This window comes from Bacillus glycinifermentans, from assembly GCF_001042475.2.
Lineage (GTDB): Bacteria > Bacillota > Bacilli > Bacillales > Bacillaceae > Bacillus > Bacillus glycinifermentans.
On record NZ_LECW02000020.1, the window covers coordinates 115343 to 173013 of the forward strand.

Consider the following 57671-nt stretch of genomic DNA (forward strand, 5'->3'; position numbering starts at 1 on the left):
GCCCTATCAAGCACTTTCGCATCGGGCTTGTCACAGACGACAAGGACGATTTCGGCATCCCAGTTCTCTTCTCTCATTCTTCTCTCGATCGCTTCAAAATTCGTTCCGCTTCCTGATGCAAATACCGCGAATTTTCTCATGAAAGACCGGCACCGCCAAACACAACGCCGCTTCCGGCTTTCACTCTACCGATAAGATAGGCTTTTTCACCTTTGTTTTCGAGCGTTTGAATCACGTCTGTCATATCCTCTTCTTTTACCGCAAGGACAAAGCCGATTCCCATATTGAAAACATTGAACATTTCCTCGGATTTGAGGCCGCCTTTCTCCTGAATGAACGGAAAGATAGGAGGGACGGGCCATGAGCCGATGTCGATTTCAACTCCAAGGCCATCAGGCATCATGCGCGGCAGGTTTTCGATAAAGCCGCCGCCGGTCACGTGCGCCATGCCGGCGATTTTGCCTGATTTCACCGCTTCAAGGACAGGTTTGACATAAATTTTCGTCGGCTCTAAAAGCTCTTCGCCAAGAGGCCGTTCAAAAGGTGTATACGTCACATCAAGGTTCAGACCGGCATCTTCAAGAAGAACTTTCCGAACGAGAGAGAAGCCGTTGCTGTGAAGTCCGCTTGAAGAAAGTCCGATTAAGAGATGTCCTTCGCTGATGTTTTCGCCCGTGACGATGCCATCTTTTTCAGCAGCTCCGACCGAGAACCCGGCAATATCGTATTCATTCTCTGTATAAAGACCAGGCATTTCCGCCGTTTCTCCGCCGACAAGCGCTGATCCCGACTGTACGCAGCCTTCTGCGACGCCTTTTACAATCTCTTCAATTTTGACGGGATCAGCTTTTCCGACCGCAAGGTAATCGAGGAAGAAAAGCGGCTCCGCTCCTTGAGCGAGCACATCATTGACACACATAGCGACGGCATCGATGCCGATCGTGTCATGCTTGTCCATCGCAAAAGCGAGCTTTAGCTTTGTGCCGACGCCGTCCGTTCCCGAAATCAGAACCGGCTGTTTGTACGGCAGTTCCGACAGGTCAAACATGCCGCCAAATCCGCCAAGACCGCCCATTGCGCCGATTCGCTTCGTTCTTTCCACATGTTTTTTCATCCGTTTTACGGCTTCATATCCGGCTTCAATATCAACCCCGGCGTTTTTATAGCTTTCAGACAACACAATCACTCCTTATTCCGCGCTTGTCCATTTTTTCAATTTCAAAAGAGCAGCATATCATGAGGCTGCCCTTTATTCGTTTTACAAGATACTTTATTTTGTCAATACGGCTTCTTTCACATGCGGGAGAACGGTATCCTGATAAATTTCAGTCGGGTATTTTCCTGTAAAGCAAGCCATGCACTGGCCGCGGTTTTCGCCTTCATACTGTCTTCCGATCCCGGAAAGGAGCCCTTCAATGCTCAAGAATGACAATGTATCGGCGCCGATTTCCTGACGGATTTCTTCCACTGAATGAGAGGAAGCGATCAGTTCTTCGTGCGTCGATGTGTCAATTCCGTAAAAGCACGGATGGGCAATAGGCGGGGAACTGATTCTGACGTGCACTTCCGTCGCTCCGGCTTCGCGCAGCATCGTCACAATCCTGCGGCTCGTCGTGCCTCTTACAATGGAATCGTCCACCATGACGACGCGCTTGCCTTCGACGACTCCGCGGACGGCTGACAGCTTCATCCTGACGCCTTGCTCCCTGAGAGACTGCGACGGCTGGATAAAGGTTCTGCCGACATAGCGGTTTTTGATCAGTCCGAGTTCATACGGAATACCTGTCGCTTCGGCGTAGCCGATCGCCGCGGAAATGCTCGAATCAGGAACGCCCGTGACAACGTCCGCTTCAACGCCGGATTCTTCGGCGAGCTTTTTGCCGAGGTTCTTTCTCGCGCTGTGTACGTTGATGCCGTTGATGTTGCTGTCAGGTCTTGAGAAATAAATATATTCCATGCTGCAGATGGAGCGGTTAATATTGATCGAGAAACGCTCTGATTTCATGCCTTCATCACTGATGATCAGCATCTCGCCCGGTTCTACATCGCGCAAATACGTCGCGCCCACCACATCAAAAGCGCACGTTTCGGAAGCGACGACGTATGCATCGCCAAGCATGGCGACCGACAGCGGTCTCAGCCCGTTCGGGTCAAGCGCCACGATCATTTCCTTTTCCGTCATGATCAGGAAAGCATAAGCGCCTTTCAGCATGGAAAGAGCATTTTTGATCTGATCTTTCAACTCGAAATGGCCGCTTCGTTTAATTAAATGTGCAAGCACTTCCGTATCTGACGATGTTTGAAAAATGCTGCCCTGGTTTTCGAGCTGCTGTTTCAGCTGGGTCGCGTTCACCAGATTTCCGTTGTGCGCAAGCGCCAGGCTGCCGTTGTTTTGCGAATGGAAAAGGAACGGCTGAACGTTTTCGAAACCGCCGCCGCCCGCCGTAGCATAGCGGACGTGGCCGATCGCCCCTTTTCCTTTCACCTTTTCGAGCTCGCCGTTTTGGAAAACTTCGGTAATCAGCCCCTGGCCTTTGTGGGCAGACATGTTTTTGCCGTCTGTCGCCACGATGCCGGCGCCTTCCTGCCCCCTGTGCTGGAGGCTGTGGAGGCCGTAATACGTAATTTGCGGTGCTTCTTCATGCCCCCAAATCCCAAATACGCCGCATTCTTCGTTTAAGCCTTTGATTTCAGCAAGCATGGGATAGCTCCTTTCCATGCGCTTTTAAGCTCTTTTGTCTGCGCATGAATCCATTGTTTTCCTTCCTCGCTTTGAACCGTAAGCATGTTGTCTGATGTTACTTCACCGATAAGGTTGGCATCTTTGACGAGCTTTTCGAAAGCTTCTCGATTGCTTTTTTTGACAGAAACGATAAACCGTGATTGTGTTTCGCTGAATAATAATGCCGGTTCGCCCGGAAGCGTCACATTGGCGCCAAGTCCTTCAGCAGACATTGCGCTTTCAGCAAGCGCAACGCCGAGGCCGCCTTCTGACACATCGTGCGCCGATTGGACCAAACCGGAGCGGATCGCTTGAAGAAGGGCTTTTTGCCGCGCCTCTTCGACTTCAAGATCGATCGCCGGCGCTTTTCCATAGATTTTTCCTTCTGTAAGCTTTTGCAGCTCGCTGCCCGCAAATTCAGGAAGCGTCTCTCCGATCACATAGATCAAATCCCCCGCTGCTTTAAACTGCTGCGTCGTGATGTGGTTCGTGTCTTCGATCAGTCCGACCATACCGATGACAGGCGTCGGATAGATCGCGTTTCCGTTCGATTCGTTGTAAAGGGATACGTTGCCGCCGATAACCGGGGTGCCCAGTACGCTGCATGCCTCGCTGATGCCGTCGGCCGCCTTTTCAATCTGCCAGAAAATCTCCGGCTTTTCCGGATTTCCGAAGTTCAGGTTGTCCGTGACCGCAAGCGGCTCTGCACCGGAGCAAACGATGTTGCGCGCAGCCTCGGCAACGGCGATTTTTCCGCCGATTTCCGGATCGAGGTACAAATAGCGGGCATTGCAGTCGGTCGTCATCGCGAGCGCTTTTTTCGTGCCGCGTATTCTGAGAACCCCCGCATCAGAGCCCGGCGCAACTACCGTATTCGTCCGCACCATGTAGTCGTATTGGTCATAGACCCATTCCTTGCTGGCGATCGTCGGCTGCTGCAATAGACTGAGAAGCGTTTCTTTCGCATCATCCACCTTTGGTGCAGGGACGTCTGTTTCAAGGAATTCTTTGTAATATGCCGGAACCTTGGACGGCTTGTGGTAAACAGGCGCATCTTCCGCCAGTGCATCGACCGGAAGCTCGGCGACGATTTCGCCTTTGTGGAACAGGCGCAGCATTTTGTCATCTGTTACGCGTCCGACGGCAACCGCTTCAAGATCGTATTTGTCAAAAATATCGATGATTTCCTGTTCGCGGCCGCGCTCGATCACTAAAAGCATCCGCTCCTGAGACTCTGAAAGCATCATTTCGTACGGCGTCATTCCCGTTTCCCGCTGAGGGATCAAGTCAAGGTTCATTTCAATTCCGGAGCCGGCTTTTGAAGCCATCTCCGCGCTTGAACTTGTCAAACCGGCCGCGCCCATATCCTGAATGCCGACAAGGGCATCGGATTTGATCACTTCGAGACACGCTTCAAGCAGAAGCTTCTCCATGAAAGGATCGCCGACTTGAACCGCTGAGCGCTTTTCTTCTGAAGCATCAGACATTTCCTCTGATGCGAACGTTGCGCCGTGGATGCCGTCGCGCCCCGTTTTCGCGCCGACGTACATGACGGTGTTGCCGACGCCTTTCGCCTGCCCTTTTTTAATATCTTCATGGTTGATCAGCCCGACGCACATTGCATTGACGAGAGGGTTGCCTTCATAGCAGCTGTCAAACTGCACTTCGCCGCCGACGGTCGGGATTCCGATGCAGTTGCCGTATCCGGCAATGCCTGCGACTACTTCTTCAAACAAGTACTTCACGCGCGGTGAAGTGAGTTCGCCGAACCGAAGAGAGTTTAAGACAGCAATCGGCCGCGCACCCATTGAGAAGACATCGCGGATGATGCCGCCTACACCTGTTGCAGCTCCTTGATACGGTTCAATCGCCGACGGGTGGTTGTGCGATTCGATTTTGAACACGACCGCCTGATTGTCGCCGATGTCGACGATCCCCGCGCCTTCTCCGGGACCTTGAAGGACGCGTTCGCCTTTCGTCGGGAACTTGCGCAGGATCGGCTTCGAATTTTTGTAGCTGCAATGCTCTGACCACATCACCGAAAAAACCCCGATTTCCGTATAGTTTGGAAGCCTTCCGAGAATCGATTCGATCATGGCGAACTCGTCATCGCTGACGCCCATTTGCTGATAGAGTTTCTCTTCTTTAATTTGTTCTTTACTTGGTTCAAGCAGTAGCGACATGAGTTTCCCTCCAATTTTTCACGATGGACTGAAATAGTTTGAGACCGTCGGCGCTTCCGAGCAGAGTGTCGACTGCGCGCTCAGGATGAGGCATCATGCCCAGTACATTGCCTTTTTCATTTACGACGCCTGCAATGTCGGCGACGCTTCCGTTGATGTTGGTTCCATATGTGAACGCAATCTGGTTGTTTTCTTTCAGCCTGAGAAGCGTTTCTTCGTCACAATAGAAGTTTCCTTCACCGTGGGCAACCGGAATCGTAATCGATTCGCCTGCAGCATAAGAAGACGTGAACATGGTTTCATTGTTTTTGACGATCAGTTCGACAGGACGGCAAATAAATTTCAAGTCTTTGTTGCGTCTCATCGCGCCCGGCAATAATCCGAGCTCCTGCAAAATTTGAAATCCGTTGCAGACGCCGAGTACAGGCTTTCCTTCTTCGGCTGCTTTTTTGACGGCCGGCATGATGTTTGCAAAGCGGGCGATCGCGCCGCATCTTAAGTAATCGCCGTACGAAAAGCCCCCTGGAATCAAAACGCCGTCATACTCATCAAGACTTGTTTCCGTGTGCCAGACGTATTCCGCTTCTTCGCCGAGTGAATCTTTGATGGCGTGGAACATGTCGATATCGCAGTTAGAGCCCGGTAACACAATCACCGCAAATTTCACTGTGCGACAACCTCCTCGACTTCGTATCTGTAGTCTTCAATCACCGTATTTGCCAGAAGCTTTTCACACATTTCTTTGACCAAAACGTCAAGGTCGCGGTCTGATTTTTCGATTGTAAGCTCCATGTATTTGCCGATGCGGACTTCCTGGACTTCTTTGTAAGACATGCTGTGCAAAGCATGCTGGACAGCGCTCCCCTGTGGATCTAGGACACTTTCTTTCAAGCTGACATAAACTTTCACTTTGTACATATTACATGCCTCCAAGTCTTTTGAATATTTCTTCGTACGCATCTGTCAATCCGCCTAAATTCCGTCTGAACACGTCTTTATCAAGCTTTTCATTCGTTTCTTTATCCCACAGACGGCACGTATCCGGCGAAATTTCGTCGGCTAGCAGCACGCGGCCGTTTGCATCAAGCCCGAACTCAAGCTTGAAATCTATCAATCTGACACCGATCGCCGCGAAAATCTGCTGCAGCTCTTCGTTGACCTGTCTTGTGATCGATTTGATGGTTTCCACCTGATCGGGTTCAGCCGCCTGCAAAATCCAAATATGGTCTTCTGTGATCAGCGGGTCGCCGAGCGAGTCGTCTTTATAGTAAAACTCGATGAGCGGTTGCCTGAGCTCTGTGCCTTCAGGAATGCCGAGCCGTTTGGACATGCTCCCCGCAACGACATTGCGGACGACGACTTCAAGCGGGATGATTTTTACTTTTTTGATAAGCTGTTCGGTTTCAGATACCCGCTTCACGAAGTGGTTTCCGATTCCCTTCTCATGAAGCCTCGTGAAAATCATGCTGGAAATTTCATTATTCAAGCGGCCTTTTCCGTCGATTTCGGCCTTTTTTTCTCCGTTAAAGGCCGTTGCAGAATCCTTGTACTCGACAAACAAAATATCGTCATCATTCGTAAGAAAAATCTTTTTCGCTTTTCCTTCGTATAAAAGTTCATTTTTCGCAATATTCACAGAAGGCCTCCTAACCCGAATGTTGGAAATATTTCATCTCTTATTCTCCCGCCTGAATAGGGCGGGAGGTTCATGTTATGCCAAACCTAAGCGCTCAAAAATGAAGTCGACGTTTTTCAAATGATAATTGTAGTCGAAACAGTCGGCGATTTGTTCAGAGGTGAGACGCGACGTAATGTTTTCCTCGGCTTCGACAAGCTGGCGGAACGGCACCTGCTTCTCCCATGCCTCCATCGCTTTCGGCTGTACTGTGTCATACGCTTCCTCGCGTGTCATGCCGCTGTCGATCAGAGCAAGCAGGACGCGCTGTGAATAGATCAGTCCGAGCGTGCGGTCCATGTTGCGCTTCATGTTTTCAGGGAACACGGTCAGGTTCTTCACGATGTTGCCGAAGCGGTTCAGCATGTAGTTCAGCGCAATCGTCGCATCAGGCAGAATGATGCGTTCAGCTGAAGAATGGGAAATATCGCGTTCGTGCCAAAGCGGTACATTTTCGTAAGCCGTCAGCATGTAGCCGCGGATGACGCGCGCCATTCCCGTCATGTTTTCAGAGCCGATCGGATTCCGCTTATGAGGCATCGCTGATGAGCCTTTCTGGCCTTTTGCGAAATATTCTTCAACCTCGCGCGTTTCGCTTTTTTGCAGCCCGCGGATTTCAACGGCAAATTTTTCGATGCTCGTTGCGATCAGGGCAATTGCCGCCATATAATCGGCGTGTCTGTCGCGCTGCAGCGTCTGTGTGGAAATCGGCGCCGGTTTTAAGCCGAGCTTTTCGCATACGTACTTCTCGACGAAAGGATCGATGTTTGCGTATGTTCCTACAGCACCGGAAATTTTTCCGACTTCGATGCCTTCCTTTGCCTGTTTGAAGCGCTCCAGGTTGCGCTTCATTTCTTCGTACCAAAGGGCAAGCTTTAAGCCGAATGTCGTCGGCTCTGCATGCACTCCGTGTGTTCGTCCCATCATGACCGTATATTTATGTTCTTTTGCTTTTTCTTTTAGGATGTCAATAAATCTCTCAAGGTCCTTGAGCAGGATGTCGTTGGCCTGCTTTAATAGATAGGAAAGAGCGGTATCGACAACGTCCGTTGACGTCAGACCGTAGTGAACCCATTTTCTTTCTTCGCCGAGCGTTTCAGACACGGCGCGGGTAAAGGCGACAACATCGTGGCGCGTGTCTTTCTCGATTTCTAAAATGCGGTCGATATCAAATGACGCGTTTTGGCGCAAAACCTTGACGTCTTCTTTAGGAATGACGCCAAGCTCCGCCCATGCTTCACATGCCAAAATTTCGACTTCAAGCCATGCCTGAAACCTGTTTTCATCCGTCCAAATCGCGGCCATTTCCGGTCTTGAATAACGTTCGATCATTGTTCTCTTCCTCCATCTCTTTCAGTCCACTTTTCAGTCATCTGCTGAATCCAATGCTGATCAGGTTTTCTCATAAATGTAATATGCCCCATTTTGCGGCCGGGTTTTACTTCATGTTTTCCGTAAATATATAGCTTCGCTTCTTTCAGCAGCTCAGGCTCTTCCTGAACCATGTACACTTCATCGCCGAGAAGATTCACCATCATTCCTTCTTTGAGAAGGTCTGTTTTGCCGAGCGGCAATCCGCAGACGGCGCGGATATGCTGTTCAAACTGGCTTGTTTCGCAAAGATCAAGCGTGTAATGGCCCGAGTTATGAGGGCGCGGCGCAAGTTCATTGACGAGCAGCCCGCCGTCTTCCGTAAGGAAAAGCTCAACGGCCAGCGTTCCGACGAGCCGAAGCTTTTCGGCGAGCCGGACGGCGAGGTCAGCCGCTTTTTCCTGAATCGCCTCATCGGCTCTCGCCGGGACGATGCTTTGAAACAAAATGTTGTGTTTATGAATATTTTCAGCAGCCGGAAATACGGCGGTTTCACCGTTCACCGATCTCGTCACGATGACGGACAGCTCCATTTTAAAATGCACCCAGCTTTCCAAAATGCACGTTCCATGCTCTAGGAGCGCTGCTGCTTCTCCGATCTGGGCTTTTTCCTTGATCACATACTGCCCTTTTCCGTCGTATCCGCCGCGGCACGTCTTCAGCACCGCCGGAAGCCCGAGCTCTGACAAAGACGCTTCAAGCTCTGTGCGGTCATGAATGATTCTGTACGGCGCCACCCTGCAGCCGGCTGATTCGATCGCTTTTTTCTCCGTCTCCCTGTTTTGGGTCAACAGCAAAAGCTCGCTTCCCTGCGGCAGGTAAGCATTCTCTTTTAGCCAGTTCAAGGCGTCATAGTCGATGTTTTCAAATTCATAGGTGATGACATCGCTCGCTTCCGCCAGCTTTTCGATCGCTTCTTGATCATTGTAGGCCGCTGTGATTTCAAGGTCCGCCACCTGTCCGCACGGCGAGGAAGGAACGGGATCAACGACCGCTACGCGATAGCCCATTTGCTTTGCGGCGACAGCCATCATTTTGCCGAGCTGGCCGCCTCCGATGATACCGATTGTCGCACCAGGAAAAATCGTTTGTTTATCCAAGCTGATCACTGCTTTCCAACACGGTTTGTCTGATCGTTTCCCTTCGTTCGCTCAAAATGCGGGCTATTTTTTCATCAAACGCGGAAAGGATTTGCGCCGCCAGCAGCCCCGCATTGACGGCTCCTGCTTTTCCGATCGCAACGGTAGCCACCGGAACGCCGCCAGGCATTTGGACGATCGATAAAAGCGAGTCAAGTCCGTTCAGCGCTTTTGACTGCACCGGAACGCCGATGACAGGCAGCGTCGTTTTGGACGCGACCATTCCGGGCAGATGGGCGGCGCCCCCCGCTCCGGCAATGATCACTTTCAAGCCCCTTTCCCGCGCCGTTTCGGCATAATCAAACATAAGATCAGGCGTCCGATGAGCGGAAACAACCTTTTTCTCAAATGGAATCTTTAATTCTTCTAGTATGTCGCAAGCATGCTTCATCGTTTCCCAGTCTGATGTGCTTCCCATAATAACACCTGCAAGAGGCTGCATTTGATTGTCCCACCTTTAGCTGTAATTCATCGCAAACAAAAAGCCCGGCTTTGTATTGCATTTTAGGAAGCAACACAAACCGGGCATGGCGCGTTAATCGTCAGTCGTCCGCTTCTCGCGATTTCCATGTCAGTTTATTGTCCACTTTCCTGCATAGTCCGATGATTTACGGTCATCGGGTAGAGACTTATGGGCCATATTCCCAAGATTATATGAGGTCGTGTTTTCATGTCATGTTTATCTTAACAACGGACTTCCATAATGTCAACGACATTATCGAACAATACTATTTTTTATTGTTTTAATGTTCGGTTTTAGGTCAATTTCCCTTCAAATATAATTTTCCTTCCGCACGGAACAACCTGAATCGTTCCATTTTCCTCCGTTTCTTTAAACACCGGCTCCTCCATCCGGCGCACCGGCGTATATCCTTCTTTCTGCATGCGGCTCAACACGGCGTCGATCGTTTCGCCTTCAGCCACTTCAAAGCGTTTTTTCTTCGGCTTTGTCATTATTCTTTAATTCTCCTTTTCTTAACGGCCTTCACCCAGAAGCCGCCGTGGATCGTTTTCGGTTCGTAGGAAACGATAAAGGCTTTTGAGTCGATCGATTTGATCGTCTCGTACAATTGCAGTTCATACTTTCTCGGCGTCAAAATCTGCATCGCCGTTCTGTCGCCTTCAAGTCCGCCGACGACCCAGTGAGTGACGCCGTACCCTTTTTCGCGGAGCTGTTTCGGAAGATCCAAATCGAGCTCCTTCGTAATCGCGTTTACCATAATATATCCGAGCGCAAGTTTTTCTTCGATTTTCGTGCCTACGATAATTCCGATTCCAAATCCCATCGCATAGGCGATCACGTTTTGGACTTGATTTAAATTATCTAAAACCAGCCCAAGTCCGACGACGTAGACCAGCATTTCGATCGTACCGATAAAAGCGGCCAAATACCGCTGACCTTTCAATGTCAGTATCATTCGAAGGGTTAAAAATGTTACATATATAATATTGATAACCAGAATAATGCCAACCATACTCACAGCGTGGATAAATGCCGTGTGAAGCAACTCCAATCCCTCCTTTAGATGCAGAAGCAATCATATTCTACTAGAGAAATTCCGCATATACAATCCTGTAATGTCCTTGCTTCACCGCAAAATTTTTCGACAATCCGACATCGCGTTCCAATTATGATCAGTTTACCCTTTTTAGAGAAGTTTCAAAGCTTGTGAAACAACAAAAAAAGGCGTTTTGCAAAACGCCCTGGCCTGTGCCGTTATCATGCTTACGGCCGCTTTTTTGTATGATGTTCCGTTACTGAACGGTGCACCTTTTCAAGATCAGTCAGCGTATATGCCGATAAATCGTTTGGATTGTCTATCCGTCCTGACTTCACGATCTGTCTGATGAGCCATTTCTTTTTTTCATGAATGGCTTTGCGGAGAAAATTGGCCATTGATCACTCCCCCCGATCCGAACTGACATGTGTTTTTATATTATACTTATTATTCTTATGAGTCAACTCGGATTTTATGATCAAAAAAGCCGGTTCAACATGTGAACCGGTTTAAGGCTCATTACACCGGAACGAGCGAAGACAGCAAATAGCCGACCATGAACTTCCATGTCACTCCGGCATATACCAATTCGGCCAACAGGACGGCAAAGACGCAATACATTAAATCCGTCCGCGTCCTTTCGCTTTTTCCATAAATGGACTGAATCATGAAAAACGTCCCGAATACCGTTCCCAAAAACATCAGGATCGACAGGATCACCGTCATCGTCGTGATGTTCAAAATCGCACAAACCATCCACAGAGCGGCAGGGATGATAAACGGAACCAGCAGCGAGCCGTACTTGGTCGCAGTTTCGGCAAAGGACAGTTTATTCTTCAGCCAAAACCTCGACGCCGCCCAAATCGCCGCGATGTTCCAGAACATAAAGATCATGCAGTAAAGGAAAACGACGAGAAACACTTCCATGAATGAGACCGACACGCCAAATCCAAGAACCCTGCCGCGGCCGGACAATAGCTGATAAAAGTTTCCGAGCGAAAAGAAAACGGCTAACAGCGTCATCGAAATAACGGAATACTTAAAATAAGACCGGTCGTTTTCTTCGGCCGCCTGTACAGGGGACTTTAACACATCGAGCATAAAGCTGAAATAACGGACTAAAGCGGCATTTACGCTTCGCAAAACCGTTTTGACTTTCGTCTGCGGTGTTCCGTCTGTCTCCTTCGCCGCCCTCGCGTTACGCGAGCTTCTGGACATCCTTGATGCCGGCTGATCTATCTCAGGTTCATGATCTTCATCATGACTTTTTTCTTTATATTGTTCATCAATCATATAAGCAACTCCTATTCTTTGGCCCAAAGCTAATGCTACTGATTTCTTTTATAAATTACCTAAGCCTTGCAAAACAGTCAAGCAAAACCACTATTTTAAAACAGATTTGGCGGTCATTATATATAACGCTGAACGGACGCGAAAGGTTTTGCACGGTTCGCCTAATTTCGAGATATACACAAAAAAGCCGATAACCCGCAAGAGTTATCGGCTGCGAAAAGCTTAATGATTCAAGAAAATAAAGTAAAGAATAAAGATCACGAACAGGCAGTACATAATCGGATGGACTTCTTTCGCTTTTCCTTTAAAAATCATAGTGATCGGATAAAAGATAAAGCCGATCGCAATCCCGGTCGCGATGCTGTATGTCAGCGGCATGCAGATCATCGTTAAAAACGCGGGAACGGCGATTTCAAACCTGGTCCAGTCGATTTTAACGAGAGGAGCCACCATTAAAACGCCAACAACGATCAATGCAGGAGCCGTCACATTTGATGTCACGACGGTAAGCAGCGGAGAGAAAAACATCGCAAATAAAAACAGAATCCCTGTTACAACAGCCGCAAAACCGGACCTTGCACCTGCGGCAACACCCGCGCTTGATTCAACATAAGAAGTCGTCGTTGATGTTCCGAGGACGGCGCCGACAACGATGGAAGACGAATCGGCAAACAGCGCTCTGCCGGCCCTCGGCAGTTTGTTTTCCTTCATTAATCCCGCCTGTGTCGCCACCGCTACCAGCGTGCCGGCGGTGTCAAAAAATCCGACAAACAAAAACGTTAAAATGACGATCAGCATATTCATAGAAAAAATATCTTGCAAATGAATGATGGCTTGTCCAAACGTCGGTTCAAGGCTTGGAATTTTGTCGACAATCTTTGTCGGCGCATCGATCAAGCCGGTCAATATACCGGCCACAGCCGTGATCAGCATTCCGAAGAAGACGGCCCCGTTCACCCGGAGCACCATCAAAATGACGGTGACGATTATTCCGAAGATCGTCAGCAGCACAGGACCGCTGTGGATGTTTCCGAGAGAAACGAGCGTGCTCGGATTCGCCACGATAATTTTCGAACCTTGCAGACCGACAAACGTAATGAAAAGGCCGATGCCGGCGCCGACCGCTAGTTTAAGCTCAGGCGGAATGGCATTGATGATTTTTTCCCGCAAGCCTGTTAATGATAGACCGACAAAAATAAGTCCTGAAATGAATACGCCTGATAAAGCCGTCTGCCAGGAAATACCCATGTTCAAGACGACGGTGAAAGCGAAAAACGCATTCAGTCCCATTCCGGGAGCGATGGCAATCGGATATTTCGCGATGAGACCCATCAAAATACAGCCGACGGCAGAAGCGATCGCTGTCGCTGTAAAGACCGAACCTTGATCTATTCTTAAATCATTCGGAAAATCAGTGACTGAAGCGAGAGAAAGGGTCAGCGGGTTGACAAACAAAATGTAAGCCATTGACAAAAAAGTTGTCAGTCCGCCGATAATTTCTCTCCGATAATTTGTACTCAATTCGTCAAACTGAAAGAAACGCTTCAAAATGGTAACTCCTCTCGATTTTCTGTCGTTTTTATTGTTTCATAAACCTTTGCTTTTAAACAAAAAACGCCCCAATTAGACGGGACGCTTGACTACGGCATATTTCATACTGAAAGTTTTAGAAATCAAATCAATATATACCAGCGTAGTCAAGCTATTTACGGTAGCTTGGTAGAAACTTATGGGCCATATTCCCATGATTATACGACAAGTTCTTTTTCAATTACTATGCTATTGTAACAATATCTTACCGTAAACACAATAAAAAAACGAACGTTATGTAAAATAACGTCCGCTACGTTCGTTTACTGTATGTTCCAATTCGGTCTCTGCGTTATTCGGAAAGCTATGCAAATAAAACATTATCCCAACAATAAAAAGCCCCAAATCCGTAAAGATCCGGGGCATCGTTATTATTCCCATTCAATTGTCGCAGGCGGCTTAGAGGTAATATCGTACACCACTCTGTTGATATGCTTCACTTCGTTGACGATCCGCGTCGAAATCTTTTCGAGGATATCCCACGGGATTCTTGCCCAGTCTGATGTCATGCCGTCGATAGAAGTGACGGCGCGAATGCCGATTGTGTAATCATACGTTCTCGCGTCTCCCATGACGCCGACGCTGCGGATATCAGGAAGGACGGTGAAGTATTGCCAAATGTCGCGGTCAAGGCCGGCTTTGGCGATTTCTTCGCGCAGGATCGCGTCTGATTCACGGACGATTTCCAGCTTTTCTTCCGTTACTTCTCCTAACACGCGAATTCCAAGGCCCGGACCAGGGAACGGCTGGCGCCAAACGATCTCATCAGGAATGCCGAGCTCTGTGCCAAGCGCGCGGACTTCGTCTTTAAACAGCGTATTCAGCGGTTCGATCAGCTCAAACTGCATGTCTTCCGGCAGTCCGCCGACATTGTGGTGAGACTTGATCGTCTGCGCAGTCGCCGTTCCGCTCTCGATAATGTCGGTATAAAGGGTTCCTTGCGCCAGGAAGTCGATTCCTTTCAGCTTGTCCGCTTCATCGTCAAACACATAGATAAACTCATTGCCGATGATTTTCCGCTTTTGTTCAGGATCTGAAACACCTTTCAGCTTGTTGAGGAAGCGGTCTTTTGCATCGACTTTGATGACGTTCATGTTAAAGCCTTCGCTGAACGTCTTCATGACGCCTTCCGCTTCACCTTTGCGAAGCAGGCCGTGATCGACGAAAATACACGTCAGCTGATCGCCGATCGCTTTATGGATCAGCACTGCGACGACAGAGGAATCGACCCCGCCGCTTAGCGCGCATAACACTTGTTTGTCGCCGACTGTTTCACGGATTTTTTGCATTTCGATTTCGATGAAGTTCTCCATTGACCATTCTCCGGCACACTCGCAAACCTCGAAAACGAAGTTTTTCAGCAGATCGTTTCCGTATTCAGAGTGGCGTACTTCCGGATGGAACTGAACGCCGTACCATTTTTTGTCTTTTTTGCTCATCGCGGAATTCGGGCAATGATGGCTCGTCGCATCAACGGTGAAGCCTTCCGGAACTTCAACAACTAAATCACCATGACTCATCCAGACGACTTGTTCTTTCGGAAGATCTTTAAACAGATCAGGCTCGCCTTTAATCTGAATGTCCGCTTTTCCGTACTCACGCTGACTTGCCGCTTCCACTCTGCCGCCGAGGTAATGGGTCATCAGCTGCATGCCGTAGCAAATTCCAAGAACCGGGATGTCCAGGTCAAAGATCTTTTCGTCACAGCGGAAAGATGCTTCGTCATATACGCTGTTCGGACCCCCGGACAAAATAATTCCCTTCGGATTCATTTTCTTGATTTCTTCCGCAGTCAAAGTGTGCGGATGCAGCTCGCTGTATACACCAAACTCACGTATGCGCCGAGTGATCAGCTGGTTGTACTGACTTCCAAAATCCAATACAAGAATCATTTCATTTACTAACTTCGTCATGGTGTCACCTCTTTATCAAATTGTCTATTGCACAGAAAAAATGGCGGCAGACATACAGCAGTCCTGCCCCCATTCGCGGGACTAAGGCCCGGCTTTGTTTAAACGGCAGACGCCGGGCCTGCCAGCAATAATATATAAGGTTTTTTAATATTCACTTATTCTAACAATAGGAAAGAAAGCGGTCAAGACTATCTCCTTTTAATTAAATTTTCCCATAACTCAACTGATTCATTCCAAAGCTCCCGCGCGTTTTCTTTCCGATAAAGAGCCCGTTCATACCGCAGCGTCAACCGGGTCATGTCATCAGTTTTGTAACGTTCATCAACCTTTTCCGCAAATTCGCGGAGCGTCTCGCCCGCTTCTTTTTTCATGCCTTTTCGCTTCAACTGGCGGAGCAGTCCGTCATAAGCCTTGAAAAAAACGGCATCATCCCGCCGCTTTTTCAGCCTGGCAGCAATAAGCATCGGCAACCATCCAGCCCGGGTAAAGTAGAGCGATGCTCCCGCGACAAGCAGGATAAGCAGCACCAGCCCGCCGTACGAGAGCGCACTGCCGGCGTCCCAGCGTTCAGCAGCCGCGTCCGTTTGGCGGCCTTGTTTTTGATCAAGCGCTTGTTTCTGATCGTTTTTGTGTTCTTCTTTTGCGGCCTGTTCCGGTCGATCTCCGGAATGATCCTGTTCTTTTTCAGCCGCTCCTGAAGAAGCATCATTGTGCTGTCCGCTTGACTGCTCGACTAGCTGCTCCGGATTGATAAAACCTTTTGTCGGTTCAAACGTCACCCATCCCTGCCCTTTAAAGTAGACTTCAACCCAGGAATGGGCATTGTTGTTTGTCACTTCATAAACGTTATGGTCCCGGTCCTGCGACGTTCCGGCATACTGTCCCGATGTATAGCCCTTCACCCAGCGGGCCGGTACCCCGGCAGACCGCAAAAGCACGATCATGGCCGTTGAAAAGTTGTCGCAATACCCGATTTTCGTCTCAAATAAAAATTGATCGACGTAATCCTGATCATTTTTCGGAACGGCAACATCTTTCGTCTCATACGAAAACTCGGAAGACCCGAGATAATCTTCAATCGCTTTCGCCTTGTCATACACGTTGTCACGATCTTTCGTCAGATCATGGGCGAGCCGTTTGACACGCTCAGGAAGGGAGTCGGGGAGCTGCAAGTATTTTTGATGGTTTTTGCTCCATTCTCCTTCAGTATCCGTGCTGATGCGTTGAAGCTTGTTCACGTCAAAAACGGGAGATTGATAGGTCACTGTATAGCTTCCAAGGTTTTTCACATCGACTCCCATCTTGCCGACCGGAATGATCCGCTCCGTTCGGCTGTTCATCGCGAGCGGCACAAAATTGTCCAATAAGATGTCCGTCGTCCCGATCGGGTAAAGGACATGGTGATAGCGGTAAGACGGATTGATGTCGACCTTGACTTTCCGCGTTTCCGTTTTTACGCCGGCTTCATACCATGCATAATTAAGCCTCGTGTCATCAAGGTTGATCGATGCCCCCGCTTTCTCATCTTCAGTCCAGCCTTTGCCAGTGTAATAGCTTTTCGTTTCGACTCTGAAATAGCTTCTTTCATTGCCCTGCCACGAAAACACCCGTGTATCGTCCTGCGTAAACGGTCCGCCCAATGATTCATCATTCGTGCCATACCCGACTTTTGCTTTTCCCCCTGAAGAAAAATCGCCGGTTGCCGCCGTCTTGAGGAACGGAACCGGATCAGGCCAGATCGGATCAGCCTTCGGCGCAGCTATTCCAATGGCCGCGGCGGCAGCCGTCAACAGCATGAGCGGGGCAAACCATTTGGCAAATAACGATGGGGAAGCTTTGAACCTCTCGCTTTCCTTTATCCGCTCCAAAAACAGCATTCCGAGCAGGAGAAAGCCGAACACAACGATCCGGATGATCGCATGCGACGCGTCAAACGGCGTAAACGTATCGATCACCGTAATATAAACGACGGTCATGATGAAAAAGAAGAAAATTCTCCGCTGATAAATCACCCAATAGTGCAGAAGGTAGACGAGCAGCCAAAGCAGGACGAAAAAGAGCAGCGTCCGAAATAAAGGCGACATATCCCGCCACATTCCCGAAAAGATGTACGACAGGTTTCGATTCACTTCGCCTGCGAGCATTCCGAGCCAGGAAGGTTGAAGCAATGATCCTTCGTAAAATATCCAATGAAGGGCAAACAGAATGAAACCGAGGCTGACCGGAAACCTGATAAACCAAGGAACTTTAAAAAACGTCATCAGAAAAACGATAGCGATAAATACGATAAAAAAGACGGTATGCCCCGTATCGGTAAAATACTGCAAGGGGCGGAGCCACTCCCATAGCAGCAAAAAGGTTAAAACATAAAAAATCAGCAGACTGACCCGGCCGTTTTGTTCTTTGGACATCATCATCTCACCTCGCTTTCAAAAAAACATGCGAAAAGCGCTCTCCGCTAATGACGCTGACTTCGATTCCGCGCGCTTTTACATGCTCGATCGCCGCATTCTCTTCCGGTGAGACAGCGCCGCCTTTTTCTTTGATGAGAAATACGGACGGCGCCTTGTCTTTTGATGCGTTTCCCAACACGTGCGATAACCCGGCTGTCATGCGGCCTGTCACGATATATTTCGCCGTCTTCCTCATATCGGGCAGCTGAAGCTCGCTCTCCAGCAGCTTGTGAAACGGATGGGGGGAATCGCAATCTGCCAGCGCCAAATGATGAAAGAGCTTCCTTAAATGATCTTCTCCGCCGCGGATCGGAAACAAGGATCGATCTTTTCCAATCGAAACAAGCCCGGCACAGGCCCCGTTTTGAAGGGCCGCGCGCAGCACCGAAGCGGTAAAGACAACGATGTCTTCAAAAGCCGGAGAAGGGGTACGATCCATGAAAACGCACAAATTCCGGCCCTTCACCTGTTCAAACTCCTTTGTCATCAGCCGGTTCCGCCTCGCCGACGTCTTCCAGTCCACCCACGAAAAGCGGTCCCCCGGCTGATATTCCCTCACGCTTGAAGCCAAATAGCTGTTTTGCCTCTGAAAGTCGGCGGCATGTCCGGCTTTATCGTCAAAGCTTCCAGTATTGGCATCGTACCTGATCTTTTGATACGAAGGCAGAACGAGAAATGAGGTTTCAAGCCGTACATATACTTCCTTTTCCAGAAGCCCCAAGGGATCGCCTGTACGGATTCTGACCGTGTTGAGACGATGATCGCCCCTCGGAACGGACGGGATCGTATAAGCCATTTTGATTTCTTTTTGAAACCAGGGAAAAAGAAACCGCAGCGCTCTCTGCGCATGGCCGTTTTTTAAAAGAGACCCGGGAAGGCAGTCTTCAACGATCATAAACATAAGCGGAAACGGAAATTTTCTCTTTATGGTAATGACGGCTTCAAGCTGATCGCCGGCTTTAAACTGTCCGCGGCTGAGCGTTCGTTCGGCCTCGATTTTCTTCAGCGGGTACATAGCAAATAAGACGGCGTACAAGACGAAGGGAAGAAAAACGTAAAACAAAAACCAGCTGACAAATCCCCCTTGAAACATCGCATAGCAGAACGTCGATATTAAAAGAAGAAATAAAATAAACAGCTTCCACCAAAACCTGATATGACCGATGCGCTCTCTCATTATCTGCTCATCGACCTTCCAACGGGAACCTTCGCTTTCGCCATGATCTCCTGAAGAACCGTCTCCGGACGCTTTCCTTCAAATTTCGCCTCCGACCGCAAAATCATTCTGTGCGGAAGCGTAAAAGGCGCAAGGTACTGGATATCATCCGGTATTACATAATCGCGGTTATACAGGAAAGCAAACGCCTGCGCAGCTTTCATCAGGGCGATCGAACCGCGGGGGCTGACGCCGAGATAGACGTCTGAATGATGTCTTGTTTGTTGCGTGATGTCAACAATATATTCCTTAATGGAAGCATCCACATAAACCGTTTCGGCCTCTTTTTGGAAGCCGGCCAGCTCATCCTTCGTGATCACCGGCTCAATCTCCTCAATCGGACGGCTTTTTTCCTGAAGGTCCAGCACACGAATCTCTTCAGCGACCGTTGGATAGCCCATTCGAAGCTTGAATAGAAAGCGGTCAAGCTGTGCTTCAGGCAGCGGATACGTTCCTTCATATTCCACCGGGTTTTGGGTAGCCATGACAAAAAAAGGCTTAGAAAGCGGCATCGTCACACCGTCGACGGTCACGCTCCCTTCCTCCATCGCTTCAAGCAGAGCCGACTGGGTTTTTGGCGATGTACGGTTGATTTCATCCGCCAACACGATATCCCCCATAATCGGGCCTGAACGGTATTCAAATTCAAGGGTTTTCGGATTATATATGGAAACGCCTGTTACGTCTGATGGCAGTAAATCCGGCGTAAACTGAATTCTCTTAAATTCGGCGCCCGTCGATTTCGCCAGCGTGCGAACCATCATCGTCTTCCCCACTCCGGGCACATCCTCCAAAAGCACATGGCCGTTGGCAAGAATGGCGGTCAGGCTCAATACGGCAATATCTTTCTTTCCTACCATTACTTTATCAATATTATCGGCTACTTTTCCCAAAACAGGATGCAGCGTTTCTTCGTAAGCCATCCTTTTCCTCCTCATGCGTACGGATTCGAAATTGATTTAACTTTACGATAAACGATGTTTCGGCAGAAAACAACTAAATGGTTAAACTCTCTTTCTATGTAAATAAAAATAACCTTTTCCAAAATGAAAAAGGTTATTTTTCGCCGTCTTTGAACGGTTCTATATGAACATGTGAGTGGATGATCGAGTGCTCCTCCTGCATTTTTCTTTCGATCTCATCGGCGATATCGTGGCTTTCCAAAATGTTCAGATCAGGCCTCACCTCTACGATGACTTCAACATGCACGGCGCTTCCCAAATATCTCGCCTTCACATCCTTGATCCTGCCGACGCCGGGAACTTTTTGAATCGTTTCTTTATATGTCGAAATATCCTTTATATCAAATCCGTCCGTCAAGGAATGAGCGGCTTCTTTAAAAATGTCCCACGCGGTTTTGCAAATGATCAGCCCGATGATAAACGCCGCTAACGTATCGACCCAGGCGAGGTTAAATTGCGACGCAAAAATACCGGTAAACGTTCCGATGCTGACGATGGCATCAGATCTATTATCTGCAGCTGCCGCATGCAGTGCCTGGCTGTTCACCTTTTCGGCGAGCCGCCTATTATAGGCGTACACCAAAAACATCACGGCCGCACTCCCGACCGCCGTCCAAGCCGCTATCATATCAGGGGTGGTTTCCCGCGGATGCAAAAATGACTCCCCCGAACTATACAGAACCTCAAGCCCGACAACCATCATGATAAAAGAAGCGACGAGCGAGGCGATCGTCTCAGCTCTAAAGTGTCCGTACGGATGGTCTTCATCAGGCGGCTTTTGCGAAATCCTGAGACCGATCAGCACCGCTAAAGAGGCAATGATGTCCGTCGTATTGTTAAGCCCGTCTGCCTTGAGGGCCTCGGAATGAAAGACGTATCCGATGAACAGCTTAACGGCCGACAGAACGAGGTAAGCGCAAATGCTGACCCACGCCCCGGTTTCTCCTTTTTTTAATTCGTCGTACCTTTCCATAAAAAGCTTCCTTTCCCATCCGTGTATTCGCTTTTTAATCATACAAAGCAAAACTTGAGTGAGTCTATAGAAACATGATTCACTTCTTGCAGAATTATAGACGCAATAGAACATTTTTTAACGGAGGAAACATATTTCAATTCGGCCAATCCCCGATAAACCCCGGTGCATCAAGGTTTCCCAAAAACTGTTTTCACCCCTCGGAATAAAAGCAAAACGGCTTCAATGTCTTTTCTGAATATTATTTCTTTTTTTCATAAAGGAGATAACGGCAAAAGCCTTGCAGCAAAATCTCCTGCAAAGCTTGTTCATTCAGCATCTTCTTCTCCTTCCGAGCAAGACCGGGTACCTGTTCAAAATGAAAATGCACGGAACCATAATCATCAAGGTTGCAGCCGTATATACGCCGCTCCACACGACAGAGCCGTAGGTCTCATCAAGAGAAACATTCATGAGATAATAAACGACGGCTTTTAACGCCCGGATCACCGGGTAGTGTAGGACAAGGATAACCAATGAATTTTTGCCGAGGAATTGAAGAGGCGCGGCATACTGAAGTTTAAAGCTTGCGAAAATCACGCCGGCCGTCCCTAAAAATGACGTGATATAAAAGATCGCCATGTTTCCGTACTCATTCGCTCTCATATCCACCCTGACATTCCGGCTTTGAAGAAAGCCGACAGCAATAAACAGAATCACCGCGATCAGCAGTGCTTTGCGATGCTTGACGTTCCGCAAATCTTGTTTCAGAAAATAACCGGCCGTGTAGAAGGAAAGAGCGGTCAATGCCACTTCGATATTCCACGGAAGCTTGATTTCGAAATATTGATAATTGAAATAGCTTAACAGAGCGCATAACATGACGATAAATACGACATATCGGGCCTTCAGCCCATTTCTCATTACGAAAAACAGCATTTCTACAACGAACAGACACGTTAAAAACCAGAGAGCCGGATTATGCGTCAGCATTAGTCATCAGGCATGGAATAGAAAATTCCTTTAAACGGAACAAGCGGATCGACGTCCGCGCTGCCGCTGAACGTAAAATGCCTTTCGACGAAAAACCAGAACAAATAGGCAAGGGCGGAAAATATGAAGTAAGGCAGAAGGAGCGTCTTCACCTTTTTGTACAGGAACGAAAGAAAGGTCATATTCGCATCATGATAGACAAGCCCTGACAAAAAGAAAAACAGCGGCATATGAAAAGAAAAAATGAAGGTCTTCAGCCAATCGGTCGTCGGCGTATGACCTAAAACGACCAAAATAATTCCCAGCCCTTTTGACACATCGATCCAATCTATCCTTTTCGGCACCCGCCAACATCTCCTTTCAAGCCGCTTTCAGCTTACCCATAATGTAACACCGCCAAACGGGAAAGCTCCACTTCCGCCCTCTTTAAAACCGCTTTCAATACGATATTTAATGGTTTTGAAACATCTTGTTCATTTCTTCGTAATACTTAGGCTCTTTTCGCCTGCGTCTATTTCTTTCCCCGGCAGGAACCTAAACAGAGGTCCCGTCTTATAATATACTGACCTATTTATCAGAACATAGAGGACAGGTGAAACATGAAGCTTGAAAAATTTGTCGACCCGCTGCCCATTCCAAAAGTGATCAAACCTCATACAAAAAGCAAGACAAAAACCTATTATGAGGTAACGATGAAAGAGTTTTATCAAAAGCTTCACCGGGATCTTGAACCTACCAGGCTTTTCGGCTATAACGAAAGCTATCCTGGGCCTACGTTTGAAGTCAAAAAAAACGAAAAGGTCGCCGTCAAATGGCTGAATAAACTGCCGCGTTATCACTTTCTCCCGATTGACCACACGATTCACCATGACGGCCATGAAGAGCATGAAGTGAAAACGGTCGTCCATCTCCACGGGGGAAATACGCCGGCAGACAGCGACGGCTATCCGGAAGCCTGGTATACGAAGAATTTTAAAGAAACGGGGCCGTTTTTCGAAAGGGAGGTGTATGAATACCCCAATCATCAGGACGCTTGCGCTCTCTGGTACCACGACCACGCCATGGCGATTACGAGGCTGAATGTATATGCGGGCCTTGTCGGCTTATATTTTATCCGCGATAAGGAAGAACAGTCACTAAACATACCAAAAGGAGAATATGAGATCCCCCTTTTGATCCAGGATAAGTCGCTGAATGAAGACGGTTCATTGTTTTATCCGCGGCAGCCCGAAAACGCATCCCGGGATCTGCCGAATCCGTCGATCGTTCCCGGGTTTTGCGGGGATACCATTTTAGTGAATGGCAAGGTGTGGCCTTATGCTGAAATCGAACCGCGAAAATACCGTTTCCGCGTTCTGAACGCTTCAAATTCAAGAATATTTGAGCTGTATTTCGATTCAGACCATGCGATGTATCAAATCGGAACAGACGGAGGCCTTCTCCAGCGTCCGGCAAGAGTCCAATCGATCACGATCGCCCCGGCTGAAAGGTTCGACATCATCGTCGATTTTTCGGATGCCGAAGGCCAAACGATCACATTGAAAAACCGGATCGGCTGCGGCGGAGAAGAAGCAGACCCGGAAACCGATGCCGATATCATGCAGTTCCGTGTGACAAAACCATTAAAACAAAAGGATACGAGCAAAATTCCAAGCATATTAAGAAAGCGGCCGTTTATCAAAAAACAAAAAATCGATGCCATCAGAAAATTGACATTGGGTGCGTCGCAGGATCAATACGGCAGGCCCGTCCTGCTCCTGAACAATACGCGATGGAGCGACCCTGTAACAGAGACGCCTAGGCGGAACAGCACCGAAATCTGGTCGATCGTCAATGCGGGAGGAGCGATTCATCCGATTCATTTGCACCTTATTCAATTTTTCATTCTCGACCACCGCCCGTTTGATACAGAGCGCTTTCAGCAAAATGGGGAGCTGATTTTTACAGGCCCTGCCGTCGCTCCAGCTGCAAACGAAAGAGGCATGAAAGATACCGTAAAAGTACCGCCTGGATCGGTCACGCGGATTCTCGCCACTTTCAGCCCGTACAGCGGCAGATATGTATGGCATTGCCACATACTGGAGCATGAAGATTATGATATGATGCGGCCTCTTGAAGTCACTGATTTTCACACTCAATAACAAAAGCCTCCGCAAAAGGAGGCTTTTTATTTTCTAAAAAGCACAAATGATCAAAAAATAGAGCTTTCAATCGTGTACAATAAGGGCAAGAAAACCTTGAAAGGCTGCGATAAAGTGGACGATTACGAAAGAATTCAACATGCGGTTCGTTTTATGGAAGAAAACCTTCAAAACGAATTAAAGGTCACCGACATTGCGTCGAAGGCTTGTTTTTCGCCATTTCATTTCCAACGGCTTTTTCAAGCCATTTCCGGTTTTTCTGTACAAGAGTATATTCGCCGCAGAAGGCTGTCTGAAGCCGCCGGACTGCTGAAGGAAACCGACAGGACCATTCTGGACATAGCAATTGATTTTCAATATGGCTCCCAGGAAGCTTTCAGCCGCGCATTTGCGAATTGTTTCGGGATCACCCCGGGCAAATACCGCAAGACAAACATCGACCTGAATGATCAGCATGAAATCAATTTCCTCGATTTTAAGACAAGCATCAATGAAGACGAATCGATTCCCAGACCGAACATTATTCAGCTCGACAGCATACAGATTGTCGGTTATGAGTATCATACCGATCTAAACGGCGAAAGGTATTTTGCAGACATTCCGGGATTCTATCATGATTTCGGAGCCAATGAATATTATATGCAGATCCCCGGCAAAGCAGCGCCTGATATGTCATACGGCATATCGTGCAATTTTCAGGATGAGGGCGGATTTTCATTCGTCGTCGGGGAAGCGGTTCAGAAACCGACCGAAACAATACCGGAATCGTTTGTTCATCTTGACATTCCCGGGGGAACATATGCCATGTTTGAGGTAAACGGCCGGACTGAGTTGGTTCAAAACACAAGAAGATACATCTATCGCACATGGCTTCCAAATGCGAATTATGAAAGAAGGGAAGGACCGGATTTTGAGGTGACAGACGTTCGCCGTTCCTGTTTTCCGGATGACATGAAAATGAAAATCTATATTCCTATTTTCTAAATGCCGGGAACCCGTTCATGGATTTCCGGCATGGCCTGATCAGATCGCTTTTATCGCTTCAGCGATGGCCGTTTCTCCTGAAAGCAGGTCAAACGAACGGCGGAATGTGCGCTCTTCGCTAAGCGCGGCGGCGACCGTTGCGGCTACGTCTTCGCGCGGGATCGTTCCGCGCTCCAAGTTTTCTGCGGCTTTTATTTTTCCTGTGCCCGGTTCGTTTAAAAGCCCTCCGGGACGGATGATCGTATACGTTAAGCTGCTTCTCTCCAGTATTTTATCCGCATAATGCTTTGCAACGAAATAAGGCTTGATGGCTTCATTCCAATTTTCCCGGTGATGGGCCTGCAAAACGCTGATCATGATAAACCGTTGAATCCCCGCTTTTTCGGCGGCTTCAATCGTTTTTGCCGCACCGTCCAGATCGACGAGCAGCGTTTTATCAGCGCCCGTTTTACCGCCTGATCCGGCGGTAAAGACGATCGCATCACAGCCTTTTGCCGCCTCCGCAATTTCGTGGACAGTACCTTCTAAATTGGCAAGCGCTGTCTCGATCCCCGAACGCTTCAGCGTCTCCGCCTGCTCTTCGCTTCTGACCATCGCTCTCACCTGATGTTCGCTGCTTTCCTTTAACATGCTGGTCAAGTGTTTGCCTATCTGCCCATTTGCACCGACGATGAACACCTTCATTTGACTCCAGCTCCTTTCGATTCGGCTTCTTCTATTATTTCACTTTAGCAGATGCCTCTTCAAACAGCCTGCTCACAAAAAAAGACCTCCCATATATCATGAGAAGTCTTTTCTTTCCTTATTCGATTCCGCCGATTTCATTGAATGGAAAATAGCGAAATTCAACTTTTCCGACGACAGACGATTTTGAGATAAATCCGAAATAGCGGCTGTCTCTGCTGTTTTGGCGGTTATCTCCCATAACGAATAAACTGTCTTTCGGCACTTTTGATTCGCCCGTTAATTCTTTCAGCGTAAAATTGTCCGTTAACAGTTTACCGCCTGTCAGCGTCTTTTTGTTTGGCTTTAAGTACGGCTCATCATAGGCTTTTCCATTAACATAAAGAACGTCATTTTTCATCTCGATCGAATCCCCAGGCAGGCCGATGACTCTTTTGACATAGTCTTCGTCAGCATCCGGGGCATGAAAGATGATTTTATCGAACCGGTTAATCTCGCTGATCTTACTGACCATGACCATATTTCCGTTTTGCAATGTCGGATACATGGAGTCTCCTAAAACGGTAGACGGGGTAAACAGAAAATAGCGGCAGACGAAAACGATGGCCCCCGCGATAAGAAGCGTCCTGATCCATGAGATAACCTCTTTTTTTCTATTATTCTTCATTTTTACTCTCCTTTGTATCTGCGATATCAGTTTTTTTACAGCGCGTTATGGCGGGAACTTCCCCCCTTATATCATACCAGTCTCGCATCTTTCATGCTTTATATTTAAATTAGCGTTTCCGGTACGAAAATCCTGTTATTCCCTTTCATTCTTTTTGTAATTTTTTAAGATGTTCACGAAGCATACAAAACCATTATAAATGCACAGGCAAACACATTGCTATTGTAATAAATTATCATAACCAATAAAAGGCGGGTGATTGTGAGCATGTACGACTATGATGAATACGACAATTATGACCCTTACAAACGCAGGCGGAACAGCGGGTGGAGAGCGCTTGATCCCCCGGAGAACCGCCCTTCTGATGATGACAATAACAATGACAATAACAATGACAGTAACAGCGACGGCGAAGACCGCGACCGTTTCAAATGCAGAAAAAGAAAGTGTTTTTCCGATGATGACGATGACCGCTTCAAATGCCGGAGAAAGAAGTGCTGAGAATGTTTGAAAGAAGCCGATTTACACTGCATAATCGGCTTTTCTTTTTGTCGCCCTTTGGAACAATCATCCAATCGATGAATATCATGATGGAAAAGGAGATGAAAAACAGCCATGAGCGTCCCAAAAGGTGTTCAGACCTCAATGCCTCATGATCATGATAGATCTTTGCACAACCTTTGCCGCAAGTATATGCATTACCATGTCGTGCTGAAATTGAAGGACGGGCGTTCGGTTCACGGCATCCTCGAAAACGCCGGCCAGCGGGAGGCAACCGTTTACGTGCCTGAAAGAGTCACAGAAGAAAAGCAATTTTACGGCGGGAACGGATTGCCGATAAGGTCGTACCGCCGGTTTAAAAGGATGGTTTTTCCGTTTTCACAGATGACCTCTTTATACCCTTTTCCATACTATTAAGCTCCGGACTGTCCATATTCCGGGCAGCCCGCCGCCTCTATCTGAAATTGCATGCTCCCCGTTCGCTTGCCCGTCTATAAAGGAATGAGGGACAAGCAGCCGGCACGCGCTGGAAACGGACAAACTTATACCTCCGCAAAAAAATCAGCCGGCAAAGCTGTCTGGAACAGACGCTGCCGGCTGATGTCCGCCTTTAATTCAGAACGGTAAAACCATTGATGATTCCGTTTGATTGTTCCCATTCTTTGCTCACTTTTTTTGTATCCCTATCATAGGCGAAAATCGTTCGTACGTTTGCTTCGTTTCCCGCGTCATCTTTCAGAATCTTTGCTCCCTTTGCTTCAGCAAGGAAATAGATCGTTTTCCCGTCTTTTGAAAACTGCGGCTCGGCCGAGTCGATCAATGTGAAATCGCGCCCGTCTGCAATGATCGATTGGTATTTTTTCGTCTCGAGATCCAGCTCGTAGATCGCCGTTTTTTCGCCTTCCGCATCTGTCGAGGTAAAGACGATCGTCTTTCCGTCAGGCGAAATCGCAATGTCATTGATAAATTTCGCGATCGTTTTGATTTCTTTCTCGTGTTTCTCATCGGCTAAAGAAATGCGCATATTCGTCGGTTCCGGATCGATCCCCTTGCTGTTCGCCTCATCGGTTTTCTTATAGTCTTCCGACTCGGAATAATGCAGAAGGACAGATTTGCCGCTGTTTTGATCGTATTGATAGAAGCTCACGGTCTCATCCTTGTCGCTCAGCTTTGGATAAATGACGGTAAAGGACTTCGTTTTCAGATCAAAGGACGCAAGGTGAAAATTTCGTTCTTCCGGCTGATTATAGCGCATGAACAGCTTTGAGCCGTCTTTGGACAAGCTTAGCTCGTCGACGTACTCCTTACCGGAATACAGCGTCGTTTTTTTGCCTGTTTTCAACTCAAGCTTGATGAGGCGCTTGACGCCGCTCTCGTCCGTGTTCGTATAATACAGGATATTGTGTTTCCGGTCCAATGCGGACGCAGGATAGTCCGTCATTTTTTCTTTGTGCAGCACTTTGTTATTTTTATAATAAGAGGTCATTAGCTTTTGGTCTGTCATCGATACGAGCAGGTCCGGACGATCAGACTGTGTTTGCTCCTTTTCCGGAGCCGAAAAATGGATGATTGCAAAAATACCGGCAGCCAGTACGATTGCCGCCGCTACAATGATCGTAATAATTTTTTTCATATTTTACTCTCCGCCAATATAAAGAAGCAAGAAAACCTGTTTTCTTGCTTCCGTTCGTTTATTTTTTGTATGTATAGTGTCCGGCAACTTTGCCTTTGCTTGTTGAATATCCTAAAGCTCTAAAGGCTTTTGGGCTTACATCCAAAACAGCGCCCGGAAGTCTGCCGACATCGTATTTATATACCGTGATGGCTTTCTTTGGTTTCGCTTTTGAATATGCTCTTATTTTCGTTCCTTTTCTCGGAACATCGAAGCCCATTTTTGTAGCACAATCCCAATGTCCCAGCCTTTTGCCGTCAGCGCCGACTTTTCCGACTCCATTATACCATGTAATATAACCGCTGACTTTTTTTGTCTTAGCGCTCGCTTCACCGCCAAAATTGAATGCAACTAGTAAACTGGCCGCTAAAACAAAAAATGAAAAGAGTATTTTCTTCATAATAAAGATATCCTCCGTGAATGGGGTTTTTTTTCTGACATTCAGATTATACCGTTTTTCAGAGACAAGCTCTTTTACAGTTTGATTACGTTTGAACGGCAAATATTACATATACTTTGCACTGAAAAGTCCGATATAAAAATTGACACTATTATGAGTTTTGATCGTATAAAAGGAGAAAAATAGATAGACAGGATGGTAAAAATGACAAAATCGAGACTTATTTTATTCAGTTTGGTCATCTCAGTCGCAGCCCTTTTCATATCGGGATGCGACGACAGCAGCGAGGAGCGTTCAAGGGAAGTGAATCAGGACAAGTCCATAAAAAAATACGACCTCGTCTGGTTTGACTATGTTAACGACAGCGAATCAGACAGCGCCCCGGAAATGAAAGTCTCCTATATGGAAAACGGCAAACAAAAAACGAAAACGTTTAAAAAATATGTTGAAAATGTTGAAGATATCGAGCAGCCATATATGAAAATCCGCGATGATAAAGCATTCATCTACAGGCCGCCGTATATGAAGTACGACCAGGAGCCCCTTGAAGGCGTAGTGAAGGATAAAGTAGAACAAAAAAGTAGTGATGGTAAATGATGAAGTATTTCCGGCTGCTGATCGCGGGTCTCATGTTGGCCATGTTTTCATGGACCGATCAGGCGGAGGCCGCAAGCGGCAACAGCTCGTCAAAGTCTTCAAGCACAGCGGTACACAGCTCCTCTTCAAAAAGCCGAACGGGCTCTGTTCATAAAAGCGCCCGCACCTATATGAAACAAGCCGCAAGCAAGGGCTATCTGCTGAAAAGATCGACTAAAAACGGGGGGACAGCTCTCAGAAACAGTCTGCAAAAAACGCTGCCGGCAACTGCGCTGTACAAAGGAAGCATGAAGCAAACGATCGATCAAAATCCCGCGGGGGCGGCTTTCTTTAATTATTACTTTCCGTATTGGATGGTCTCCCATTCAAAAGGATTTTCCGCTGAACAAAAAAGCATGCTGCAAACTGTCGGGATAAGAGAGAAAGACATCATGCAGCCAAGAGAAAAAAGGTACTGGCTCATCATAGAAGATAAACACGGCAGCGAAAAAGCCGTTCTCGTTTCGAAACGGCAATATGACAGCGTGCACAAAGGGGATCGCATCAAAGTGGTTCATAAACGGCTGATCAGAAAATAGCAAAAAGCTGATGAACATCAGCTTTTTTCATATTCATCAAACACATACGCAATCGCATCGTCAAGAGGACGGTAGCCGATTGCGGTGTGAATTTTATTGGACGTCGGGTTGTCTGCATCCGTATACAAACAGCAAAACGCGAATCCTTCGTCTAACAGTTTCCGGCTGAAAGCAGCCACGCATGATGACGCATAGCCTTTGTTTCGTTCATGTTTCGGCGTAAATACAAAGTTGACGGCAATCCCGTTTTCCGTCGGCCTCGCTTTTCGAGCCATTGATGGCTTGCCGCGGTCTTCCCATAGGTAGACAGAAGCCGCTGCGATGTTCTCCGCCTGCTTGCGGCTCACAGCCTCAAGAAATGCATCTTCTGAAAACGAATAAGTCCAGTCAGTAACCAATTCGAGGTCATGCTTGCTGATCCGCTTTCCTTAAATGTCCTGAACGAAAAGAAATGTCATTGACATGATCAATCCGGTACATTTTTTGCCTCATCTTGACCGCCGCACGTCTTTTCGATGCCTCGACAAAAGCTTTGGCAAGTGCGGGCCGTCCGGTTACGCCGGGCGGCCGGATTCCCGCTTTTTCGAGATACGCTGCCAGTATCCCGGCCGCCTCAAGCCCGGATTCTTCCCCAGCCAATATCAAATCGCCGGAAGCCATCACCGCTGCGAGCTGAATCCCCTCATCGTTTTCCGCCGTCAGCAAAACGGCGTCAACATCCGGCCGCCTTTTCAAACCGTAAAGGATGCCGAGCGGCAAATTGTTGACCGCTTCATTCTCTAACAGCTTATGTTCGACCGTTTTTAAAAACTCTTCCGGAGAGCTGAATCTTTTCACATTCACGCTCGATTAGCTCCTTTCTGTTTGCTGGCGCTCTCTGCAGCGTTTCCACCCGCTATACAGCAAATGAAACGATAATTGCGACGTCCGGCTGACGATCAGATCAGCGGCGTGCATGGATCGTTCATCACCGACTCCGACCGCGAACATTCCGGCTGATTTGATCGCGGAGATCCCGGCTTCAGCATCTTCTATTGCCGCACACTCTGCCGGGGATACGCCGAGAAGCGCTGCGGCTGTTAAAAAGATGTCGGGAGCGGGCTTTCCCTTTTCGATCGTTTCCGGGTCCACGACGGCTTGAAAATCGCCAGAGATCCCCAAGCGTTTTAAAATGGCAGGGGCATTACGGCTGGAAGAAGCTAAAGCGATTTGGATATGTTCATCTTTCAGCTCGGAAAGAAGCTTCCCGATTCCCGGCAACAGGTCCCCCGGCGCAAGGTTTTCGATCAGCTTTTGGTAATATTGATTTTTTTGGCGCATGAGGGCCTGCTTTTCCGCTGTCGTAAACGTAGACGCTGCCCCGCCGCGTGTGAGAATGTTGTCAAGCGATTGCTGTCTGCCGATCCCTTTCAGACTTTCATTAAAACTGCGGTCAAATGGAATATGCAGTTGTTCCGCAATACGCTTCCAAGCGAGAAAATGGTATTCCGCCGTATCTGTGATCACACCGTCCAAATCGAATATGACAGCTTTCATGACCGCGTTTCCTTCAATGTGATGTACATCAAAGCCTCATAGGGCTGCAGGCAAATGCCGCTCATGTCGGTCAGATCCCGCGAATAGTTGGATATGAGCACTCTCCACCGCTCATCAAGGAGTTCCTTCGGCGCTTCAAACATTGCCTTTTCTTCCGACAAATTGACGACGACCAACAGCTTTTCCCCTTCATATTCGCGAATATAGGAAAATATTTGCGGATCATCCTCAAGGATCAGCCGATAATCCCCGTATACGATGACCTTGTGTTGTTTCCGCAGCCGAATGAGCTTTTGATAATAATAGAAAATCGAATCCTGGTCAGCCAATGACTCTTTCACATTGATCTCTTTATAGCGGGGATTGACGGTCAGCCACGGCTCGCCGTCCGTGAATCCTGCATGCCTCTTGTCATCCCATTGCATCGGCGTTCTTGCATGATCCCTTCCTTTTTTCGCCGCGGCTTTTAAAAACCCTTCTTCTGACATCGTTTGATTTTCGACGACCAGTTCCTGATACGCGTTTTTTATTTCGAGATCATCATACATATCAAGCGAAAAATCGCCGTTGACCATACCGATTTCTTCTCCCTGGTAGACAAACGGCGTACCTTTCATGCCGTGAAGGACCGTGGCAAATGCTTTGGCGCACTGTTTTCGAAAGATGCCATCATTGCCCCAGCGGGAAATCACCCTGGGCTGATCATGATTTTCAAAATACAGCGTGTTCCAGCCGGCATCCATTAACGCGGTCTGCCAGCGGGTCAGCGTCTTTTTTAATGCAATGGGATCAAACGGCTTGATCTGCCATTTTCCATTCGGTGAATGACTCTCTGTATCAATATCCATATGCTCAAAGGTAAAGATCATATTCAGCTCCCGCCTGCCCGGATCCGTATACTTCTTCGCCTCTTCAATGTCAGAGCCGTTTGCTTCGCCGACCGTCATACAGTCGTAACGGGACAGCACTTCACGGTTCATCTCCTGAATAAACTCGTGAAGGCGGGGGCCGTTTGAATGATAGCGGCCGACGATGTACCTGCTGTTGTCATTCGTTTCATAGTCCGGAAAATCGGTGTATTTGGAAATCGAGCCGATCACATCCATCCGCCAACCGTCGACGCCTTTATCCATCCAAAACCTCATGAGATCATATACTTCCCGGCGGACGGCTTCGTTTTCCCAATTTAGATCAGGCTGTTTTTTCGAAAAGTAGTGCAAATAATACTGGCCCGTCTGCTCATCGAACGTCCACGCCGATCCTGAGAAGATCGATCCCCAATTGTTTGGCTCTGAGCCGTCCGGTTTGGGATCTTTCCAAAAATAATAATCGCGGTACGGATTGTCCTTGGACTTGCGGCTTTCGGCAAACCAGGCATGTTCATCAGACGTGTGATTGACGACGAGGTCCATGATGATTTTCATGCCGCGCTCATGCACTTCATCGATAAGCTGAAACATATCTTCGTTGGTCCCGAACTTTTCGTCTATGCGCCGGTAGTCGCGAATGTCATAGCCATTGTCATCCTGCGGAGAATCAAACACCGGGCTCAGCCAGATCACATCCGCCCCAAGGGTTTTAATATAATCCAGCTTTTGGATGATTCCTTGCAAATCTCCGAATCCGTCTCCGTTTGAGTCATAGAAACTGCGCGGGTAAATTTGGTAAATGACAGCTTCCTTCCACCATTCACTCATCAGGCGTCCTCCCTTCATATCGTCCGTTCAAAAGAATCGGCTTCTGATAGACCGTCATCTGCAGAGGGTCTCCTTTTAACAGGTCAAAAACGACGCTGTTTTCTGCTACCGCAACTTGGATCAGCCGGTTGCGGTAATTGATTTTAAACGAGTACCCGTTCCATTCTTTCGGCAAAAACGGGGCAAATGATAGCGTCTCATTCGCGACGCGCATGCCGGCAAACCCTTGGACGATGGCGAGCCAGCTTCCCGTCATCGATGTAATGTGAAGCCCTTCTTCTGTGTCGCGATTGTAATTGTCAAGGTCAAGGCGGGCTGTCCGTTTATAGAGTTCAAGCGCTTTTTTCTCCATTTGCAGTTCGGCTGCGAGCACCGCGTGAACAGAAGGGGAAAGGCTTGACTCATGGACGGTCATCGGTTCGTAAAACTCAAAATTGCGCCGTTTTTCTTCCAATGTAAAGCGGTGATTCAAAAGGTACATTCCCTGAAGAACGTCGGCCTGCTTAATAAAACTGGAGCGGAGAATTTTGTCCCATGACCAATGCTGATAAAGCGGCCGTTCATCCGGATTCAAATCATCCGCGGCCTGCAGCTCTTTATCCAAAAACGTATCATGCTGGACGAAAATGTTTAATTCTTCGCTGTACGGATAGTACATCCGCTCGATAATATCCTTCCATGTCTCGATTTCATCTTCCCGCACCTTTAGCCGTCTATGTTTTTCCGCCGGGATATCGGCCAGATTTTCAAGCGTATACTCAAGCGTCCAGGCTGCAATCAAATTGGTATACCAGTTGTTGTTGACATTGTTTTCGTATTCGTTCGGCCCTGTGACGCCGTGAATCATATATTTATTTTTCCGTTTAGAAAAATGGACGCGGTCGGCCCAAAATCTGCTGATTTCCACGAGAACGTCTATCCCGTAATCTTTCATATAGTCCTTGTCGCCCGTATAATTGATATAATTGTAGATTGCGTAGCAAATCGCGCCGTTGCGGTGAATTTCTTCAAAGGTGATCTCCCATTCGTTGTGGCATTCGTCGCCGATGAACGTCACCATCGGGTAAAGAGCCCCTTTCATCCCCAATTTGGCGGCGTTTCGCTTGGCAGCCTCCAAATGGTGATAGCGGTACAGCAGCAGGTTTTTTGTCACCTCCGGATCGGCTGTGGCCAAATACATCGGGACGGCGTATGCCTCGGTATCCCAATACGCGGCTCCTCCGTATTTTTCGCCGGTAAAACCTTTTGGCCCGATATTCAGCCGCGGATCGTCCCCATAGTATGTCGAGAATAATTGAAAGATGTTGTAGCGGATTCCTTGCTGGAGCACATCATCTCCTTTAATTTCGATATCCGCTTTTTCCCACCTTTCCTTCCATTGATCGATATGCCTCCGCCTTGCTTCTTCATAGCCCCTGTCAACAATATCCGCCAAGAGCTCCCTGCCTTTCGATAAAAGCTCTGCTTCCTGAAAATCGCGGGAAGTCGTCACGGCGACGAATTTTGTTAAAGAAGCTTTCGTTCCCGGCTTCGTTTCATAACTGTAGCGATTCTCCGCATACATGCCGGCCGTTTTATAGCTCTCGCTGACAAAGCCCTTTGTCACGTTTGCCATCGCGGCGGAAACGGTAAAACGCGGCGTGCCAAACGGATTTTCGATCGTTTTTGTTACCAAATGGCCGCGGTTGGAATCTGCCCCTTTCGCTGCTTCCTGCCAAAACCGGTCCTGGTAGTTGGCATCTTCATTTGCGACGTTTCCGTCAAGGTAAGGCACAAGCGTGATAACAGCTTCATCGGTCAGGCACTCTGCTTCATAATGAATCGCACAAAGCTCTTTAACGGCAAGGCTCAAGAACCGCTCAGACCTGATTCTGACGGTTTTATCCCGGATGCTGACGACCGCGCTTCTCCGCAGTATCCCTTCCTTCATGTCGAGTTCCAATGCAAACGATTCGATCGGGTGTTGATAGAGATCGATTTTTTCACCGTCTATATATACGTCTATGCCGATAAAGTTCATCGCATTGATCACTTTCCCGAAATATTCCGGATAGCCGTTTTTCCACCATCCGACGCGCGTTTTGTCAGGAAACCACACCCCTGCAATATATGTGCCTTGATGGCTGTCTCCTGAATAACTTTCTTCAAAGTTCCCCCTGATTCCCATATAGCCGTTGGCGATAGATGTCAAGCTTTCCTGGAGCCGTTTATGTTCCTTTTGAAATATGTTTGTTTTGATTTTCCATTCGTCAATCTCAAATAGCCGCTGAATTGCCATGGTTTCCTCCTGAGTGTAGATTTCGGGTTTTCCACAAGCGTCCGCATGCAAGCGAGATCATCAAGATGACGCCGCACGTATCGATCAACAGCACGATGATAAAGTCAAAGTGAATCAGCCCGGCTAATGCTGCAGCAAATACCGGAATGGCTGAACAGCTTACAGCTAGAGCGGCTGCTTCTTTGAATGACGCAATACCGGTCATTTTTGATCGTTTTGTGATCCATAAACCCCCGGCAAGAATCCCCGATAAAAACAACCGGCTTATCAAAATCACCGAAAATGCCAGCAGCATGATCATCGGCTTATACTGGGCAAGCCACAATTCGCCGATCATATTTTCCAAATCGTACAGATTCAAATCTTTCACGTCCCTTTTGCCATAACGGACGGAAAAACCGGTGCCGTTTTGATCGCTGATGATCAGGCGATCAGGCTGGAAGATGATCGCGTTATCATAGCCGTTAACGTGAAGATGCCCGTTTTCACCGCTTGTCTTAAACCGATGCTTCAGATCGACCGCCAGCAATGTCCGTCCCTCCACCTGATTAAAGCCGGTTTCCTCTCCTGTCAGCTTTCCGTTTTTCAATTGATAGCCCTTTAGCCGCTCGGCAAAGCGGTCATTGACATCTTGGATCGCTGACGGCAAAAAAGATCTGACATTGAAGCGCTCGAGCTTCGCAAACGAAATGGCGAACGGCGCCATCAGGCAAGCCGTCAAAAAACTAAACAGAAACAAGATATGCAGCCAGCTGAATGTCCTCCTGCAGCGGCAGGCGCCGGATGGAGACGCCGCAGCTTTAAGGAAGCGGATGATAAAGCGGTCATGTTTCCCCATGGATCTATCCCTTCGTTCCGCCGGTTGTCAAACCGGACACAAAGTTTTTTTGCAGAATAAAGAACAAGACGCAGATCGGCAGTGCTGCAAGGATCGCTCCGGCTGCAAACAGGGCGACTTTTTGCTGCTGCGGGTTCGATATGAACGACTGCAAGCCGACGGCGATGGTCATTCTTTCCGGCGAACGAAGCAGAAACTTCGCCAGCAAATAGTCCCCGAACGGGCCCATAAACGCCCAGAGCGCCTGCACCGCAAGCATCGGTTTGACCAGCGGCAGGACAACCGAGGCGAAAATCCTGAGATGCCCTGCTCCGTCGATCCGCGCCGCTTCATCGATTTCTCTCGGTACGGTATCAAAATAGCCTTTCATCAGCCACGTGTTCATCGGAATCCCTCCGCCGATATAGATCGCTGTTAAAAACCAGAATTGATCAAGGGCTCCTATCAGCATGGCGAGGACATAAAAAGCGGTCAGCGCCGCCATCGTCGGCACCATTTGAATGATTAAAAAGAAGACAAGGCTTTGTTTTCTGCCGGCAAACCGATAGCGGCTGTAAGCATAGCCGGCAATCGTCACGACGGCCACCTGCAGCACCATGACCGACAGGGCGATGACAAGTGTGTTGCCGTACCAATGAAGATAAAGCGTTTCTTCAAACAGCCGCCTAAAATGATCTAAAGTCCAGGAGCCCGAAAAATCGAGCCGAAAAGCCGCGACATTTCCGACGCGAAATGCAGATGAGGCCGTGATCAGCAACGGATAGATAATCACAACGCTTAAAAGGATCAAAAACAAATAGGTGAAGATTTTATTGAGAATCATTGCACGCCGTGCGTTTTCAAACATCCCTTTCATCTACATCACCTCCTCATTGCCAAAAGCATTCGATTTCTTGAAAGCGATCAGGGAAACGCCAATGACAATGAAAGAAATCAACAGCGTGACGGCAGCGGCGACCGAGTACTGCGGCGATGTGCCTGTCGTGAGCTTATAGATCCAGGAAATTAAAATATCGGTTGACCCCGCGCCGGCTCCCGCACTGCCCGGTCCCCCCTCATTGAATAAGTAGATGATCGAGAAATTATTGAAATTAAAGGTATACTGGGTAATCATCACGGGGGCTGTCGCAAATAAAATCATCGGCAATGTAATATGCCGAAAGCGCTGAATAAAAGTCGCCCCGTCAATCTTTGCCGCTTCGTACAGCTCGCCCGGAATCGCCTGAAGCACTCCCGTTACCATGACATAAATGTACGGAAACCCGAGCCATGTCTGAATCATAATGAGGGCCGTCTTCGTCCAAAACGGATCGGTCTTCCACGGGATTGCGGACAGCTCCACAAACGGCAGATGATTCAACAACGGAATCACCTGCGTGTTCATGGCTCCTGCGCTGTCGTTGAAGATGTTGGCAAAGCTCATAATCGTAATAAAAGCCGGAACCGCCCACGGCAGCAAGAAAATCATTCGGAAGGCCCGTTTGCCTTTAATAAAGTCCTGATTGACGATAAGCGCCGTCACGATGCCCAGAACGATTTGCAGCGTTGTCGCACAGATCGTCCAGACGACCGTCCAGGTGAATACATCAGCAAATGTGTCCCGGTAGGAACCGAGAAAGAATATATTCAAGAAGTTTTTAAATCCGACCCAGTCAATGAGGCTGCCGGGCGGAATATGATAAAAATCGTAGTTTGTAAAAGCGATAAACAGCGTCACCAAAACCGGGAATATAATGACAAATATCATCATGATGTAGGCCGGCAGCGTAAATAAATACGGAAACCCCTGATCCCACGCATTTTTGATCATATCCCCGGCCGTCCTGTTAATCTTCAGGCCCGCCGCTTTCATCACGGCGGTCTTCTGTGCATCGTAAATCGCAAAGGCCCAAAACATCAAAAACATCAGCGTCACAATCAGTTGCAGCGTGCCTTCTATCAGCAGAAACAGCGAGTGGTCCTCTCCGGGAGCGCTTCCCAAAGTGATCAAACCGGCAAGCGCGCGAATGCCGAACACGCCTAATTCACAAGCAAACAATCCTGTGATGACGAAAAAAAGAACCCCTTTTGAAAATTGACGGTTCGCGATCTGCCCGGCCCCTGGAATGATCGATAAAAGCACCGCTTTTCGGCGCTGTTTTGCAAGTGTTTGGTCTTTATTCATGTTTTCCCGCCCTCTTTTTCTTCCGGACGCTTACCCGCCGTTTTATTTCGTATACTTTTCCTTAATATTTTCTTTGATGACACCTGCAGCATCATCCGCTGATTGCTGTGCTGATTTTTTTCCTGACGCTGCATCAAAAATCAAACTTTCCGCGCCTGTCCATACTTCGGCCATTTCCGGAATATTCGGAGTCGGAGTTGCGGTCTCATATTGTTTAATGACGGCAGACGTCAGCTCATCCTTTTGCTTGTCCGCCTTTTTCCTTGCAGCCAAGTTGGCCGGAACTTCGTTTGTCTCCTCATAAAAATGGTAAGCATTTTGATCGTTTAGCATATTCAAGCCATTTTTTCGCGAGTTCGGGTTCTTTTGTATATTTAGATGCCACCCAGCCTTTACCGCCGGCGAACGGAGCGTACTCTTTTCCATTCGGCAATGCCGGTATTTTGGCTGCCCCGTAGTTCACCCCGGCTTCCTTATAGTTTGAAGCTGACCAAGGCCCTCCTATCACAGCCCCTGCTTTGCCGTCCATAAACGTTTGCTGAATAAAATCGTCGGCGCTTGAGTTGTCCTGCATGCCTTTCGGCCAATATTCCTTAAACCATTTCCCCGCATATTCCACCGCTTCTACAGCTCCTTTGCTGTTGAGCCCGATGTCTTTGGAATCTGTGCCGTCTTTGCCGAATACATAGCCGCCGTAGCCGGCCAGCAAACCGTACGACATGTAAAAATCGGTCCATTTTGCCAAAAAGGCTGTTGATTTTCCTTTTTCAGAGGAAAAGGAAAACCGCGGATCTTTCGTTAAATCCTCAAGGTCTTGAAACGTTTTCGGCGGAGCTTTCAGCAGATCTTTGTTGTAATACAAGACGAGTGTTTCGATGACTAAAGGCATCCCGTACACTTTGCCGGCAATGGTCACCTGCCGCATTTCTTTATCGCCGAAGCTTTTTGTATCAGACGGTTCGATGTCAAGCAGATGCCCCTGTTGGCCCAAGCCGCCGATGCGGTCGTATGCGGCAAGCATGACATCAGGCCCATTTCCTGCCGGGCCGTCAAGAGGAAGCGCTTCCAACTGATCGAACATCGGTTTTTCGACAATTTTTATTGTTGTATTGTTTTCTTTTTCAAAATCCGCTTTGATGCTTTCGACGTAATCTTTATACGTTTCTTCAACAGACACGGTCAGCACTTTTTTTCCGTCAGCCCCCGCCGCATCCTTCGAACCTGAACAAGCCGCAAGAGTAAAGACAAGAACTGACGCAAACAATAATGCCAAACCTTTTTTTACATGTGCCATCTTTTTTCCCCCTTCTATCAAGAATCTGTCATCATTGTAATCCTCGATAGAAAACGGTTACAACAGCTTTCGGATTGTTACCGGTAACAGAATTACACTGCGCCCAAAATAAAAAACTCCCCCGGATGAATGTCAATCACATCTGTATGGTGAAGCGGCTTTTCTGTCCACGCATCGTATATTTTTTGATGCGCTTCGACATCATCCTGCAAACTGATGCGGCGGACTTCGCTCCCCTGATGAAAGAAAAAAATAAGTTTTTTGTCCCCGTCAACCCGCGAAAAACTGATAAAGTTCCGCTGATCATCCAGCACGTTCCACTCGAGGCGCCCGTAAGTGAATAACGCATTCTCCCGTTTGCGCAATGCGATCAGCCGCTTCATAAACGCAAGCATTTCTTTGTTTTGCTTGTCTTCTTCCCACACCATGCACTTCCGGCACAATGGATCATGTCCGCCGTCAAGCCCGATTTCCGTCCCGTAATAGATGCACGGAGAACCTGTCTGGGCAAACATAAAGGCCAATAAAGACCGCACCTTTTTCTCATCATGGCGGCACCTGGTCAAAATCCGTCCTGTATCGTGGCTGTCGAGCAAATTAAACATCGCTTCATTGACCTGCTGCATCCCGTTCATCAAATGCGCGTTTATACGGTGTGCCATTTCCGATGGAAGTATCGCCCGGTCCGCAAAATAGGCAATCATCGGCTCTGTGAACGGATAATTCATCACCGCATGAAATTCGTCTCCTCTAAGCCAAGGTTCGGCTGAATGCCAGATTTCCCCCAAAATATACACGTCCGGCTTTTCGGCAGATACGGCTTTCCTGAATGTCTTCCAAAAAGCGTGATCGACTTCATTTGCCACGTCTAAACGCCAGCCGTCAATGTCAAATTCGCGGATCCAGTACAGCGCAATATCAAGCAAATACGACTGAACATCCGGATTGGCGGTATTGAGCTTCGGCATGTCGGGCGTAAACGCAAACGTATCATAACGGCCTTCTTCGACGGGAAAAGAATGAATATGGAACCAATCTTTATAGCGTGATCGTTCGCCGTTTTTCACGACGTCCTGCCACTGCGGCGAAGCGCTGCCGATATGGTTGAAAACGGCATCAAGCATGATTCTCATCCCCCGGCGGTGAAGCTCATCGACCAACGTACGGAAAAGCTCCGGATCCCCGAAATGCGGATCGATGGAATAGTAATCCAACGTGTCGTATTTATGGTTGGAAGGCGCGGAAAAGATCGGCGTCAAATAGATTCCGCTAACCCCCAGGTCCTCCAAATAATCGAGCTTGTCGATGATCCCCTGCAAATCCCCGCCGAAAAAATCGTGTACACCCGGGTCCTTGCTTCCCCAGGGCAAAGCATTTTCCGGTGACAGGTCTTCTCTGCCGTTTGCAAAACGCTCCGGAAAAATTTGATACCAAATCGTTGATTTGACCCATTCGGGTGCTTGAAACGCATCAACTTCATGAACAAACGGAAATTTAAAATAATGGTGAATCGCCGCCAGCGTTTTTTCGTTATACGGACAGGTGCCCGAGCTTCCGTAAAAAACATCCTCCTGACCGGCGCCTCTTAAAGCAAAAGCGTATTGGAGCCGTCTATGCGGCGGCACCACTTCAATAAACCAGTAATCATGCGCTTCTGTTGCGGCGATTTTTTTCATCTGCTGCTCTGCTTTCAGCCACCTGCCGTCCTTAGCATATTCGTAAGGATCTCCCCAGATCAATCGGACTTCATCGGCATCGCCTTTTTTCGTGCGGATCTTGATATGCAGTGTCCTCCCGTCATAAGGGTAGGCATAGGAGCTGAAAGGCTGATGATATATTGCTGCATATTCCATTCGTTTTCCTCCTTTTCATTTCCGGTTTATGCTGACCGGCTACACGTTGAAATTATCATGCCGAATTCAGAGGAACAATCTTTTTCATCCTGTTAACGGTAACAGAATCATGCTCTTACAAAGTCGATTCCCGCACGATCAGCTCCGGCTCAAAAAATCGATTTCCTTGAGCGGCTCCGCCTTCATTTATTTTGTTCAGCAGCGTTTTTGCACAGGCTTCCCCCATTTCAACGACGGGCTGTCTGACCGTTGTCAAGCGGGGCGATGAAATGCGGTCGAGAAAAACGCCGTCATATCCGGTGACTGCCGTATCTTCGGGAATCCTTTTCCCCAGCGACTGGGCCGCACGGATGACGCCGAGTGCAATGCGGTCGGAAGCGCAGACAAACGCAGCCGGCCCCTCCAGAGATGCCAGCAGCTCTTTCGCCAGACATTCGCTTTTTTTTGAGCTGTTTTCCATTCGGAACACCCTTGTTTCTTTCAATCCTTCATTCATCGCCTGTAAGTATCCTTTTTCCCTTGATCGTTCAAAAGGCTCATCCAAATCAATGCCAAAAAAGATGACATTCCTGTTTCCAAGGCCCATGACGTGGCGGGTTGCCATATAAACGCCTTTTTCGTTGTTCACATCGATAAAATCATAGCCCATCTCGTTTTGTCCAAAAACGACAATCGGCTTTTCAAAAGCTTTGATCACTCCTTCAAAATCAACCTTTCTTAAGCCTGTCGCAATAATCCCGTCGCATTGGCCGATGTTAAGAGATTTTCTTGTCACAAGCTGCAATGCATAATGATGGCGATCCAGCTCCCGGCTGATCCCGGTCAGCAGGTTCATGTAATAAGGTTCTGTCGTATCCATTTCCTCAAGGATGAGAAGCTTCACAACCTGTGTTCTGTTTTGAACGAGCGCCCTTGCCGCATAGTTAGGAATATAATTCAGCTCTTCCATCGCAGAGTAAACCAGCTTCTTCAGCTCATCCGTCACCGTCTCAGGATGATTGATCACCCGCGATACCGTCATTTTCGACACATTTGCTTTTTTTGCTACATCTGACAACGTTGCCATTTTTCATCCCGCCTCACATGCGCTTATTCAAACTGCCCGGAACTGAAGACAATTTGTTAAAATGTATTATATTACGTAATCAAAGCGAAGAAATAAAAAAGCAGATTTCCTAAAGGAAATCTGCTGGCTGACCTTATGGCCTCTGAACATAAATCGAAACCGAGCCGCCGTTCACATGAAACTGTCCCCAGCCGTCCGAATTAATGGTAACGGAATCTGACCGGTTCCCGGTGATGTCATACCATGTCTCTCCGGCATTTTGCCGGCCTGCATACATCCACTTTGATCCGCCCGGACCGTCCGTGACTAAAGCCGCCAAACCGGATCGGTCAACCGATGGATCGCCTTCCCTTGTCCAGCCGACGATATCGTGATGATCGAAATAATCGTGCTGTTTTCCGTATGCATAGTATTTGCGCGCTTTTAAAATCGGCTCTATTTTACTTTTGAGCGGGGGAATTTCCCGCGATGACGAACCTTTCGTCCCATACACATCCCCATAGAAAACTTGCGGGTATCCGGCTTCCCTTGTCAAAATGAACGCATAAGCGAGCGGCTTAAACCACGTTTGTACCGTGGACTCTAGCGATTGTCCCGGCTGTGTATCATGATTGTCGACGAATGTAACCGCTTTCAAATAATGCTTGGAAACGACCGTTCCGTTCTGTAAATGCCTCATATCATAGCCGCCTCCCTGCGAAGATGCGGCATGGAAATTATAGTGGAGCGGCACATCAAAAACGGAGTGATTAAAGTTTGTTTTATTCAAGTAGTTTTCGAGCTCGCCAAGATGATTTTGCCAATACTCGGCCACCGTGAACATTTCCTTGCCTGTTGATTGCCTGACAGCATCCACCCAATCGCGCAAAAACGAAAATTTAATATGTTTGACGGCATCGAGACGGAAACCGTCCAACTGCAGCTCGTTTGCATACCAGGTTCCCCATCGTTTCATTTCCGATGCAACATCGGGATGATCATAGTCAACATCTGCATACATCAAATAATCGTAGTTGCCGTTTTCGCTCGACACTTCCCAATCCCAGGCTTTCCCTTGAAACTTATAGATGCGGTTCAGCTTCCTGGACTCATCCCAATCGGTTCCGTCGAAATGGTGCCAGCGCCACTTAAAATCGCTGTAAGTGCTGCCGCGCCCGGGAAAATCGAATCGTGTCCACGCTTTAATTTGATACTCTCCGGATGTTTCCTGATTCCGGTTGCCCTGGTTCACTTCAACCGCGGTTACGTCCTCTGCTTGATCTGCACCCGCCTTGTGGTTAAGGACAACATCTCCATACACTTGGATGCTCTCGGAATGAAGCGAACCGATCGCTGACTGGAGCTCCGTTTTTGTCCCGTATTTCGTCCGCACCGTCCCTTTTTGATCAAACTCTCCCAGATCGTACAAATCGTACGGACCGTATCCAACGTCAGATTGGCTCGTCCCCTTGTAGGCCGGCGGAATCCATACCGCCGTTATTCCGATGTCGGATAAATATCCCGCATCATTTTGTAAGCGATTCCAATGTTGTCCGTCATTAGGCAGATTCCATTCGAAATACTGCATCAGCGTGCCGTTCAGACTTGCCGCATCCGTTTTCGATGCCGGCAGCATGATGGAAAGCAGCAGCACGCAGCATAATAGCTTGGACTTAGAAACCATTTACATCTCCCCTTTCTTCTTGATTGCTCATTAATCCTCATCATATAATAGAAAGAATTTTTAGACAAATACCTTTTTTCCTATAATTTCCGCGGAATAAAAATACGGAGAAAGCATTCGATTGAACACTTTCTCCGCAGTCTTAATGCCCTCTGTGTTTTTGAATCTCTTCAAGCTGTGTTACCGTAACCAGTTTGTAGCCTTGCTTCGTTAACCGTTTGATAATCTCCTCGGCGGCGCTGGCGGATGTCGCGTAAATATCGTGCATCAAAATGACTTTTCCGTCCCCTGCACGGCTCATGACATGATTAACGATGTAATCTTTATTTTTATATTTCCAGTCTTCCGGATCCACGTCCCATAAAGCGATTTTTAAATTCGTGAGCCCGCGGACGGAATCGTTTATGCCGCCGTAGGGAGGCCTTAAGTGTGTCGGAAAATGGCCGCTGATTTTCTCAATGACGGTTTGCGTATCATTGATTTCCTTATATGCCCTTTCCTTGGAAAGCCTTGTGAGCAATGGATGATCCCAGGAATGGTTGCCGACTTCATTTCCTTCCTTCAGCATCCTTTTGATCGTTTCCGGGTAATATTGGGCCCTGCTTCCCAAGACGAAGAAGGTCGCATGGCCGTCGTATTTTTTTAACGCGTCAAGGATTTTGTTTGTCGGAGCAGGGTTCGGACCGTCATCAAACGTCAACGCGATGACTTTGTCATTCGGGTTCACGCGGATTTCTTCCTTCGGAATCGGAACGGCGCCTTTATGCTTCGGGTTTTCCTGCGATGTTTTATTTTTTGTCATGCTTTTATATTGATCTCGCAAAATATCTTTTAATTCGTCTTTTTCGATTTTCACGGACTGATCCAAGCCAGTCTGCCCTTTCTCAAAATAAAATTCGATCTCGTCTTCAAGAAGGGAGAAGCGGCTGAAATTCTTTTCTGACGGGCTTGTTCCTTTCCTTAACAGGTCGGCGTCAGCGTTAGGATTTTTGCGTTTTAATTGTTCATAAGAAATGTTTGCGATCCTGTACAGAAAATCGGAGTTTTTCACAAAAAGATCGTCCAGGCCAAGCATTTTTTTGTGCTTCAAATCGGCATTGAACGTTTTGATTGATGTCTTTCCCACGCCGTCGGTTTCTATGTATTCGGTTAAAACAACCGCAGCAGCCTGCTTTGAATAATAGGCAACCTTATACTTGATATTCAATTCAAACGGCCCGCTTTCTTTACGGGCGCGCGCTTGTTCGTTTTCTTTTTTAAAACGGTTCAGTTCCCCGCTCACGTATTCTTTTAATCGATCATCGATTTCTTTTATATGAAAAACCGGGTAATGGACAGCATATCTCTCTTGTTCGCTGTCGCTGACCAGCGATTCGACCCCGATGCCGGATTGGCCGCGGCCCTTTTCTTGTTTTTTGGCCTCTGTATGGCCTGCCGCCTTATTGGAAGAGCACCCCGCCAACACTATGAAAATACTCATAAAGATTACGATATTAATCCATCGATTCGATGGTTTGACAGACATCCTTGCTCACTCTCCTGCTGCAGTTGGATTCGTTTACCCTGCCAAAAAAAGATGTCTGCCTAATATAAAAATGAGGAAGGAATCTTAATTTCCTGGTTTCCGGAAGAAGACGGCCCGATATCATACTGCTGAAATACAATGGAAATCCCGCTGTCCGTAAAATAAAACGCAGTATCTTGATCTAAACGGATATCGCTCTTTTTAAGGTCAGAATAAAATTGTTCCGAATGCTTGTTCAAATAACTGAAAATGTAGTTTTTCGCCTTTTCGATTTTTGCCTGATTATTTAACACGTCCGGCAGCGTAATCCGCCTATGTTCGTTTAAATCATAGTTATAGGATGTGGCGGTATACACCCCGTGCGCCCCGCCGGTATATTGATAGTCATAGATGAAAAAGCTCAGCCTATCCCCGTCGTTGTAATTGACTTTATAGGACGTTTCATACGCGCTTTCCCCGCCGCTTTGATCCGCCTCTTTTTTCAACATTTCATATTCTTTATAAGAGGCTTCCATGTGGCGACCAATCGCATCATTGATCATTTTCAAATCCTTGTCTTTTAAATCGCTGAATTTCGGATAGGATAAAGATTCTTTCCCCTTGTAAACCTCCGTATAGACGCCCGCTTTTTTATTAGGGGAAGCATTGATAAGCGATGAACTTTTATTGATCGTAAACAGCAATAAAGCCGTTAGGACTAAAAAACCTAATGCCGCCATTGCTTTTTGTATCGACATATTTCAAGTTAAACCTCTTTCAATCTCATGATTTTTAACCTTTGTAACATAAATGTAATATTTATATCACAATTGTAATGATACTTAACTTTAAATCTCTCGTCAACCTTTTGATACAAAAAAGACACTCTCAAAATCTTTGAGAATGTCTTTTTATCGGCGGATGGCGCCTTTTTTTCCAGAATTCATTCTTTTACAGCGCCGTTTTTTTCTTTTTCCACGGCTTTAATACAGAAATGCAAATGATAAAAACCGTTATTGCGATTTGGACAATGGCGGCATATTGCCTTAAAGTGTGATTGTGCATGAATACAGGACTGTTCAAAGCCGAAGCTTTCCCCGCCTCAAGCATCGCCATATTCGCTTCCATCAATTGATCGACAATAAAGATTCCGATGAACGTCTGGATGATGAAAAGCACCCATTTTACCGCGACCCATCTATGCTTAAAAAATCCCCATTTTGTAAAGATGCCGTATAGAAGTCCGATGAGCAAAGTGCCGACCGCGCCGATTCTGATGATATAGTCGCTAATGATTACGGTATGCCGATAGAAGTCAAACGTTTCATGATACGCAGCCAAATTCACCGCAAAGTTCAATGCCAAAGAGCTCATGATGCCGCCGAAAAACAGGGCTGCTAATAAAATATGAGCGATTTTCAGCCATTTCATCCCTGCCGGACCTAATGTCTTCAATCTATTCCTCTCCTTTAACAATCAGTCCTGTCAAGTGTAGCAAGGAATCCGGCGTTCAAACATGAGCCCGGGTCTTAAGGAAAGATCAGCCCGGAGTTGTATTTTTTTCGTATTGATTTAACATGTCAAGCAGCGTATCCTTTGTCTTTTCGATTAATTCTGCGGGCCTTTCAATGACGGCTTCCCGGCCGTAAGAAATAAAATACTCGGAGAAGAAACCGAAGTCGTGCCGTGAGATATGTCCTTTCAGCACCCCGGAGCCGTCTTCTCTCCGGTGCAGTTCAATATACGGCCATTTGACGGATCCGTACCGCTCTGCACCTTTTTCCGACAGCTCGACACGGAGCTCGAGCATATCCCGGCGGGGAGCAAGAACTGAAAACCGGTTTTTCAAATCAACATCGGCCAGATCAAGCGGCTCCGCCTTATCATCCCGTTCCGCAAAGCTGATGCGGTCGCATCTGAACATTCGATAATCATTTCTCAAAAAACAATAAGCCGGACAATACCATTTTCCTTGATTTGCGTATATGCCGATCGGCTGAATCTTTCTCTCTGTGGCTGCGCCGCCCGACTCATAGCTGATGGCGACGACTTCCTGCCGGACGGCTGCCTTCAGCAGCAATCGTAAAAACGGGATGTTATCTTTTTGCTGATGGGCCGAGAAAAAATCAACGCGGTCTTTCATGCTGTCGATCGTTTCCCTAATGTCTCCGGCAAGGTTCAAGTAAAATTTTTTCTTGATTGATTCGTATTGGGCGTCAAACGGCAGAGATATGTAATGCCTTAACGCATGAATCGCAAAAAAGATCGAGACCGCTTCATCCTCGCTGAACGCGATGGGAGGGAGAATTCTTTCGTTTAACACTTGGTAGCCGCCATGCGGCCCCGTCTCGGAATAAAGGGGAACACCCATCTCGCTCAGCTCCTGCAAATCCCTCAGTACGGTTCTTTTGGAAACCCCGAATTCCTGTGCCAACTCACCAACCGTAAACCGTTTCTTCCGATTCACCATCAACATCATTTCATTCAATCTTTTCGCTTTTGACATGTATACCTCCACAAAAATTATAACCATGACATAAGTTGTCACCATTATAATATAAAGGAGATGTTTCTTTATGTCATTACAGCTCACCCCGTACATCCTGATGAACGGAGAGGCAAAAAAAGCAATCGAATACTATCGGGAGGCGCTAGGTGCCGAGGTTATTTTTCAGCAGACGATAGGAGAAGGTCCAGAGGATGAAGCAGCAAAATTTCAGGAACATGAATTAGACTTTGTTGCCCACGCCGTATTAAAAATCGGCGAAACAACCATTATGATCGCAGATATTATCCCGGAGCTGCCTTTTCAAAACGGGAACCAGCTCTCTATCTGCGTGACGGCGAGCGAGGTTTCCGAAGCTAAACGGCTCTATGAAAAACTCCGGGAACAAGGAAAAGTCGTGACTGAACTCGAAAAGACTTACTTCAGCCCGGCCTACGGCATGGTCATTGATCCGTTCGGCGTGACCTTTCAAATTTTTGCGGCGAGAACGTGATTCGGGTAAAGAGGCCTTTCTTAATAGAAGAAAGGCCTTATGACAAATCACCGCGATTCAACCAGGCGCTTCAGCTTGGCTTCGGTTTCCGTATTTTCGACAGGCGTATAGACGCTGCATCGCAAATCGGCATCTCCCTGCACCTGCAGCGACATCAGGTTAAACAGCATTTTTCCGGCCCTGGCGTGGCGGAATTCAATTAATACTTCCGGCGCCGAGCTTACCTCGCTTTCATTCCACAATTTATGAAATTCCGGATAGGCTTGTTCCATCTCTTCTATGAACTGCGAGTACCAGTCATCAGCAACATATTGCCCGTAATATGTTCTGAAAATGGCGATAAATCCTCTCACAAAATGCTCCCAGTTTACCGCGAGACTCCTGAATTCCTTTCTGGAAAACAGCAGCCGTATGAGATTTCTCTCTTCTAGCGGAATTTGGTCAAAGTTTATAAACACATGGGCTGCTGCCTCATTCCACCCGACAATGTGGCACCTTCTGTCGGATATAATCGTCGGACAATAGCGAAGCTCCTGCAGGATTTTGCTCAAGGCCGGGCTGATCTCTGTTTCGGTTTCAATCGGGGACGCCTGTTTCACCCCTTCTTCAAATGCAAGGGCATATAAATAATTCCGCTCATCCTTGTTTAGCTGCAAGGCATCTGAGACGGCATCCAATACCGCGGCGGACACTTTGATATCCCTGCCTTGTTCCAGCCACGTATACCATGTTGTGCTGACGCCTGCCAATTGGGCGACTTCTTCCCTTCTTAAGCCAGGCGTTCTTCTGCGGGTGCCTGTCGGCAGTCCGACCATTTGCGGATGAATTTTGGAACGCTGGGTTTTCAAAAACTCCGATAGCGCTTGAAGTCTTGTTTCAGGTTTCATGTGCGTCTCCTTTCTTATCATGGTACTCATTATACTATGATAATCTACAACTTGTAATAGGATACGAAACGGTTAAAATTGAGAATATATTCAAGGGGGGAATTGCTATGAAAAGAGTCGTCATTACCGGTATGGGAGTTATTTCTCCTCTGGGCAATGATGTGAATACGTTTTGGAACCGTTTAGTGAGCGGGGAATCCGGAATATCCTCTATCAATACGCTTGATACTTCGCGTCTCAAAACAAAAATAGCTGGAATGGTCCGCGATTTGGACGCTGAAGGAAGATGGGGAAAGAAGGAAGCCAGACGATTGGACCGCTTTACCCAGTTTGCCTTGGCAGCCGCTGAACAAGCGCTGGAACAATCCCGATTGCAGCTTGATAAGGCCAATCGTGAACGTTTAGGCGTATATGTCGGTTCAGGAATCGGCGGCATTCATACATTGATTGACCAGGTGAACGTAATGAATGAGCGGGGGCCGGGAAGAGTAAGCCCAAGCCTGGTGCCGATGATGATATCAAATGCAGCCGCAGCCCAAATCAGCATCAGATTGGGAGCGCTGGGCCCGTCGTTATCACCGGTAACCGCATGCTCCATCGGGAATACTTCGATTGGCGAAGCATTTTTTGCGATTAAAAACGATGAAGCTGATATCATCTTTGCCGGAGGAAGCGAAGCTGCGATTACGGAATTGTCATTGGCCAGCTTCGGAAATGCCCAAGCTTTGTCAACGAGAAACGGGGAGCCTGCCCGGGCAAGCCGGCCGTTTGATATCGACCGTGACGGCTTTGTGATGAGCGAAGGTGCAGGTATATTGGTATTGGAATCATTGGAAAGCGCCGTATTGAGAAATGCCCCTATTTTATGCGAAGTCATAGGCTATGGCGCGAGCTCAGATGCGCATCATATGGTGGCATCGCATCCTGAAGGAAAGGGAGCATATGCGGCGATGAATAATGCGCTTAGAAAAGCGAATATAGCAGCCGTTGAGGTGGATGTGATCAGCGCTCACGCTACAAGCACGCAGGTTGGCGACCGTTCTGAAGTTTTGGCTATCAAGAAGCTGTTTGGCGATCACGCCGGCAAAGTCCCGGTTACAGCCAACAAATCGATGCTTGGCCATATGCTCGGCGCGGCCGGCGGTGCAGAGGCCATCGCGTTAGTGGAAAGTTTGAGAAAAGGCATCATCCCGCCGACGATAAATGCGGACAACCCCGATCCGGAGTGCGACTTGGACATTGTACGGGAAGGCGCCCGCAAAGCCTCACTAAATGTCGGACTGTCGAACTCATTTGGCTTTGGCGGACACAATTCCGCAATTGTATTGAAGAAGTACGAATAAAAAGGAGTGAGTTCTGTTTCTCACTCCTTTTTTATTAATTCAACCCGGTTTTGATCCCAAACCCCACCAGCACCAACCCGGCGGTTTTTTGAAAGACCTTCTGAAACTTTGCGTTCCTCAGCCATTTTTTTGCGAAATTAATGAGATAAACAAGGATCAAAAACCAAAACACGGCCATGAAGGTCAGGATTAACGCGAGCACAATCAATTGCTGATTCACGCTTTCCTTCAAATTGACAAACTGGGGCATGATCGTGATATAGACCAAAACGGTCTTTGGATTGAGAATATTGCTTAACAAGCCCTGTAAAAAAGAATCTTTATAATGGCGCTTCGAGGAATGTTTAAGGTTCTCGTTTTGCACTTGAATGTCTTCTAACGAAACAGCGTTTTTGGAAAAGAAACTTTTTATGCCTAAATAAATTAAATAGGCGGCCCCTAAATACTTGATCGTACTAAAAAGAACCACAGACTTCGCAATGGCAACGGCTAAGCCAAGAATGGCAATCAGCGTCCAGAAGGAAAGTCCCGTCGCCAATCCGAGAACATTGCAGCGGCCCGCATTCGGACCGTACCGAAGCGTGTTTTTTACAACCAGCATCGTATCGGCTCCCGGTATGACGACCATCATGGCGGCAATCGCTATGTATGACACAAGGCTATCCATACGATGTTCTCCCTCCATACACGATATTTATTTTTATAGTGACTACCCAAGTAACTACTTAAAAAGTGTATCAGTGCTCTTGAAAAAAATCAATACGTCCGGCTAAAATATGAGTTACAAAGGTAGCGACTATTCCTTGACGTGAGGAGGATCTATGAAAGATAACATTTTAGAAATATTAAAAAACCTGAATTTCACCGAATATGAATCAAAAGCATACCTCGCTTTATTAGAAGAATCTCCGCTGACAGGCTATGCAGTGGCAAAAAAATCCGGCGTCCCGCGCTCAAAAATATACGAAGTCCTGGAAAGCCTTGTGATTCGCGGAGATATTTTTGTGAGCTACGGCAACACGCCGCAGTACATTCCCGTACCTGCCAAAGAGCTCATTAAAAACCGCCGCTTGAAAGCCGAAGAAACGTTTGAACAAGCTGAACGGTATTTTGAGAAATTCGAACGTTCCGCAAACGACCGCGAAAATATTTGGAACATTACGGGACGAAGCGAAATCCTCGATAAGGTAAAGGCGTGCATTCTATCCGCCCAAAAAAGAATTCTTCTGGAAATTTGGAAAGAGGATTTTAAAGAAATTGAATCAGAACTTAAACACGCCGCAGATAATGGCGTCATCGTTACGATTATCGGTTACGGCGGCATTGAGGCTGATTTCGCGAACGTATACCTGCATGACAGAAGCCGCGAGATTACGGAAGAGTATGACGGCCGGTGGCTTGTATTCAGCGTAGACGATTCTGAAGTCGTAGCGGGCATTGTCTCGCAGGGGAAAGACAGCCGCGCCGCGTGGACGATGCATGTAGGCCTGGTGATGCCGATTACGGAAGTGATGATCCACGATCTGTACCTCATGGAAATCATGGAGAAGCATCGCGGCGTACTGGAGGAAAGCTTCGGGGAAAACCTCATCAATCTGCGTCGCAAATTTTCGATCCATCCCGATTTTAAAAAGCATTACATGAAATAAAACGGCCCGCACAATAAGCGGGCCTCGTGTTTATTGCGCCGCTTCCCAGCGGGAGACTTCCTCCCTGACGCGCGGCGCCGTTTCCTTTCCAAAAAGTTCGATCGCCTTCATGACATCTTCATGCGGCATCGATCCGACCGGCACATGGAGCATAAACCTTGTGATCCCTACATGTTTGCGAAGATGAATAATTTTTTTAGCTACGGTCTCAGGATCCCCGACATAAAGCGCTCCTTCAAAGCTTCGTGCAGCATCAAAGCTTGAACGGGTATACGGCCCCCAGCCGCGCTCCCGGGCGAGCGTATTCATCGCCTGCTGAGTCGAAGGGAAAAACTGTTCGGCAGCCGTCTCCGTATCCTCGGCAATAAAGCCGTGTGAATGAGAAGCGACTTGGAGCTTTGATGCATCATGCCCCGCATGCTCAGCCGCTTTTTGATAAAGCTCAACAAGCGGAGCAAAGTGAAGCGGACTCCCTCCGATGATGGCAAGGACAAGCGGCAGGCCGAGCAGCCCCGCGCGAACGACGGATTCCTGGTTGCCCCCGCTCCCGATCCATACAGGCAGCGGATCCTGAACAGGCCGCGGATATACGCCCAAATTTTGAATGGCCGGACGATGCTTGCCGCTCCACGTTACTCTCTCCGACTTTTGCAGCTTCAAGAGCAAATCAAGCTTCTCTTCAAACAGCTCATTATAATCATCTAAATCATAGCCGAACAGCGGGAACGATTCGATGAAAGATCCCCTGCCGGCCATGATTTCCGCCCGTCCGTTTGAAAGCCCGTCGAGCGTGGCGAAATCCTGGAAGACGCGTACGGGGTCATCTGATGAAAGCACTGTAACCGCACTTGTCAGCCTGATCCTCTTCGTCTCGCGAGCCGCCGCAGCCAACACGACAGCGGGAGATGAAGCCGCATAATCCTCGCGGTGATGCTCTCCCACGCCGAATACATCCAGCCCGACCCGATCAGCAAGAACGATCTCCTCAACGACCTCGCGCAGCCGCTCTGCATGGCTTTTCACTTTTCCCGTCTTTATGTCCGGGGTTGTTTCTACAAAGGTGCTGATGCCTAGTTCCATTTTGTTTTTCCTCCGTATTTTCTTTTCGGACCCGGGCCGTTTTATGTATTGCGGCACGTGCCGATTTAGTTCTTATTGTTGCTATGATCTTATCTTTAGGATACGGATGGCTAATTAATCATGCAATCAATATGCAAGCGGGGTGCAATGTAAATATACGCATGGCAGTAATCAATAAAACATCCATCCCGCTGTTTTTTAGGATAATTTTAACAGAAACGTCGAGAGGCTGATTTCTTACATAGAACAAAATCCAAACCAAAACGCTCCTGCAGGGGCAACCAAGCAAGAGCGTTTCCGCTTCAGCAACATTCACAGATTCTGGATTGCAGCACGCTTTGCGGTGTCTGTGCTTGAGCCTGCTGTTAGATCGAAGGAAAAGTTTCATTTTTTCTTAAAATATCGCTTGCCTATCATTTTTTGTTTACAAAAGCCCGAAACAAACACAAACAAAATAACACAAACGAAAATTCAAAATTTTATGTTGATTTATTTCCGTTTTAAGAATAAGGTTATGTTAGAAATAAAAATTGGGAGAGGGGATGATTTTGCATTGCAGCCGCGCTCATGCGCGGATAAAAGTAAGCGTTTGCAAAATTCGTTTGTCTTCTGCCGCCTAAAAAGACAACAGCTTTGAAAGGGGAAGAAATATGGGAGATAGAAAGAAAGGCAGTTTAAAATCTACGATAACGGTTGCGATGTCCAATTATCTGGAAGCCGGGTCAATTGTCGCCGGGGCAGGCGGTCTGTCTTTATGGGTCGAATACCTGGGGTTGAACGACGCGAAGGTCGGGCTTCTCGGCGCCTTAAGCGCAAATGGGTTTGGGGCTGCAATCGGCGCCTTAATCGGGGGGTATTTAGTCGATCGGTACGGACGCAAATTCGTATATAAATATAATCTCCTTGTCTATATGCTGGGAGTTTTATTGATTGCGGCATCGTTTAACTTTCCTATGCTGTTAACGGGCTACATTGTAACGGGGATTGCAGTGGGAGCGGCCATCCCTGCGGCCTGGACGTATATCGCCGAGGAAGCTCCCGATCATGAGCGGGCCGCGCGCGTCGGCTGGGGACAGTTCGCATGGTCAATCGGCCCCGCCATCACCCTGCTGTTGTCCGTTGCATTAGCGCCGCTCGGTTTATTGGGGAGCCGGCTGATTTTTGCCCAATTATTCGTCGTCGCGATCATAACGTGGATTTTGCAGCAGCAAATTCATGAATCTGCCATCTGGGAGGAACAAAAACAGAAGGACAAAGCGAAAGGAATGGATGAAAAGGGGTCTATTAAAGAGCTGTTTACGAATAAAGCAAACCTTCATGCAATGGTTCTGTTGATCGGTATTTATGCCTTCTGGAACCTTGTCGCCGGAACAATGGGCTATTTTATGCCTTATATTTATGAAACGGTCGGCGGCTTAACGGCTGCCCAGGCCAATTTGCTGCAAGCGTTTTTATGGATATTGACGGTGGCTGCCACATATGTTGTCTTTATTCGTTTAGGGGATAAAGCCAACAGAAAGCGATTGTTCGGCATCGGTGCAGCAATGGGGACGGCTGCATGGATCATTCTCACCTTCGGGAGCATGAGAATGGCGGAGCTTCTATCGTTCGTCAGCCTCTGGGGGATTGCCGCCGGCTTTGGCGCGCAGGCCTTTTACGGATTATGGGCGGCGGAGCTGTTTCATACGAAATACAGAGCGATGGCCCAAGGCTTTATGTTCTTTATCGTACGAATAGGTGTAGGCTTGATTTCATTAGTCGTTCCGGCCATGATCACCACACTCGGGTTTAAAACGGCCGGCGGCGTGATGATCGTATTTCTCGCCATTCATATGATCATCGGCCTTCTCATGGCTCCGGAGACGCGCGGAAAATCGTTGGAGCAAATTCAACATGAACGGTATCGGCAAAGCGGATGATCGATCGCTTTTAGAACCTCCCTCACCAAGAGGGAGGTTGGCATCATGCCATCAACTTTTTTCTTTTTTCAGCATCGGGATCTTCTTCTATTGAAATGGATGTATTGAAAAGTTGCCTCCCTGACGCCTTCCCATGGATCAATTTCTTGCGGGGGCTTTAAATCTCCATTCACCGAGAGGAGGCTTCGCATAAGGGATGCCCTTCCATATGCGGACACCGTTTTGTACGGTTCCTTTCAACGATCCATAGCAGGTTTCCACTGTGATTTTTGACATTTCATTCCACTCTCTTCATGATTCAATCATAATGGAAGCGTTGCCCCCCGTCTATGCCAAGGCTTGCAGTCTGCGAATATTTCGATCATCATAGTATACAGGACAATTATTTTAAAGAAATGAGGGATTTGAATGGAACTGTCGGGTAATACAATACTGATTACAGGCGGAGCATCAGGAATCGGACTCGCTTTTGCCGAACGCTTCGTTCGTGCCGGAAATACGGTCATTATATGCGGAAGACGCGAAAAGAAGCTTGAAGAAGCGAAGCAAAAATATCCGGACATCATCACTCGTGTGTGCGATGTAACGGTTGAGGCTGACCGCATTGCGCTGTTTGAATGGGTAACAGAACATCATCCCCAGATCAACGTACTTGTAAATAACGCAGGAATTCAGCAGCGCTACGATATATTAAAAACCGATGCAAAAGACAACTGGGCCCATTACAGTAAAGAAATCGCCGTCAATTTGGAGGCCCCGCTCCACCTTGCCATGCTGTTTGCTCCATATTTCGCCGGAAAGAAAACAAACACCGCAATCATCAATGTCACGTCAGGCCTCGCCTTTACGCCGATGGCGATCGCGCCGATATACTCGTCGACAAAAGCCGCTCTTCACTCTTTTACGATGCGCTTAAGGCATCAGCTTTCAGAAACCGCTGTTCAGGTTATTGAAGTGGCTCCTCCGGCGGTCAATACGGATCTTGGCGGAGTCGGCCTGCACGACTTCGGAGCTCCGGTGGACGATTTCGCCGATGCCATTTTCAAAGGGCTGAAAGAAGGAAGGCTCGAAATCGGCTACGGCAGAGCCGAAGAAGCGCGGCGGATGTCGAGGGATGAAATTGATGAAAGTGTAGCGCAAATGTACAGCGCCCAAAAAAGCTCGATCGAATAAAAGTTAAAGGGCTTCCAGCGCATCAGCGTGAGAGGCCCTTTTTCAGCCGTTTGTTTCGGCTAAAGCCAATCGCTTTAAGATGAATAAAAAGGAGATGGAGCAAATGCCGATCGTTTTGCAGCGGATTTATAATGAACATCCCCGGTTGGAAGGCCGCAGAATTTTAATTGACCGCGTCTGGCCCCGCGGAATTTCCAAAGAAGATGCCCGTCTAGATGAATGGATGAAAGAAATCGCCCCAAGCCCTTCATTAAGAAAATGGTTTCAACATGATCCTGAGAAATTTGAACAGTTTAAAGAAGCCTATCAAGAAGAAATCAGACAGGACGCTGAAAAACAGGCGAAGTTAAAGGAATTAAGAGACATGATGAAAAATGAGCGCGTTGTTTTGCTGTACGGCGCCAAGGACGAGATCCACAACCATGCCATCGTTCTTAAAGAAATGCTGGAATGTGATGACTGAAAAGAAAACCCCGCTTCTCCGGCTTAGCAGAAACCGCATATATAGCAGCAGAAATAACGATCGGCTCCGCTTCTTATACA

At 47.7% G+C, this 57671-nt stretch carries 56 protein-coding genes, 2 pseudogenes and 2 riboswitches (1 of these 60 cut by a window edge); of the genes and pseudogenes, 12 read left to right on the top strand and 46 right to left on the bottom strand.

The window, feature by feature from the left end:
* The 22 genes from purN to AB447_RS27260 form a co-directional block, all read right to left on the bottom strand.
* On the bottom strand, window positions 1–140 hold the beginning of the coding sequence (gene purN / locus AB447_RS12205) for a phosphoribosylglycinamide formyltransferase (RefSeq protein WP_048354868.1). It extends 433 nt beyond the left edge of the window; the window shows 140 of its 573 coding nt (coding positions 1–140); its start codon is at window positions 138–140; its stop codon lies beyond the left edge, outside the window.
* Window positions 137–1177, bottom strand: a complete 1041-nt coding sequence (gene purM / locus AB447_RS12210) for a phosphoribosylformylglycinamidine cyclo-ligase (protein WP_048354867.1) — start codon at window positions 1175–1177, stop codon at window positions 137–139. Before purM ends, purN begins: the two co-directional genes overlap by 4 nt.
* 93 nt (window positions 1178–1270) lie before the next feature.
* A complete protein-coding gene (purF, locus tag AB447_RS12215) occupies window positions 1271–2701 on the bottom strand; it encodes an amidophosphoribosyltransferase (RefSeq protein WP_048354866.1) in 1431 nt (476 codons plus the stop codon).
* The gene (purL, locus tag AB447_RS12220) at window positions 2677–4905 is read right to left on the bottom strand and encodes a phosphoribosylformylglycinamidine synthase subunit PurL (protein WP_048405834.1); all 2229 of its coding nucleotides are present in this window, start codon (window positions 4903–4905) and stop codon (window positions 2677–2679) included. Before purL ends, purF begins: the two co-directional genes overlap by 25 nt.
* Window positions 4889–5572: a phosphoribosylformylglycinamidine synthase subunit PurQ gene (gene purQ / locus AB447_RS12225; protein ID WP_048354865.1), complete on the bottom strand. Its 684-nt coding sequence runs from the start codon at window positions 5570–5572 to the stop codon at window positions 4889–4891. Before purQ ends, purL begins: the two co-directional genes overlap by 17 nt.
* On the bottom strand, window positions 5569–5823 hold the full coding sequence (purS, locus tag AB447_RS12230) for a phosphoribosylformylglycinamidine synthase subunit PurS (protein WP_046130445.1): 255 nt from the start codon (window positions 5821–5823) through the stop codon (window positions 5569–5571). The genes purQ and purS overlap by 4 nt, the downstream gene beginning before the upstream one ends.
* 1 nt (window position 5824) lies before the next feature.
* Window positions 5825–6541, bottom strand: a complete 717-nt coding sequence (gene purC, locus AB447_RS12235) for a phosphoribosylaminoimidazolesuccinocarboxamide synthase (RefSeq protein ID WP_048354864.1) — start codon at window positions 6539–6541, stop codon at window positions 5825–5827.
* A 75-nt stretch (window positions 6542–6616) separates the two neighbouring features.
* Window positions 6617–7912 carry an adenylosuccinate lyase gene (gene purB, locus AB447_RS12240; protein WP_048354863.1) on the bottom strand — a complete coding sequence of 432 codons (1296 nt, stop codon included), beginning with the start codon at window positions 7910–7912 and terminating at the stop codon, window positions 6617–6619.
* Window positions 7909–9051 (bottom strand): 5-(carboxyamino)imidazole ribonucleotide synthase, encoded by a 1143-nt coding sequence (purK, locus tag AB447_RS12245; protein ID WP_048354862.1) that lies wholly within the window; start codon window positions 9049–9051, stop codon window positions 7909–7911. Before purK ends, purB begins: the two co-directional genes overlap by 4 nt.
* Window positions 9044–9532: a 5-(carboxyamino)imidazole ribonucleotide mutase gene (gene purE, locus AB447_RS12250; RefSeq protein WP_048354861.1), complete on the bottom strand. Its 489-nt coding sequence runs from the start codon at window positions 9530–9532 to the stop codon at window positions 9044–9046. Before purE ends, purK begins: the two co-directional genes overlap by 8 nt.
* A 134-nt stretch (window positions 9533–9666) precedes the next feature.
* A riboswitch (purine riboswitch) is annotated at window positions 9667–9768 on the bottom strand.
* A 78-nt stretch (window positions 9769–9846) separates the two neighbouring features.
* Window positions 9847–10044 carry an NETI motif-containing protein gene (locus AB447_RS12255; protein WP_048354860.1) on the bottom strand — a complete coding sequence of 66 codons (198 nt, stop codon included), beginning with the start codon at window positions 10042–10044 and terminating at the stop codon, window positions 9847–9849.
* Entirely contained in the window at window positions 10044–10565 is a 522-nt protein-coding gene (locus tag AB447_RS12260) for a DUF2179 domain-containing protein (protein ID WP_096892210.1), read from the bottom strand. Before AB447_RS12260 ends, AB447_RS12255 begins: the two co-directional genes overlap by 1 nt.
* 251 nt (window positions 10566–10816) lie before the next feature.
* Window positions 10817–10987, bottom strand: coding sequence for a hypothetical protein (locus tag AB447_RS26275; protein ID WP_172796345.1), 171 nt, complete (start codon window positions 10985–10987; stop codon window positions 10817–10819).
* A 121-nt stretch (window positions 10988–11108) separates the two neighbouring features.
* Window positions 11109–11882 (bottom strand): hypothetical protein, encoded by a 774-nt coding sequence (locus AB447_RS12265; RefSeq protein WP_048354858.1) that lies wholly within the window; start codon window positions 11880–11882, stop codon window positions 11109–11111.
* A gap of 222 nt (window positions 11883–12104) precedes the next feature.
* Window positions 12105–13430 carry an NCS2 family permease gene (locus AB447_RS12270; RefSeq protein WP_048354857.1) on the bottom strand — a complete coding sequence of 442 codons (1326 nt, stop codon included), beginning with the start codon at window positions 13428–13430 and terminating at the stop codon, window positions 12105–12107.
* 126 nt (window positions 13431–13556) lie between these two features.
* Window positions 13557–13658: riboswitch (purine riboswitch) on the bottom strand.
* A gap of 185 nt (window positions 13659–13843) precedes the next feature.
* On the bottom strand, window positions 13844–15385 hold the full coding sequence (gene guaA, locus AB447_RS12275; RefSeq protein WP_048405831.1) for a glutamine-hydrolyzing GMP synthase: 1542 nt from the start codon (window positions 15383–15385) through the stop codon (window positions 13844–13846).
* Between the two features lie 188 nt (window positions 15386–15573).
* A complete protein-coding gene (locus tag AB447_RS12280; RefSeq protein ID WP_048354856.1) occupies window positions 15574–17802 on the bottom strand; it encodes a DUF4129 domain-containing transglutaminase family protein in 2229 nt (742 codons plus the stop codon).
* Window position 17803: 1 nt separating this feature from the next.
* Window positions 17804–19015, bottom strand: a complete 1212-nt coding sequence (locus tag AB447_RS12285) for a DUF58 domain-containing protein (RefSeq protein ID WP_048354855.1) — start codon at window positions 19013–19015, stop codon at window positions 17804–17806.
* Window positions 19015–19977 carry an AAA family ATPase gene (locus AB447_RS12290; RefSeq protein WP_048354854.1) on the bottom strand — a complete coding sequence of 321 codons (963 nt, stop codon included), beginning with the start codon at window positions 19975–19977 and terminating at the stop codon, window positions 19015–19017. Before AB447_RS12290 ends, AB447_RS12285 begins: the two co-directional genes overlap by 1 nt.
* A gap of 133 nt (window positions 19978–20110) precedes the next feature.
* Window positions 20111–20989 (bottom strand): cation diffusion facilitator family transporter, encoded by an 879-nt coding sequence (locus tag AB447_RS12295; RefSeq protein ID WP_048354853.1) that lies wholly within the window; start codon window positions 20987–20989, stop codon window positions 20111–20113.
* 312 nt (window positions 20990–21301) lie between these two features.
* Complete coding sequence (locus AB447_RS12300; RefSeq protein ID WP_269430219.1) at window positions 21302–21961, bottom strand: acyltransferase family protein; 660 nt, start codon at window positions 21959–21961, stop codon at window positions 21302–21304.
* Window positions 21961–22305, bottom strand: a complete 345-nt coding sequence (locus tag AB447_RS27260; RefSeq protein ID WP_269769329.1) for an acyltransferase family protein — start codon at window positions 22303–22305, stop codon at window positions 21961–21963. Before AB447_RS27260 ends, AB447_RS12300 begins: the two co-directional genes overlap by 1 nt.
* A 255-nt stretch (window positions 22306–22560) precedes the next feature.
* On the opposite strand from AB447_RS27260, the gene AB447_RS12305 reads away from it, so the two are divergent.
* Both AB447_RS12305 and AB447_RS12310 read left to right on the top strand, forming a co-directional pair.
* Entirely contained in the window at window positions 22561–24102 is a 1542-nt protein-coding gene (locus AB447_RS12305; protein WP_048405830.1) for a multicopper oxidase family protein, read from the top strand.
* A 114-nt stretch (window positions 24103–24216) separates the two neighbouring features.
* A complete protein-coding gene (locus AB447_RS12310) occupies window positions 24217–25086 on the top strand; it encodes an AraC family transcriptional regulator (RefSeq protein ID WP_048354874.1) in 870 nt (289 codons plus the stop codon).
* Between the two features lie 39 nt (window positions 25087–25125).
* Here the strand turns inward: AB447_RS12310 and AB447_RS12315 are convergent, their stop codons facing one another.
* Together AB447_RS12315 and lepB are read right to left on the bottom strand one after the other, a co-directional pair.
* Window positions 25126–25770 carry an SDR family oxidoreductase gene (locus tag AB447_RS12315; protein WP_057957589.1) on the bottom strand — a complete coding sequence of 215 codons (645 nt, stop codon included), beginning with the start codon at window positions 25768–25770 and terminating at the stop codon, window positions 25126–25128.
* A 118-nt stretch (window positions 25771–25888) separates the two neighbouring features.
* Window positions 25889–26437 (bottom strand): signal peptidase I, encoded by a 549-nt coding sequence (gene lepB, locus AB447_RS12320; protein ID WP_048354852.1) that lies wholly within the window; start codon window positions 26435–26437, stop codon window positions 25889–25891.
* Window positions 26438–26704: 267 nt separating this feature from the next.
* Here lepB and AB447_RS12325 point away from each other — a divergent pair, with 267 nt between their 5' ends.
* Together AB447_RS12325 and AB447_RS12330 are read left to right on the top strand one after the other, a co-directional pair.
* Window positions 26705–26938 (top strand): hypothetical protein, encoded by a 234-nt coding sequence (locus tag AB447_RS12325; RefSeq protein WP_082142396.1) that lies wholly within the window; start codon window positions 26705–26707, stop codon window positions 26936–26938.
* Between the two features lie 114 nt (window positions 26939–27052).
* The gene (locus AB447_RS12330) at window positions 27053–27355 is read left to right on the top strand and encodes a hypothetical protein (protein ID WP_048354850.1); all 303 of its coding nucleotides are present in this window, start codon (window positions 27053–27055) and stop codon (window positions 27353–27355) included.
* 193 nt (window positions 27356–27548) lie between these two features.
* On the opposite strand, the gene AB447_RS12335 is transcribed toward AB447_RS12330, so the two are convergent.
* Both AB447_RS12335 and AB447_RS12340 read right to left on the bottom strand, forming a co-directional pair.
* Entirely contained in the window at window positions 27549–28571 is a 1023-nt protein-coding gene (locus AB447_RS12335; RefSeq protein WP_048354849.1) for a TolB family protein, read from the bottom strand.
* A 58-nt stretch (window positions 28572–28629) separates the two neighbouring features.
* Entirely contained in the window at window positions 28630–29010 is a 381-nt protein-coding gene (locus AB447_RS12340) for an RlpA-like double-psi beta-barrel domain-containing protein (protein ID WP_048354848.1), read from the bottom strand.
* A 204-nt stretch (window positions 29011–29214) separates the two neighbouring features.
* Here AB447_RS12340 and AB447_RS12345 point away from each other — a divergent pair, with 204 nt between their 5' ends.
* Both AB447_RS12345 and AB447_RS12350 read left to right on the top strand, forming a co-directional pair.
* Window positions 29215–29607 (top strand): hypothetical protein, encoded by a 393-nt coding sequence (locus AB447_RS12345; RefSeq protein WP_048354873.1) that lies wholly within the window; start codon window positions 29215–29217, stop codon window positions 29605–29607.
* The gene (locus AB447_RS12350; RefSeq protein ID WP_048354847.1) at window positions 29604–30185 is read left to right on the top strand and encodes a hypothetical protein; all 582 of its coding nucleotides are present in this window, start codon (window positions 29604–29606) and stop codon (window positions 30183–30185) included. Before AB447_RS12345 ends, AB447_RS12350 begins: the two co-directional genes overlap by 4 nt.
* 17 nt (window positions 30186–30202) lie before the next feature.
* On the opposite strand, the gene AB447_RS12355 is transcribed toward AB447_RS12350, so the two are convergent.
* The 16 genes and pseudogenes from AB447_RS12355 to AB447_RS12430 all read right to left on the bottom strand — a co-directional run bounded on the left by AB447_RS12355 (window position 30203) and on the right by AB447_RS12430 (window position 48584).
* A complete protein-coding gene (locus AB447_RS12355) occupies window positions 30203–30583 on the bottom strand; it encodes a GNAT family N-acetyltransferase (protein ID WP_053071185.1) in 381 nt (126 codons plus the stop codon).
* A gap of 7 nt (window positions 30584–30590) precedes the next feature.
* Window positions 30591–31028: a hypothetical protein gene (locus AB447_RS12360; protein WP_048354846.1), complete on the bottom strand. Its 438-nt coding sequence runs from the start codon at window positions 31026–31028 to the stop codon at window positions 30591–30593.
* A gap of 6 nt (window positions 31029–31034) precedes the next feature.
* Window positions 31035–31721 (bottom strand): beta-phosphoglucomutase, encoded by a 687-nt coding sequence (gene pgmB, locus AB447_RS12365; RefSeq protein ID WP_048354845.1) that lies wholly within the window; start codon window positions 31719–31721, stop codon window positions 31035–31037.
* Window positions 31718–33418: a glycoside hydrolase family 13 protein gene (locus tag AB447_RS12370; protein ID WP_048354844.1), complete on the bottom strand. Its 1701-nt coding sequence runs from the start codon at window positions 33416–33418 to the stop codon at window positions 31718–31720. The genes pgmB and AB447_RS12370 overlap by 4 nt, the downstream gene beginning before the upstream one ends.
* Window positions 33411–35696 carry a glycoside hydrolase family 65 protein gene (locus AB447_RS12375; RefSeq protein WP_057957590.1) on the bottom strand — a complete coding sequence of 762 codons (2286 nt, stop codon included), beginning with the start codon at window positions 35694–35696 and terminating at the stop codon, window positions 33411–33413. The genes AB447_RS12370 and AB447_RS12375 overlap by 8 nt, the downstream gene beginning before the upstream one ends.
* Window positions 35674–36534: a DUF1189 domain-containing protein gene (locus AB447_RS12380; protein ID WP_048354843.1), complete on the bottom strand. Its 861-nt coding sequence runs from the start codon at window positions 36532–36534 to the stop codon at window positions 35674–35676. Before AB447_RS12380 ends, AB447_RS12375 begins: the two co-directional genes overlap by 23 nt.
* Before the next feature lie 4 nt (window positions 36535–36538).
* A complete protein-coding gene (locus tag AB447_RS12385) occupies window positions 36539–37390 on the bottom strand; it encodes a sugar ABC transporter permease (protein ID WP_048354842.1) in 852 nt (283 codons plus the stop codon).
* The gene (locus AB447_RS12390) at window positions 37391–38698 is read right to left on the bottom strand and encodes a carbohydrate ABC transporter permease (RefSeq protein ID WP_057957591.1); all 1308 of its coding nucleotides are present in this window, start codon (window positions 38696–38698) and stop codon (window positions 37391–37393) included.
* A gap of 42 nt (window positions 38699–38740) precedes the next feature.
* Window positions 38741–39992: pseudogene (locus AB447_RS12395) on the bottom strand (extracellular solute-binding protein).
* 92 nt (window positions 39993–40084) lie between these two features.
* On the bottom strand, window positions 40085–41845 hold the full coding sequence (locus AB447_RS12400; RefSeq protein WP_048354841.1) for a glycoside hydrolase family 13 protein: 1761 nt from the start codon (window positions 41843–41845) through the stop codon (window positions 40085–40087).
* Window positions 41846–41960: 115 nt separating this feature from the next.
* A complete protein-coding gene (locus tag AB447_RS12405) occupies window positions 41961–42911 on the bottom strand; it encodes a LacI family DNA-binding transcriptional regulator (protein WP_048354840.1) in 951 nt (316 codons plus the stop codon).
* Window positions 42912–43044: 133 nt separating this feature from the next.
* A complete protein-coding gene (amyS, locus tag AB447_RS12410) occupies window positions 43045–44574 on the bottom strand; it encodes an alpha-amylase (RefSeq protein ID WP_048354839.1) in 1530 nt (509 codons plus the stop codon).
* 142 nt (window positions 44575–44716) lie between these two features.
* Window positions 44717–46099 (bottom strand): polysaccharide deacetylase family protein, encoded by a 1383-nt coding sequence (locus AB447_RS12415; RefSeq protein WP_048354838.1) that lies wholly within the window; start codon window positions 46097–46099, stop codon window positions 44717–44719.
* Window positions 46100–46158: 59 nt separating this feature from the next.
* Window positions 46159–46836: a DUF3298 and DUF4163 domain-containing protein gene (locus tag AB447_RS12420; RefSeq protein ID WP_048354837.1), complete on the bottom strand. Its 678-nt coding sequence runs from the start codon at window positions 46834–46836 to the stop codon at window positions 46159–46161.
* A gap of 193 nt (window positions 46837–47029) precedes the next feature.
* A complete protein-coding gene (locus AB447_RS12425) occupies window positions 47030–47533 on the bottom strand; it encodes a DUF2269 family protein (RefSeq protein ID WP_048354836.1) in 504 nt (167 codons plus the stop codon).
* Between the two features lie 85 nt (window positions 47534–47618).
* Window positions 47619–48584 (bottom strand): helix-turn-helix transcriptional regulator, encoded by a 966-nt coding sequence (locus AB447_RS12430; RefSeq protein WP_048354835.1) that lies wholly within the window; start codon window positions 48582–48584, stop codon window positions 47619–47621.
* 70 nt (window positions 48585–48654) lie between these two features.
* Here AB447_RS12430 and AB447_RS12435 point away from each other — a divergent pair, with 70 nt between their 5' ends.
* Window positions 48655–49077, top strand: coding sequence for a VOC family protein (locus tag AB447_RS12435; RefSeq protein WP_048354834.1), 423 nt, complete (start codon window positions 48655–48657; stop codon window positions 49075–49077).
* A gap of 47 nt (window positions 49078–49124) precedes the next feature.
* Here the strand turns inward: AB447_RS12435 and AB447_RS12440 are convergent, their stop codons facing one another.
* Window positions 49125–49964: a helix-turn-helix transcriptional regulator gene (locus AB447_RS12440; protein WP_048354833.1), complete on the bottom strand. Its 840-nt coding sequence runs from the start codon at window positions 49962–49964 to the stop codon at window positions 49125–49127.
* A gap of 107 nt (window positions 49965–50071) precedes the next feature.
* Here AB447_RS12440 and fabF point away from each other — a divergent pair, with 107 nt between their 5' ends.
* Window positions 50072–51307, top strand: a complete 1236-nt coding sequence (gene fabF / locus AB447_RS12445; RefSeq protein ID WP_048354832.1) for a beta-ketoacyl-ACP synthase II — start codon at window positions 50072–50074, stop codon at window positions 51305–51307.
* Between the two features lie 34 nt (window positions 51308–51341).
* Here fabF and AB447_RS12450 read toward each other — a convergent pair whose 3' ends face one another.
* Entirely contained in the window at window positions 51342–51974 is a 633-nt protein-coding gene (locus AB447_RS12450) for a homoserine/threonine efflux transporter (RefSeq protein ID WP_048405823.1), read from the bottom strand.
* A gap of 154 nt (window positions 51975–52128) precedes the next feature.
* Between AB447_RS12450 and AB447_RS12455 the strand changes: the two genes are divergently transcribed.
* Window positions 52129–52956, top strand: coding sequence for a TrmB family transcriptional regulator (locus AB447_RS12455; protein WP_048354831.1), 828 nt, complete (start codon window positions 52129–52131; stop codon window positions 52954–52956).
* 30 nt (window positions 52957–52986) lie between these two features.
* Here the strand turns inward: AB447_RS12455 and AB447_RS12460 are convergent, their stop codons facing one another.
* A complete protein-coding gene (locus AB447_RS12460; RefSeq protein ID WP_048354830.1) occupies window positions 52987–54036 on the bottom strand; it encodes an LLM class flavin-dependent oxidoreductase in 1050 nt (349 codons plus the stop codon).
* Between the two features lie 650 nt (window positions 54037–54686).
* On the opposite strand from AB447_RS12460, the gene AB447_RS12465 reads away from it, so the two are divergent.
* Entirely contained in the window at window positions 54687–55955 is a 1269-nt protein-coding gene (locus AB447_RS12465) for an MFS transporter (protein WP_048354828.1), read from the top strand.
* Between the two features lie 110 nt (window positions 55956–56065).
* On the opposite strand, the pseudogene AB447_RS25810 reads toward AB447_RS12465, so the two are convergent.
* A pseudogene (locus AB447_RS25810) lies at window positions 56066–56231 on the bottom strand (carboxylesterase family protein); the annotation flags it as partial.
* A 132-nt stretch (window positions 56232–56363) separates the two neighbouring features.
* On the opposite strand from AB447_RS25810, the gene AB447_RS12470 reads away from it, so the two are divergent.
* Together AB447_RS12470 and AB447_RS12475 are read left to right on the top strand one after the other, a co-directional pair.
* The gene (locus tag AB447_RS12470; RefSeq protein ID WP_048354827.1) at window positions 56364–57128 is read left to right on the top strand and encodes an SDR family oxidoreductase; all 765 of its coding nucleotides are present in this window, start codon (window positions 56364–56366) and stop codon (window positions 57126–57128) included.
* 103 nt (window positions 57129–57231) lie between these two features.
* On the top strand, window positions 57232–57591 hold the full coding sequence (locus AB447_RS12475; protein WP_048354826.1) for a DUF488 domain-containing protein: 360 nt from the start codon (window positions 57232–57234) through the stop codon (window positions 57589–57591).
* The last annotated feature ends 80 nt before the right edge of the window (window positions 57592–57671 follow it).

Excerpts from the sequence above, each read along its gene's own strand:
- AB447_RS12465 (WP_048354828.1), top strand. The coding sequence starts at position 54,687 with ATGGGAGATAGAAAGAAAGGCAGTTTAAAATCTACGATAACGGTTGCG.
- AB447_RS12450 (WP_048405823.1), bottom strand. The coding sequence starts at position 51,974 with ATGGATAGCCTTGTGTCATACATAGCGATTGCCGCCATGATGGTCGTC.
- purB (WP_048354863.1), bottom strand. The coding sequence starts at position 7,912 with ATGATCGAACGTTATTCAAGACCGGAAATGGCCGCGATTTGGACGGAT.
- AB447_RS12455 (WP_048354831.1), top strand. The coding sequence starts at position 52,129 with ATGAAAGATAACATTTTAGAAATATTAAAAAACCTGAATTTCACCGAA.
- fabF (WP_048354832.1), top strand. The coding sequence starts at position 50,072 with ATGAAAAGAGTCGTCATTACCGGTATGGGAGTTATTTCTCCTCTGGGC.
- AB447_RS12390 (WP_057957591.1), bottom strand. The coding sequence starts at position 38,698 with ATGAATAAAGACCAAACACTTGCAAAACAGCGCCGAAAAGCGGTGCTT.
- guaA (WP_048405831.1), bottom strand. The coding sequence starts at position 15,385 with ATGACGAAGTTAGTAAATGAAATGATTCTTGTATTGGATTTTGGAAGT.
- AB447_RS12315 (WP_057957589.1), bottom strand. The coding sequence starts at position 25,770 with ATGAAGGTGTTCATCGTCGGTGCAAATGGGCAGATAGGCAAACACTTG.
- AB447_RS12405 (WP_048354840.1), bottom strand. The coding sequence starts at position 42,911 with ATGGCAACGTTGTCAGATGTAGCAAAAAAAGCAAATGTGTCGAAAATG.
- AB447_RS12375 (WP_057957590.1), bottom strand. The coding sequence starts at position 35,696 with ATGGCAATTCAGCGGCTATTTGAGATTGACGAATGGAAAATCAAAACA.
- AB447_RS12325 (WP_082142396.1), top strand. The coding sequence starts at position 26,705 with ATGTACGACTATGATGAATACGACAATTATGACCCTTACAAACGCAGG.
- AB447_RS12345 (WP_048354873.1), top strand. The coding sequence starts at position 29,215 with ATGACAAAATCGAGACTTATTTTATTCAGTTTGGTCATCTCAGTCGCA.
- AB447_RS12260 (WP_096892210.1), bottom strand. The coding sequence starts at position 10,565 with ATGGTTGGCATTATTCTGGTTATCAATATTATATATGTAACATTTTTA.
- AB447_RS12440 (WP_048354833.1), bottom strand. The coding sequence starts at position 49,964 with ATGAAACCTGAAACAAGACTTCAAGCGCTATCGGAGTTTTTGAAAACC.
- AB447_RS12475 (WP_048354826.1), top strand. The coding sequence starts at position 57,232 with ATGCCGATCGTTTTGCAGCGGATTTATAATGAACATCCCCGGTTGGAA.
- pgmB (WP_048354845.1), bottom strand. The coding sequence starts at position 31,721 with ATGAAAGCTGTCATATTCGATTTGGACGGTGTGATCACAGATACGGCG.
- AB447_RS12370 (WP_048354844.1), bottom strand. The coding sequence starts at position 33,418 with ATGAGTGAATGGTGGAAGGAAGCTGTCATTTACCAAATTTACCCGCGC.
- AB447_RS12470 (WP_048354827.1), top strand. The coding sequence starts at position 56,364 with ATGGAACTGTCGGGTAATACAATACTGATTACAGGCGGAGCATCAGGA.
- AB447_RS12300 (WP_269430219.1), bottom strand. The coding sequence starts at position 21,961 with ATGCTGACGCATAATCCGGCTCTCTGGTTTTTAACGTGTCTGTTCGTT.
- AB447_RS12265 (WP_048354858.1), bottom strand. The coding sequence starts at position 11,882 with ATGATTGATGAACAATATAAAGAAAAAAGTCATGATGAAGATCATGAA.
- purE (WP_048354861.1), bottom strand. The coding sequence starts at position 9,532 with ATGCAGCCTCTTGCAGGTGTTATTATGGGAAGCACATCAGACTGGGAA.
- AB447_RS12435 (WP_048354834.1), top strand. The coding sequence starts at position 48,655 with ATGTCATTACAGCTCACCCCGTACATCCTGATGAACGGAGAGGCAAAA.
- AB447_RS12290 (WP_048354854.1), bottom strand. The coding sequence starts at position 19,977 with ATGGCTTACGAAGAAACGCTGCATCCTGTTTTGGGAAAAGTAGCCGAT.
- lepB (WP_048354852.1), bottom strand. The coding sequence starts at position 26,437 with ATGAAGAATAATAGAAAAAAAGAGGTTATCTCATGGATCAGGACGCTT.
- AB447_RS12330 (WP_048354850.1), top strand. The coding sequence starts at position 27,053 with ATGAGCGTCCCAAAAGGTGTTCAGACCTCAATGCCTCATGATCATGAT.
- AB447_RS12420 (WP_048354837.1), bottom strand. The coding sequence starts at position 46,836 with ATGTCGATACAAAAAGCAATGGCGGCATTAGGTTTTTTAGTCCTAACG.
- amyS (WP_048354839.1), bottom strand. The coding sequence starts at position 44,574 with ATGGTTTCTAAGTCCAAGCTATTATGCTGCGTGCTGCTGCTTTCCATC.
- AB447_RS26275 (WP_172796345.1), bottom strand. The coding sequence starts at position 10,987 with ATGGCCAATTTTCTCCGCAAAGCCATTCATGAAAAAAAGAAATGGCTC.
- AB447_RS12295 (WP_048354853.1), bottom strand. The coding sequence starts at position 20,989 with ATGGAAAGGTACGACGAATTAAAAAAAGGAGAAACCGGGGCGTGGGTC.
- purF (WP_048354866.1), bottom strand. The coding sequence starts at position 2,701 with ATGCTTGCTGAAATCAAAGGCTTAAACGAAGAATGCGGCGTATTTGGG.
- AB447_RS12255 (WP_048354860.1), bottom strand. The coding sequence starts at position 10,044 with ATGACAAAGCCGAAGAAAAAACGCTTTGAAGTGGCTGAAGGCGAAACG.
- AB447_RS12340 (WP_048354848.1), bottom strand. The coding sequence starts at position 29,010 with ATGAAGAAAATACTCTTTTCATTTTTTGTTTTAGCGGCCAGTTTACTA.
- AB447_RS12415 (WP_048354838.1), bottom strand. The coding sequence starts at position 46,099 with ATGTCTGTCAAACCATCGAATCGATGGATTAATATCGTAATCTTTATG.
- AB447_RS12460 (WP_048354830.1), bottom strand. The coding sequence starts at position 54,036 with ATGGAACTAGGCATCAGCACCTTTGTAGAAACAACCCCGGACATAAAG.
- AB447_RS12430 (WP_048354835.1), bottom strand. The coding sequence starts at position 48,584 with ATGTCAAAAGCGAAAAGATTGAATGAAATGATGTTGATGGTGAATCGG.
- purS (WP_046130445.1), bottom strand. The coding sequence starts at position 5,823 with ATGTACAAAGTGAAAGTTTATGTCAGCTTGAAAGAAAGTGTCCTAGAT.
- AB447_RS12285 (WP_048354855.1), bottom strand. The coding sequence starts at position 19,015 with ATGAGAGAGCGCATCGGTCATATCAGGTTTTGGTGGAAGCTGTTTATT.
- purL (WP_048405834.1), bottom strand. The coding sequence starts at position 4,905 with ATGTCGCTACTGCTTGAACCAAGTAAAGAACAAATTAAAGAAGAGAAA.
- AB447_RS12400 (WP_048354841.1), bottom strand. The coding sequence starts at position 41,845 with ATGGAATATGCAGCAATATATCATCAGCCTTTCAGCTCCTATGCCTAC.
- AB447_RS12335 (WP_048354849.1), bottom strand. The coding sequence starts at position 28,571 with ATGAAAAAAATTATTACGATCATTGTAGCGGCGGCAATCGTACTGGCT.
- AB447_RS12385 (WP_048354842.1), bottom strand. The coding sequence starts at position 37,390 with ATGAAAGGGATGTTTGAAAACGCACGGCGTGCAATGATTCTCAATAAA.
- AB447_RS12280 (WP_048354856.1), bottom strand. The coding sequence starts at position 17,802 with ATGATGATGTCCAAAGAACAAAACGGCCGGGTCAGTCTGCTGATTTTT.
- AB447_RS12305 (WP_048405830.1), top strand. The coding sequence starts at position 22,561 with ATGAAGCTTGAAAAATTTGTCGACCCGCTGCCCATTCCAAAAGTGATC.
- AB447_RS12380 (WP_048354843.1), bottom strand. The coding sequence starts at position 36,534 with ATGGGGAAACATGACCGCTTTATCATCCGCTTCCTTAAAGCTGCGGCG.
- AB447_RS12350 (WP_048354847.1), top strand. The coding sequence starts at position 29,604 with ATGATGAAGTATTTCCGGCTGCTGATCGCGGGTCTCATGTTGGCCATG.